This is a genomic window from Sphingomonas sp. Leaf230, from assembly GCF_001421745.1.
In the GTDB taxonomy this organism is placed as follows: domain Bacteria; phylum Pseudomonadota; class Alphaproteobacteria; order Sphingomonadales; family Sphingomonadaceae; genus Sphingomonas.
Map to the genome: position 1 here is coordinate 57,048 of NZ_LMKW01000009.1, position 57,671 is coordinate 114,718.

A 57,671-nucleotide genomic window follows, 5' to 3' on the forward strand; every position below is an offset into this window, starting at 1 on the left:
TTCACCCCGGCCTTGCTGACGTTGTAGGCGGTGTTGCCGGGAGGCTGCGTGATGCCCTGTTTGGAGCCGGTGTTGATGACGAGGGCAGGGGCCTCGCCTTCGGCCATGCCCGGGACGAAGGCCTGTACGCCGTGGATCACGCCCATCAGGTTGACGCCGAGCACCTCGTCCCACTTCGCGGGGTCGGCAAAGACGTCACCGCCCGTGCCAATGCCGGCGTTGTTCATGAGCACCGAGACGGGACCGTGACGGTCGACCACGTCCTTTGCCAGCGCGGCCACCGCGGCACGATCCGCGACGTCGGCGGACAGCGCAACCGCGCCGTCCATCGAGGCTGCGGCCTGCTCTAGCTCCTCACCGGGACGGTCGACCAGAACCACCCGCATGCCCGCGGCGGCAAAGGCGCGCGCAGCGGCCAATCCAATGCCGCCAGCCGCACCCGTGACGACCGCAATCTTGCCCGGTGCGATCGCCCCGAAAGATGGCACGCTCACGCGTCGATGCTCGCCATCGATGCGTCTGGATAGCGTGTTCCCTGCGCCGCGCCGGGCGGAAGAATGTCGTTGATGCGGCCGAGGTCGGCATCGCTCAGCACCACGTCGAGCGCGCCCAGATTCTCCTCGAGATACTTGCGACGCTTGGTACCCGGGATCGGCACTATATCCTCGCCCTGGCGCAATACCCATGCAAGCGCCAACTGAGCGGGCGTGCAGCCCTTCTCGCCCGCCATCGCGCCGATCGCGGCGACGAGGTCGAGGTTCTTCTGGAACGCCGCGCCCTGAAAGCGGGGGTGGTTGCGGCGCGTGTCGCCCGCATTTAGATCGTTGGGTTTCTTGAACTGCCCGGTCAGAAAGCCGCGGCCGAGCGGGCTGTATGGCACGAAACCGATCCCCAGTTCGCGGACCGTCGGCAGTATCTGGTCCTCGACGTCGCGGCTCCACAGCGAATATTCGGTCTGCAGTGCGGTGATCGGATGCACGGCATGCGCCCGGCGGATCGTCGCGGGGGCAGCTTCGGACAGGCCCAGATACTTGACCTTACCCGCGCGGACGAGATCGGCCATCGCGCCGACGGTCTCCTCGATCGGCACGTCGGGATCGACGCGATGCTGGTAGTAGAGATCGATGACATCGAGCCCGGTGCGCTTCAGGCTCGCGTCGCAGGCCGACCGCACGTAGTCGGGGCGACCGTTGATGCCCTTGAAGCTGCCGTCCGCGCCGCGGACGTTGCCGAATTTGGTCGCGACCACGATCCACTCGCGCCGCTCGCGTACGACGCGGCCGACCAGCTCTTCGTTGGCGCCGACGCCGTACATGTCGGCGGTGTCGAGGAACGTCACGCCGAGATCGAGCGCGCGATTGATCGTCGCAACCGACTCCGCCTCGTCGCGACTCCCGTAGAAGTCGGACATGCCCATGCAGCCAAGACCCAGCGCGGAGACTTCGAGGCCTTGTCGGCCCAGCTTGCGGCTTTCCATCAGATCAGTCCTTGTTGGCTGGCAATATGATTGGCGGTTGAAGGGCTACGGTCTGCGGGATCGCGAAGGTTCGTCCCAAACGTCGGCGGCCGTGAGCAGGACTGGGGGCTCCCCGCCCAGCCGGCTGACGAACTCCCGCCGCGCGATACGGTGTATGTCGGACTCGAATTCCCCATACGTCTCGATCGCGGTATCGCTGTCGATGCCGTCAAGGTCCGGGTCGACGAACTCCGCCAACGCCTCGCTCGTGATCAGGAACTCGACCATGCCGAGGTCGGTGTGACCGAGGAACAGCACGCCATTGCGCTCGGCGAGCCATTCATAGTCGCCCGGCTCGAAGCGAACGCTCGCAGACGCCATGGCTCAGCCCTCGTCGTTCGCGCTGGGCAACCGCTCGGCGAGCGCGGCGATACCGTCACAGGCCAGCGTCGCATGCGCCGCACCGTCGATGTGCAAGGGACGCTCCGGCGTAAGCACGGCAGCGTCGCGATGCTCGGGATCGAGCGTCATCCACGTACGGACAGCGCCCTCCAGGCTGGTCACCTCGGCGAGGTCCGCGTCCCCACGCGGCACGTTCTCCAGCGCAGCACTCATCCACCAGTCGATGTCCGGCGTCTTCGCATCGTCGCCCCAGGTTGCTTCCGTCATGCAGGTACCTCGTCATTGCCGGCGATGCGGCTTCCTGCCCGTTCAAGCGCTCATATTCCAAAGCTGGTTCCGTTTGGAACGTGCGATGGGAGGAGTTCCGACGAAATCCTGCGGATGCGCTAGGCATACGTCGGACTTTGAACTCGTTTGCCCGAGCTTCCCGCCTCAAACCGATATCAGAGTGGTTCCATGCACCTTCGGGGCTGAATGCCGCCGTTGCGTCCTTCACGAGCGTGACGTGATAGCCCAACTCCATGCCGTAGCGTCCGGTCGACTCGATGCACGTGTTGGCGATGAAACCGACGAGGATGATCTTCTCTATCCGGTGCTGCTTAAGCTGCATGTCGAGGTCGGTCGTTGCGAACCCGCTCTGCGCCCAATGCTCCTGGATGATCACGTCGCCTTTCTGCGGTCCGAATTCCTTGTTGAACTCGCCACCCCATGTGCCGACTTCGAACATCTTACCTGCTTGGGCTGGGTCTGCATCGACGTCATCTGCCGCCAATGGTCGTGATCGCCCTCATGCGAGCGATGGTGCGGGACGATGAATACCTGCATGCCCGCAGATCGTACGGCCGGTATCAGCTTGCGCAGATTATCGAACATTCCGGAGGCTTCGGCGGTCGGCCTGATTGCTTCATACGCTTTGCCGCCAGGCGTCATGAAGTCGCTGTAGGGATCGACCATGAGGAGGGCAGTTGTGCCTGAGGCATAGATCTTGTCGGTCACGGCATGTTCCTTTCTCAAATCGGTAGAAGAGGGCTTCGCGCGGACGCTGTGGCCGGACGCGGCTTGTGCCCATCCGGGCAGAACGAGAGCGGCGGCACAGAGTGGCGCCAGCGACAACAGGTGGCGGCGATCGAGCGGGGTCATCGTCCGGCGTGACGGACCGAGCGACATTCCGTCAGCTCGGGCTTGCTTCTACCGGGTGGTGAAACGCCGTGTGGGGAAAGAGGCTGACGTTCCTTCGCAACGGCGTGTTTGCCGTCACTTCAATATATGAAGTCACTAATGATGGCCGGCAAGGTCACTTTCAAAATAAAAGCCAGGCATGCCGGGCGAGGCCTTGCCAGGGAAAGCACGAGCGCCACATTCAGAGGTGAAAGGAGTTTCGAGATGAGTTGGGACGCAGTTTCCGATACCGTCTGCCCGATCGCGCGCTCACTCTCCGTGGTGGGAGATCGCTGGACGATGCTCATCCTGCGGGAACTGGTGATGGGGGTTCGGCGGTTCGATGAAATTCAGGCTCAGACCGGGATGTCGTCCAACCTGCTATCGGTCCGTTTGAAGAGGCTCGAGACCGACGGTGTCATCGAACGTCGCGCCTACAGCGAACGCCCTAAACGATACGAGTACTACGCGACCGAGAAGGGAAAGGAACTGGACCCGATCCTTCTGCTACTTCGGTCTTGGGGAACGAAATGGGGCGGTTACGCTGAAGACGAGGATCTGGCATCCGAACTCGTGCACAAGGAAACGGGAGAGCGGGTTCATCCTGAGTGGCGACCACCAGCCAATGGAAACCCGTTCTCGTTCGATGACGTGGACGCGACGCTCAGCCCAGCGTTCGAGGCGGAACGGGCAGCTCGACGAACGGCGTTCCAAAACGGAAAACGCTCCGTGGCGCGGGGCGCGCAGTAGCCTCACTGGTCGATGTACCGACCCCCGAACGTCACGCTACTGCGATGACGGAGGATGAACGCGTCCTCGGTGACGTTCGCGCTGGCGATGACGGCGCCACTGGTCCGAAGGGCTGGGTGATCCATGATGGCGGCTAGCGGGCGCCCCTTGCATCCGATAGCCAATGAGGCCGGGTAGGCACCGTGCAACGTCAGCTGGCCGTCATCATATCGACCTTGGTCGCATTCGATGGATGTCCGCAGCACGCCTTCGATCCAGCTTAGAGTATTGAGGCATCCCCATCGTCTGAACTGCAGTTCGCCGCGAGGGTCGCCGATGCGGGCGGCGCGCGCGGCGAGCAAGGTTGCAGACGGTTCGAGGTCTGCGGCGTTAATCAGTGCCAGTGAAACGTCCGTAATCGAACCGATGGAACCCGAGGCTTGTAGATCTCCGAGAAGCGTCGTCCTGCGGCGCTGCGTTCGGCCGTGAAGGCGCTGATGATCCCGTATGTCAGCATTGGTCCAGACGGGCTCGGACGGACTCGGCGAGTAAGATAGCGAGTCGTCTAGTAGCGTAGTCACCACCGTGTAGTGACGGAGAGGAAGCCGATCGGCGGGTTCAGCCGACGGGATTGGGGCCATGCGCAGCCAGAGCGGAACACATCCGGCGCCGATCCGCGCCGCGGTCTTCTCCAACGCCCCACGCAGTGCGACTTCGCGTCGAGCAACGGTCCGACGGTTCCGTACGGCAGCCTCGACGTGCTGCATCACCTCACTGACGGTTCGAGTGAGTGATGCCGGTCCATTGGCAAACGCGCACACCTCGACGGCGATCGGCAATATGAAATCTGCCAGATCGACGTCGATTGTCAGGCATTCCCGTTCGTTCGGTCCGGTTATGGCTACGCGCACATCCTTCGCGGCAGGTGCCGTCACCCTTTCTTGGCGCAGTCGCTCAGCCTGGAGTTCCAGGTTTGCCACAAGCTGACGAACATCGTTGGCGGGCACCGCGACGTCTCCGACGCGGAGTGCCGATCTGCCATCCCAAGGGATGCCAGACCAATCGATCATATTCCGCTGCCACCTGATCGGTGACGCCCGAATGCTCGTCGCGAGCGATAGTATGTCGGACGTCCGCCTACGCCACCATAGCTGATCGGTGGTCATGTCAGCTCGAGCGCTGTCGACGGTCGCTCCGTTCATGGTCGGCCCTTTCATTGGACGCCGTCGGACCACCGATGTCATCGAGGGGCGCGTTCAGCATTGATACGTCGGCACCAAGACGGCGAGACGGCAAGAGACGATCGCCACTCATCGCTCGCCACTGGGTACCGCTCGTCTTCACCCTGTTTGCGAGGCTCGCGGACGAATGGCCTGTTGGCGATTGCCCGAGACGGAGGTGGATCAGGCGGCATTGGGCATTGCCTCTGCGTCGTGATGCGTTCGGGGGATCGCGACGCTTCGTATCGCGTGATACAGCTCCAATGCGCCGTCCCGCGCTTCGACTTTCGTCACTAGGAGGTCTTCGCCGGCAAGGGCGACATGATCTAGAAAATTCCGCATCAGTTTGCCTTCGGCCTGGGCGATGATCGAGGGCGGATAATCCCCCCAAATCGTGAGGCAGTCACGATAGTAGTGCCCTCCGGGAAAGCTCAACGACAGCAGCAGGTGGCCATCTTCGTAGTGCAGCGATTCCGAAGTCTTGCCGCGTTCGAAATGGATGCGGTTCCGATGATCAGCCAAGGCGGAGGAGATCGCCGATTCGAGCGTCTCACCGGGATCGAGTCCCTTGTCCGCGATGAAGGCGAGAGCCGTCTGACTGATGAGACCGACCGAATTGGTTGCTTGCAGACCCTGAAGGACCGTAGCTCGCGCAGCGTGCTTCTGGGCGTAGTAGGTTCGATGGTCGCGGACCTCCTGAACCGTGTGAATGCGCTCGGATCCGGTCGGGGCCCACAAGAGGGTTTCGTTGATCGTCGCGAACAGTACGACGTAGCCCACGTCGAGTAGATGCCTCGGATCGTCGTAGTAGGGAACATGCCCTAAACGCAGCCATAATGGAGCTGCTCCGTGGCCGATTTCGGCTGCCGTCTCCTCCAACGCACGACGCATGCCTGATTCACGTCGGACGACGCCGGCACGCGTCGCATCCGCCCCCTTCAGGAACTCAAGCATCTGACCGGCAACGGTTGCCATCGATGGGGCACGTTTTCCGATCGGTTGGCTCCCGTTAATGGCGAGGGGTAGAATGAAATCCACGAAATCAAAGTCAATGATCAGCAACGTGCTCGAGGCAATGCGGCAGATGCGGACGCTGGATGATGTCGGCATGGCAATCCGATCAGTCGGTAGAGCCCTCAGACCGCTGCGAAGATTGTCGAGCAGTTTGTCTATGTCCCGCGCCTTCAGATCCTTGCCCCAAGGGACTTCGCCCACGACGACATCCGAACTGCCGTCCCAAGCTTCGCCAACACACTCTATGCGACTGACGTTGCCCTGCGTTGCCGAGGGCGGAAGCGAGCCGACCCAGCGATGGACGTCTGCGGCCTCAAGCCGCCAGTATGGACGATCATCTGCGAGGGTCGCGACGATCTCGATTCCGTTGAGTTTCTCATACATGTCCGTCTTGCCCTTCAACTTTTCCCACAACTGACGCCGATACGATTCCGACATTCAGTAAGGCATCTGAACGTGAGGATTTGGTAACGACGGCGGCCGGCCATCCATCGTGGCCAACGAAAAGCATCGGAGAATGAAGACTTACGAACGTCTGGACCTCAACGGGTTACTTCCCAGTGAGCCATTGATCGAGAGGCACCCCTGTATTTGCCTTGTGGTCCAGTACCATCCATAGCGGCTCTGTACGGTCCGTCATCGATCCCCAAACGATGCGTCGATACAGTCCAAGGTATTCCCAAGATGCCCAGGTCATGTCGTAGGCATCGTCGGAGGATGGGAAGAGCGCGATCTCGTCCAGCGTCTTGTACCCGTCCGCGATGCCCAATTCCCAAGGGACCCACCGGCTGTCTTTGCTGTTCTTACTCGTGAGAAGTACGAATCGATGCGATTGTCGTACGCGGGTCTTGAGCAGGCTTGCGGTGACGGCGCTGGTGTAGGGCGGCATCTCGGGATCGATCTCATCGACGTAGACGCGCGCGCCGTGCCCTTCGAGCACCAACGTGGCACCTACTACGAGGTCGTCGTCCTTGCTGGAATGCGAAAGGAAGGTGGCGCCTGACGGCGGGCGGTTTGCGGCGGCGCGTCGGAATGCGACTTGCTCCGCTGGCGATCGAGAGGCGGCGTAACCACGCAGTTCGGACCGGGTAATGAAGCGCGCGATGCTATCCTCCGTTCACTCGTTCGTCAGCTGCCGCGGATCCGACGGACGAGCGTATCGCGATTGAAGACATTCGCGGCAAGCGATCCCGTTCGACCATCCTGTCGATGTGGAGGTCCTTGGCCGCTCATGGCATGAGAATTCGAATAGCAGATCGAAGAGAATGTGTACCGCCGAAGCGTCTTGGCTTCGACACGTTCGATGGGCTCGGTAAACCTTCCGAACGTCCTCGCCGAGCAGGGATGCTTGTAATACCGCGCCGTCGTAAATGTGGAGCACGCCGATCAACCGCTCGGTCCGGAAACGGTAGCCGTCATAGAGAAGTGGGAACGCCGCGACGATCTGCGGGCGCACAGTGCGGCCGCTCACATGAAGGATTTCGGCGATGCGATCCGTGACGTGTTGATCGATCGACGAGTTCACGTCCTGTCGGACGTCTGACGCGACCAATCGCTCAATTTCGCCGTAATGGCGGCTGTGGGACCATAGATAGGCCTGAGCCTGCTTTTGAACGCTCGCGATAACCCAATCGGCGTGAATGCAGTTACAACGAGTGGGCTGAACTTCCAACAGCGCTAGGACTGGAGGCGGAGGCCTGGAACGTGATTTAGCATGACGTCACGTTCCGTCAGCCGTCGAATGGAATGCGACAACAGCCTCGTTGTCGTCGACCGTTGTCGATATGGATGGTTGCACGATGACGAGCCCCTCACACCGCATGCCGTTTACGGTCATTCCAGGTCTCATGACCCCGCCGGATGCGGTCCCCGATCGCCTGCCGGTGCGGACGCGCGATCACGCTCTGCCCTTCGGTGAACTCAGCTGGGAGAACTTCGAGAGACTATGTCATCGCTTGGCGTCGACCGATGCGAATGTCGAGCATTCCGCACGGTACGGGCTGCAGGGGGAGGCTCAGGAGGGGATCGACATATATGCCAGGAGATCCGACGGATCCTACCATTGCCTGCAAGCGAAACGGCACAAGTCGTTCGGTGCCGCCAAGGTAAAGGCGGCGGTCGCGATTTTCCTCGCCGGCTCATGGGTCGACCGGTCCTCAAAGTTCACCCTTGTTGTCCAGGCAGGGCTCGGCTCGACTGCAGTGCAGGAGGAGATCGAGCGGCAGGCGGCACGCCTCAAGGCGCGTGGCATCACTTTCAAAGTGCTGGACGGAGAGCAGCTGACGCACGCCCTTCGGGCTTTTCCCGTAATCGTCGATGACTTCTTCGGACGGCCTTGGGTCGAGGCAGTGCTTGGTCCCGAGGCTGCGGCTGCTTTGGGTGTTCGGCTCGACGGCACCGAATTCTCGAAACTGCGTCATCAGATGGCTCGCGTCTACGATGCGCAGTTTCAGTTATTCGATCCCGGCAGTTTCGGCTCGGTTGCGCCAGAGGAGACAGGTCGTGCCCTGACGCTACTCGAGCGGTTCCTGAAGCCCGACATTTCGGTGAAGGAGACGGCTTCTCTCTCGGAACGTCCCGACCCCGCACTGGGAACCGGTGATGGGACTGGAGGAGCGGGAGGACCAAGCCAACGTCGCATGACGGACCTCAACCAGTCGAACATCGGCGCCGAGCGCGTGCGCAATCGCCGCGTCCCGTTATCGGAGTGGCTGACCGGCGAAGAACGGCTCGTCGTCATGGGCGATGCCGGTTCTGGGAAAAGCACGATCCTGCGCGCGATCGCCCTCGATCTGCTTAATACCAACACATGCTTTCCGGAATTGGGGGAGCGGTGGGGCTCCCATGTGCCGATATTCATCTCCTTCGCGCGCTGGGCGGCGGAGACGGCGCGGGCCGGCGCGCAGGTGGGAATAAAGGAGATAGTCCGCCTATCCCTTCGGCCGGTCCTCACTTTGGGCATCGACGATTTCATAGAACGGGCGATCGACGAGCGGCGTGTTCTTCTGCTCGTCGACGGACTGGACGAGTGGAACGCCGAGCAGGCGGCACGTACCACGTTGAACACGCTGATCACGACCGTGGAGGCGCACGACATCTCCGTCGTCGTTACCGGCCGTCCCAGAGGGCTCGAACGGATCGGAACTCTCCCGGCTGCATGGAAGCGGGGATCCGTGGCTCCCCTTTCGAACCCTCAGCAAGCCGCGATCGCTGCGACGTGGTTCGAACGGCATGCGCCGGTTTCCGCCGGTGGGTCCGCCGTCAACGGTGCCTTGCGCAACAAGCAGTTCATGGCTGAACTTGCGAGGGACACGGGCTTGGCGGTGTTGGCCGGGACTCCGCTACTGTTGATCGGCTTGGTTACTCTCGCCCTTCGCGGTCAGATTCTGCCGCGAACGAAGATCGAGGTCTACGACCAGCTGGTGCGGATCCTCCTCGAGGTTCATCCGGTCAGCCGCGCTAATGCCGCCGGAGATATCCAACCGCGCTTACGGCATGTCGAGGATCCCCTACAGCGACGGGCCGCCATCGCCCGGCTCGCCTTCGAGATCCGTCAATCGCCGGGAGGAGCTGGCGTGGCGGAACCGCAGGCACGAGCCCTGCTCCGCGAATATTTCGCGTCGCCTCCCGGGTGCGGCCTTCCGATTGCGACGGCCGCCGGTGCCGCGGCGGAAATCCTTTCCGTTAATGCGGAGACGCAAGGCCTCCTTCTTGAGAAGGCGCCCGGCCAGATCGGCTTCGTGCATGCCAGCTTTGAAGAGTACCTTGCCGCCGAGCACGTTGCCGGACGACCTTTTTCCGAAATTTGCGACTTCGTTCGTGAGCATTCGGGTGAAGCCCGCTGGCGCAACGTGCTTTCCGATCTGCTCGCCGGCCTTCATCGGCGTGACGAATTTGATCGTCTCGTCTCGGTGATCGAGGAGCCTGCAACAGACGAGGTCGCTGGGATACAGAGGTTGGCCTTGCTCGGAGAAATCGCGTTCGGAGCGACGACGCGTTCTCCAGCGACTACCAGACGGCTAGCTCACGCGACGTTCGGCCGGATCGAGGGATCTGATTATCTGCCAGAGCGGCAGGATGCCTTGCGTACGGTCCTGAAGGGGCTTGGGGAGCCGACGTTTACCTCCGAGATCGGGAAGCGCATCGGTAATTGGGCACCCGCCCGGTCCACCTACCTCTACCCGCTTGTCACCCAGCTTGGCCAATGGAAGTCGAGCCCGACGCTGTCGGATGCGCTTCTGCGGGCACTGCACGACGAGGATGATGGTATGCGACGAGCTGCCGCGAAAGCTTACGCCAGGGCCTTCGCAGGCTCGGCGGATGCCATGTCCGTGCTCGTGAAGTGTCTCGCAGCGTCCCGCAACCTGGACGCTTCAGTCGCAATGCTCGAGGCATTGGTGCTCGGGTGGCCCACAGACGCAGAGACCACCGCGCTGGCGGACGATGCGGTGTCTTCTGCAAGTGCGGAGCTGAGGCTCCTTGGATCGTTCGGGCGGGCCGAAAGTGGCCGTGCGACTGACGCCGACCGGTGGGTGGCGTTTCGGGCTCAGCTATTCTGGAGCGACGTTTCTCACTCCTACCGCGCAATGGCCGGGGAGATGCTGCTTAAATACTGGCCGAACGACGATGAATTGATGGCGGGAGCGCTTGCCAGAGCAAGTGGCGACTTCAAATCGCCTTGGGAATATGATCTTGCGTTCAGTTACGTTCTCGACTGCTCGACCGATCGTCCCGAGATTCGTTCCTTCATCAAACGTGAGCTTGGTAAGGAACGGCCTTTCAACGTCATGCACTGGGGCCGCGTCTGGTCCGACGTTGGGCGTTTCGCGCTGTTGGACCCGGACATCCGCGCCGCCGCCAACGCTCACTGGGCCGACCCGAAACACCGTATAATCGGAATGCACAAGCTCGCGGATTACGCCGAGGTAGTGCCGGACGATGAGATAGCTACAATCCTGCTCGAGGGTCTCAGAGGCGACAGATCCATGGATCGATACTGGTCGCTGGATGCGCTGCTACGTGGATGGGGACGGGAACACCCGCTTGTCGGGTCTGCGATTTCGGAGCTGCTCGCACTGCCGGACGAACGGCTGCTCGACCTGGTCGCGTTGCTCCCGAAGATCATCGCGGATCCGGGCGAGGCGCGTGACAGGGTGCTGAGTGTCGCGAAGCAGTCTGATGTTCGCCGAGACATGCTTGCTACAGCTTTGGAGGCGCTGGGTTGCGACTACCGCGACGACGAGGCGGTCGATGCAATTCTGAGTGACGGCGACTACGGGCGTGCAGCTTACGATCATGTCGATGTGCTTTTTCGAACGTTCGCCAAGCACCCGCGAGTGCGCGCTCTCGCCTTAAGCCGGTTGGGAGGGCTTGAGCCACCTTTATCGTCTCTCGCCAGGGGATACGGTGACGACCCGGAGATCGCAGCTACCCTATTGGGCATCGCAACGCCGCTCCCTACCGAGCTCCGATCCCTGATGGTGGAAGCTGCGACGACGGGATCCGCCGGTACCACGCTGGAGTCCCTTTTGGAGAATGGACCGCTCGAGGCCGACGCGGACCTGCGGATCCGCGTGACCACGACGCGCCTGGGATCTCTGACGGATCCGGCCGTGATCGATCGGGCGAAGGACGAACTCTTACTCGAGATGAATGCGGTCGGCAGCGATCATAGCGTGCGGCGTAGCGTCGCGCTTGCGGGGCTCATCACGCTTGGGCACCTGACCCCAATCGTGGACATGCCGGACTACAATGGGCGGTTGCAGCTCGAGGCGGGTGGCTGGTTCGACAAAACGCCTTCATTGGAGCGGCTCATCTGCGAAAAGTACGATCTGCTGCTCGATGCATTCGGTGAAGAGCTCGCTGGCCGGTTTGCCAACGGAGACCACGGAAGTCGCCTCAACGAAATACTCGCGTCTTCGCCGTCGGCATCACCTGCCGCTCGTGCGGCGTTTCTCCGGTCTGCGGAGTCCGGAACAATGCCACCGACACCCGCGGCGTTGCGTTCCCTTGCCGCCGAACGACCGCGGAGCGGACTGCTGCTCGATTGTTGCATGCAGGCACTTGCCAAGCCTCCAGGCGACAACAACGGTGCGATGGTATGCGGCGAAATCGCGCTGATACTCGCCGCCGAATTCCCGACGGACCAGTCGTTGCTCGCCAGGCTTGAGGAAGCCTACGTCAGGGCGCCCTTCGAGCCGAACGCGGTCGCGCTCGCGGTTTATGCCCCGCACTCGGAAGCCCTGCCGCTGCCACGACATCCGGACGAGCTCCATGATTTCGGGGCATGGACTGCGGCCATGCATGCTGTTGGCGCTCGGGCGGATGCCGACACCTTTACGACTTTCCTCGACGCGATGATCCTGCGCAGCGGACACACTCAATTCGACGCGCAACGGATCACGAACATGGCTGTCGTGCGGCGTGTGCAGTGTGACGTCGACGTCGAGGATCGATTGGTCAAGCGGCTTGGAGAAGACGCTCATCCCAGCGTCATCGGAAGCTATGCGAGGTACCTCGCCGCGTCAGGCAGACTCGGAACCCAGGTGCGATCCACAATCGGAGACGTGCTGGCCGATGCGACGCGCGTTCAACGTCTCGTCACGGCGGGCTACGATGCGATTGGCGACCGCTGGCGGGCTCTGCGTGCCACTTTGCTCGACGCGTTGCGCGCCGACATCGACTAGAATTTTCGAGTATCCAAGTTAGCGCAGCGACTCCGATCTCTGCGGCCGTGATGTCGGGCGGGGAAATGAAGCGGCTGCGTGTCGGACAATCCAAGTACCCGTTCCTGCTCGTTCGTGCCCCGGTGAGAACGACGGCACATTCGGGCTAACGCGCTCCGCGGGCAATCAATAGGTCAGCTAACGGACCCGTTCAAATTCGATCGCTGGCTTTCAGAGGCGTCTGCGCCTCATTGAGAGCAAGACCTTCGGGGCATGTGTCCCGAGGTTTGCGAGGATTTGAATGGGGTATCGGACTCGCCAGTGTCTGCGCGTTACCGTTGATCCACCGTTTGCGTCCGACAGGTCGCCGTGGCGCTAGGGATGGATCAACGTCCCGAGTTCCCGCCCTTGCGGCGTCTAAAGCACAGCATATCTGATAATCATAATATAATGGCTGAGGTTCCATATGACTGATACCGTAATCGCGGGCTACGTCCGGACGCCGTTCACGTTCGCCCGGAAAGGGGCGTTGAAGGATTTCAGACCTGACGATCTTGCGGCCATCGCGTTGAAGGCCCTTGTCGACCGGACCGGTATAGATCCGAGCCTGATCGAAGACGTGATCATGGGATGCGCGTACGCCGAAGGTGCGCAAGGCAATAACATTGCGCGCATCGCCTCGCTGCTCGCAGGACTGTCGATCGAGGTCGGCGGCGCGACGATCAACCGCTTCTGCGGTTCGTCGATGTACGCCATCCATGCGATCGCGGGCCAGATCGCGATCGGTTCCGGAGAGGCATTTATCGCAGGCGGCGTCGAGAGCATGTCGATGGTGCCGCAGGGAGGCTTCAATCCTTCACCCAAACCCTGCATCACGGCGAACAGATAGCGATCCAGCGCTTCCGGCTCCAGATCGTCGGGGAGTTCGCCAGCGTTTTTGGCTACTTCGAACCGCTGAACAACCGCTGCTTCCGACGATGCCCTGCGAGCAAGGACGTGGGCCTTGATCGATTCGGCTTCCGCGCCACACGCCGATGCCGCGATGACCCCGAGGCAACCTTTGGGATTGCAGGTGCTCGTCTGGATTTCCAAAGCGCCGCGTAGCAGTCGCTCGGCGACGGCACGCGCCGTCGGCGCCGACAAAGCGGATGTCATGTAGGCGAGCTTTTCCCGTTCGTAGAGATCGAGGGCCTTGTTGAAGAGCGCCTCCTTGTTGCCGAACGCAGAGTACAGACTTGGTTTCGTGATACCCATCGCTGCCGTCAGATCGGCCATTGACGACGCCTCGTACCCGTTGCGTCAGAAGACGCCGAGTGCGGCTGCGAGAGCAGTATCGAAATTGAATTCACGAGGCCGGCCGACGGCTGGGGAACTAAGGCAACCCATTTTCATACCGAACGGTATAGTGCATCTTCCGTCGCGTTGCACGTCCAAAATCAGGGCATGTGTCTGATTGGCATATCCTTCTCGGTATCGGACACGATGGGGTGCTCGACCGCGATGGAACCGCTTTTTACAAACTTCCCTTCGCCCTGCCTCAATACGGCGAGCCCGGGGTTTCGTTCGGGTAGCGACTTCTGCGGGTCATGTGAGCCGAGCAAGCTCGGTCAGATGCGCCGCGTCCCCCGGCAACCAGGATACCGGCTGCATCCCCAGAATGCATTACCGGCATTCGGACCCCGTCGTGCCGTCCGCCTAACCATGCTCGAGCCGCAACTTGGACATTGGAGGGAGGCAGACGTTGGGGTGCTCTTTGCTATGGCCGACGCGGAGGTGGTCGACGTCGTGGTTGCCTTCTGCCCGAACTGGTGCGGGCGAGGTATGCCGATAGGACGGGGGAAGATCGGTTGCGTCGAAGATCCGATCTGCGGGATCTGAGTGGCCGCTGGCACCGCCCGGCCCAGATGCACGAGGTCCGCCTCTGCCTGCGTTCTCGTTCGCCAGAGTGCCGCGAGCTCAGGTGATGGAACCTGCTGCTCTGCAACTACGTCGGCCGCCAACTTGGCTAACCGGGTGGGGCCGGCCTCAAGCTGGTTCCTGAGTTTGCCTGCTTTGGCAGTGATGTCGGCGCGTATAAAGGCGGCGCGTTGTACGTCAGCCGCATTGGGTTTCGGATCATAGCGGAAGCGTCCCTCAAGACGGCGGCGCCATTCGAGCAGCGGTTGGCTGTTGATCGGACCGAAACCAGGCACCCTGAGAAGCCTGGTCGAGCCGACTTCCGCGGCTGTTTCAATGCCGTAGGAAGCCAGCGTGGCGATCTTGCCGGCTCCGATGCCTTTGAAGTGCGTGCGGCGGATCTGGAACTGTTCGAGCCAGGCCCTGAGTTGGGCGGCGCGCCTGGTTCCTTCATCTACGGCAAGACGTTGGCGTTCCTCGGTCGCGAGCGCCTCGTACTGCGATCTGGCCTCCGCCAATTCAGCCTTCAGGGCGTCGAACCGGGCAGGGCCTCTGGTCGAGCGCCACTGGCCCAAGGCCTGTGCCCATGCCTGATCAGCTTTCTGAAAGCCGCCGGTGAAACTTCTTTCGTCTCCATGCCCGAGAAGCTGCGCGAACCCAAACCACGCGACTGCGGCCCAAGCTGGCCAGATCATCGCGGCCACGTAGATTATTGCGGCAGCGGCGGCCAACGACACCAGCCCCACCAGCTTTCTTTGAACCCTCGCATTCTTGGCGGCTTTCGCCCCCACGCTTGGACCTGAGTCCTGAGTCGCCATGGTTGGCTTCGTGGCCGGTGGTGGTGGCGTGACGCGATCAATCGTCCGCCAGACCGCCAATAAGTCGAAGGCATCGGTCCAGTTCGCGGTTGAGGGAGCTTCGCCGACGGCAAGCGGCGGTGGCACGAATAGTTCGATACCCAACTCGTCGCGCATGCGACACCAAGGGCACGGCCCTGCGATGGCCGGAAAGTGGTGGATCGGATCGCGTCCGCAGGGACGAAGTTGCTTCTGCAACCCGGTCAATAGGTTGACCCAGACTGCGGCACTCGGCCGGCCCGCCCGCCCGGTAGCGGAAAAGGACTGTTCGAATGCCGATCCCATCTCCTTCGGGAGGAAGTCGAGCGCTGGGACCGAAGGGGGAGGGCTCATGTCCCGACTGTCGAGCGAGCTGTAGGCGAAACGGTGTTCGCTGATCGCTCGCTCGAGCTGCATGTCTCCTTCTTTGTACGTGCCGCTGAAAGGGTGCCGTCCCATCCAAAGCAGCTGGAAGATCACCACCGCCAATGCGAATGTGTCGTGGTCCTGCGTCCGGATCACGTCCTTGAGCGGCCGATTCTGTATTTCAGGAGCGGTATATTCGGGCTTGCCCACCTCGCACGCGAAGCGGCGGCCGCCGTGCTCGACCTGAAATGAGTCCGCGTCGATGAGGGCGACGACGCCCTTTTCCGTGATCAGAACGCCGGATTCGTTGACGTCGCCGATCACGCATCCGGCTTCATGGACGGAGGCCATCGCCTTGGCGACGTTGAGGGCGACGTGAACAAGGAAGCGGAAGTCGGCGGCGGGGAAGTGGCGCTTGCGTGCGATCGGCTTGTACAGCTGATAGAGAGGCTTCGCCTTGGCAATTCGGCGCATGAGGAAGCCAGCGAAGCGGCCGCCAGGATCCAATACCAGTGCGGTCGGATAGGCGACGAAACGAGATCCCTCGGACAGTGCCGCGTCCAGCATGGCCTTCACTTTGGATTCCCGGTCGGGTGCCTTGCCACCCGTGTAGAGCTTGGCGACCAGTCCGTCGTCTCCGCGAACAGCCCAGACGTCGCCTTCGCCGCCGCGGCCTACCAGTTCACCTAGGGGAAGCGGTGATCGGTTGGCGCTCAGAACCGTAGGTGGGGTCATGCGCGCCGGGCCAGTACGATCGTCTTGTCGTCATCTGTTCTGGAGCAGACGCTCTGCGAAGCGAGATAACTGCGCAGCATTGCACTGACGTCCGGTGATCGACCGGTCGTGGTGCGGGCAGCCAGGGGCCGCATCATCCCCTCGAAGAAGGGCACGTGCACGCGTTCGTCGGCAAACGACAACGCGAGACGCTCCAAGCCGTCGGTAAGCGCGGCTATCTCGTCAACGGAGTGTCCCAATCGCGTAACGCGCAGCTTGGCACCGCCGTCGTCAGTAACGAAGAACGTGGTTCCTGCGAACTCGCCCGCATCGGGCCACGATCCGACTTGCCAACGCCCCTCGTGCCGTATGGCGGCGGCACCATCCCCGACATGCATGATGAGGGTGTCCACGGGTCCCGCGATGATGACGACGGCGGTCGCCGCGAAGTCGCGCATGGCGGCCGACTGGCTGGCCGCCACATGGGCGATCCTGTCGCGCACCCGGTCGAGTATCTGCGTCAGCGCGTCGTCGTCGAGATCACGTGCCGACCGAACCCCAGCCGCCAGCTCGGTGGCTAGGGTGCGGCATACCAGCACCGCTCCCTCTCCGCCGCGAGCTGCGCTCCCTGCACCGTCGGACGCTATCGCGATCAGTGTCCCGTCAACCTCCAGACATCGATGTGCGTCCTGACACCTGATGCCGGTGCGAAGATGGGAACTACCGATCGCCGAAGCGCATGCCCATGACCAAGGCATGGATCAACCCGCCACGGCCCACCCGTCCGGCGCGGTCGGATTAACGAGCGCGACCTGATCCGACGTCTGCGAATGCGATACCGAGCTCAGTGATGACGAAAGCCAGCTGAACAGTTCGCGGAAGGCCAGCCCTTTGAGCTTCAGCGGTGCCCGGACGGAAAGCGATCGTAGCGCGTTGAAGTCCGCGCCTTCGACGCCAACGGCGTAGAACATGAACTCCTTGCGATCCTCGCCGGTCGCGACGGCCGCCCTTGCATTCTCCACGCTGTCGGTTGGTGCGCCGTCCGTGATCACGAAAATCCATGGACGATAGTAGTTGATCCCGTTCGCGCGATACGCGCCCTTGCGCGCGCGGAGCATGGAGATGCCTTGCTCGATCGCCGCTCCCATGGGCGTTGCCCCTCCCACGGTAAGATGGGGGGCAGCGAACTGATGTGCGGAAGTGAAATCGGTAACGACGGCGACGGGACCAAACGTCACGATGGCGACCTCGACGCGGCTCGCCGCCAGCTCGTCCTGGTTGAGTTCGTCCCGAAATGCCTGGAGGCCGAGGTTCAGTTCGTCGATCGGGCGACCACCCATCGACCCTGATGTATCCAGCAGCAGAATGACCGGGCACCGCGGTTCGGGATTTTCGGCGAATTCGACGGCCGAAAACTCCGTCTGTTCAAAATCGTTCGTCATGACCCACCCCGTAACCGTCGAGTCGGATCCAATGCCACTGGCCGACCGACTATGGCGAAGAGCCTAGTTTGCGATCGACGGGCGGCAAGTCAAAAAGACCCGCTGGTGACGATGGTCCTTCGTCGAGCGGGAAATCGCTCGTGTCGAACGGGTTGTTCGAAAGGGAATCGGGATTTCGCCCGATCCCTTTGTCGACGACGAACCCATCGTAGGCGGTTCGTCGAATTGCCACTCTTCGTTCTTTCTATGCGGCAATCGAACCGTGTGGATCGAGCACGAACTTGGCCGCCATGCCCTTGTCGAATTCGTCGTAGCCCTTGGCTGCGTCTTCCAGCCTCAACACCTGCGCATTCACGATCTTCGCGATCGGCAAACGATCGTAGAGCAAGGCTTGCATGAGCTGGCGATTGTACTTCAGCACTGGCGTTTGTCCGGTATGAAGGCTGTGCGATTTAGCCCAGCCAAGGCCGAGCCGAAGGCTGAGGTTGCCGCTTTTGGCGGCTTCGTCATGCGATCCTGGATCGGCCGTGACGTAAAGGCCCGGGATGCCGATCGAGCCCGCAGCGCGTGTGATCTCCATCATCTGATTGAGCACGACAGCCGGCTGCTCGGTCCCACCGTGTCCGACCGCCTCGAACCCGACGCAATCGATCGCGGAGTCGACTTCGGGTATCCGGCGGCCGACTGGCGCCGCCGGATATCGGACCCGGTGATCAGGCGGCTTTGCGCAACCGCGAGGGCACCCGTTGCGATCGAGCTTTCGACTTGCCTCCGGCCATCTCGGCTGCGGCTATGGAGTCGATTAGGCCGGCGAGGTGCGCCGGGCCGATCAGACACCCCTCGAGCAGGAGGAAGGTCCCGATTGCTGAGACGTCGGTGAAGTACCATTTCAGGAACGCCTTCCGTAGCGACGCCGACTTGAAGCGATGTCGGATGATCTCGCTGTTTCGCGTGACGAGCATCGCGAAGAGCGTGATATCCCGTGCGTCGTCGCCCTGGTTTAACATCACGGCACCGCATGCTTCGATCGCGTGTTCTGACCATGCCCGTCCGATCTCGGCTTGGACCGCGTCGCGTCCCTGTCGCTCTGCGATATCGCGCCATGTCGACCACGACGGCCGCTGCTCGTTCAGCCAGACGCCGATCGATGCCAATTCGTCGTCGGTTTTCGGCTGATACCACCAGAGCGGCAAGCGTTCCGGCCCGGACGATTTGTGTGTGGCGATCGTGGTCATCACGATGCGAGCCGCGCCGGCGCTGTTGTCGATCACGAAGATTGTTTGGTCGTTGTCGTTGATATGCATTCCGGTTTCCTTGGAGAAAAATGCCATGGCGAGTCCGTCCGACAACCCGATTGCGGGTCGCGGTGTCGCAGGCGTTGAACGATGAAAAAAAGTCAGAATCTCCGCATTCGTGCACGAAGTCTTAACTTCTGGGTTTCTATGCTCGCTGGAGCGGCTGGTATGGATTAGATCCTGTTTTCCCCTCTTTCATGGAATTCAAGAAGACCGCTACTGCGGTAACTTAGGCGACTGCAGTCGCTCTTTGCGCGGCGGCTGAAGCCGCTTAGCTTTCGCGGGTCGGCCGCAATCCGACCGAGTCGTTGATCGCTCTGCCAGTCGCTACCGGAGTGGTTTGAAGGTCGCAGGTAGACCGCACGCAGGATACGGTTTGGCGCGGACGAAGCGTCGTTTTCCCGAACGCTAACTTTTCTTCGCATCTAATCCCATTCCATTGGTGGAGTATGTGCTTCCTGTTCCTCGGAGGCACTGCTGATGCGTCGATCTTGCAAGATTATGCATTCCCATTCCGATGGAAGGCAGGACTGTTGGACCTGACCCCGCCGGTATCGACAGACCGCGCAAGGTATCGGTTTCAGGTCGTCGCCCCGCACGGCGAACGAACATCTGTCTGGAGTTCATTGAAGACGTCGGTCGGCCCTGCGTCAGGAAGCACCTCTTGGAACGAAGCCCGAAACGGAGGGTGGAGCATTTGTTCGCCCGCGCCCGGCACTCTGGGGGGAGGCGACACAGTGAGCACGCATGGCGCGACGTTCGAGGCTGATGGGGCGATCGGTGTTTCAAGGTTGGTGGGCTTCGATCGATTGGGTGAACGATGACCGAAGCCAAGCCCATTGAGCAACCGACGGTTCTGCCTCGAGACCTGAACGTCATCGTCGAGGGATTGCGACGTGCACGCCTTGATTCCGGAGGGGGCCATCCAAACCATGCCGAGCGAGGAGTTCGTTTCCCATCTCGGCAGGCTTTGGCTAGAATTCTGCGAGAGCTCGGCGCTGCGTTGTTTCCCCTTCGGCTCGGGCCACCTGAGCTAACTCCTGGCAACGAGAACCGTTGGGTCGAGGAGACGCTGGAAGCGACGCTTGCGCAACTGACCGCGCAGATCGCCCTCGAGATCCGCATCGTGCATCCGTGGATCGATAGCGTTGAAGAAGGGGAGCGGGCGGACCGGATCGTTGGCTCATTCGCGGCCGCCCTGCCGAGCCTGCGGCGCGCGCTGGCTCAAGACATCGCGGCAGGATACGCCGATGATCCCGCCGCGCGCAGCGTTGACGAGGTACTGTTGTCCTACCCGTCGGTTGCGGCGATCATACACCACCGGCTTGCACATCGTCTGCATGCACTCGGGGCTGAGCTCGTTGCGCGCGTGATCGCCGAAGTCGCGCATGGGGAGACGGGCATCGACATTCATCCAGGGGCGCTGATCGGAAGCAGCTTCTTCATCGATCATGGCACCGGCATCGTAATCGGTGAGACTGCTGTAATCGGCGATCGGGTCCGAATGTATCAGGGTGTGACTTTGGGTGGAGAGCCATCGGTAACGGGCACTGCGCGCGATGTGGGGGAGGCCTTCGTGCGACGGCACCCGACGATCGAGGACGACGTGGTGATCTTCCCAGGGGCGGTCCTGCTCGGCCCGATCACGATCGGCGCGCGTTCGCGGATCGGAGGCAACGTCTGGTTGCGAAGCGACGTACCCGCCGATCACGTCGTCGAAGTACCGGAACCGCGGATCCTTCCGAGGACTTCGGTCGAACTTTTGGAGTACAAGGATTGAGCCAGCAGCAATTGCACCTAGGTGCCTTCATGCGTCCGGTCAGCATTCACACCGGCGCTTGGCGTTATCCCGGCGCGTATCCGGATGCCAATTTCAATTTCCGCCATCTGAAGCATTTTGCTCAGCGATTGGAAGCGGCGAAGTTCGACGCGTTCTTCATGGCGGACCACCTCGCGGTGCTCGACATGCCGGTGAACGCCCTGAAGCGCAGCCATACGGTGACGTCGTTCGAACCGTTCACCTTGCTGTCGGCGTTGGCGGCGGTGACCGAGCGGATCGGCTTGGTCGCGACCGCGTCGACGACGTTCGACGAAGCCTATCACATCGCCCGCCGGTTCGCGTCGCTCGATCACATCAGCGAGGGACGGGCAGGGTGGAACATCGTCACAACCGCCAATCCCGACGCAGCGCTCAATTTCGGGTATGAAGGTCAGATGGACCACGACGCGCGCTATCTCCGCGCACGCGAATTCTACGATGTGGTGACAGGGCTCTGGGACAGCTTCGCCGACGACGCCTTCATCCGCGACGTCGATCGAGGCATCTATTTCGACCCCGAACGTATGCATGTCCTTGATCACAAGGGTACGGATCTCTCGGTGCGCGGACCGCTCAACATCGCCCGTCCGGTGCAGGGCTGGCCGGTCATCGTCCAGGCCGGTTCGTCGGAGCCTGGCCGCCAGCTTGCCGCCGAAACTGCGGAAGTCGTGTTCGCGGCAGAACCGACGCTCGAGTCCGGAAGACGCTTCTATGCGGATGTGAAGGGTCGGACGAGGGCCGTCGGGCGCAACCCCGATCATCTGAAGATATTGCCTGCCGCGTTCGTCGTGGTCGCGGATACGATCGCCGAAGCAAAGGCGCAGCGCGCCCATCTTGATAGCCTGGTCCATTACGATAGCGGCATCGGGTCGCTGAACGGCATGCTCGGCTATGACGTATCCGGCTTCGATCCCGACGGCCCGCTGCCCGAGATCCCCGAAACGAACGCCAGCAAGAGCGCTCGTGAGCGCATGATCCGTCTCGCTCGTGACGAGAAGCTGACCATTCGTCAGCTTGCGCAAAAAGCGGGCAGCTACGCTGGGCTGGCGTTCGTCGGTACGCCCGCATCGATCGCGGACGAAATGGAACAGTGGCTCGGGGTCGGTTCGGACGGCTTCAACATCATGTTTCCATGGCTGCCGGGTGGTCTCGATGCGTTCGTGGACGGCGTCGTGCCCGAGTTGCAGCGGCGCGGGCTGTTCCGGAGCGAATATGAGGGCACGACGCTGCGGGATCATCTTGGGCTACCGAGGCCCGAAAACCGCTTCTTCCCAGAATGAATCTCGACATGCGCCCGGTAGGCGCTTCACTGACCCAGAGGTTCGTGAAACGATCCGGTTGCCAAACTACGTGGCTTGAACGTGATGCACATTGAGGGACTGAGATCCTAGGGCATTTTCCGCGACCGCCACCAGATGCTCGTGATGAGTGAAGATGATGACCTGATTGGACGCGGAGAGGGCTTTCAGTTGGTGAAATAAACGGGCGGAGCGTGCGTCGTCCGCGGTGATGAACAGGTCATCGCAGACCAAAGGCATCGAGTGGTCGGCGGACTTCTCTTCTATGGCGGCCAATCGCAACGCCAGAAACAGCTGGTCGCGCGTACCTTCGCTCATGTCGTCCACGCCACAGCGTTCCCCGGCCGAGCGTTCCGCCACGATCACTGGTTCCTCACCCCGGCTCCAGTCGAGCAACAGGCGGTTGAAGCGTCCGCCGGTGATGTTTGCGAAGATGGTGCCCGCCCGGGCCAGTAGCGGAGCTTGGCGAGTTTCTCGATGGCGATTGATCGCCCAGCGCAGCATCGTCGCAGCCGATTTTGCGCGAATGTAACGACCGCTCAGATCGACGACGGTTGCCCGAGCGGTTTCCGACGATTGTGCCGCGTCTGCCGCATCCGCTCCCGTGGCGGCTTCCCTTTCCTCAGCCCTGGCTACCGCAAGCTCCGTCGACAACGTGCTGATGACGTCGATCATCTCCTGTTGGTCCCGCTTTACGTCGGCCAGCAAGGCGCCGGCGTCGTCGGCCGGCATGTCTTCGACATCGACGCGAAGTGATACCTCGGGAATCCCATCGGAAACGTCGGCGAGTTCGTCACGCAGCCCCGCGATCTCGAGCGTCCACCTTTGGCGGTCACCACTGCGTTCGACGACGGCGTCGAGGGCATCGACGTCCGTGACGCCGGCAGTTGCCATCAATGCATCCATACGAAGCCTCTCAGCCAGTACCGAGTCTTTCAATGCCGTGATCTCAGAGATCGCCACCGCTCTATCGCCGATCAATCTGGTTCGGTCCCGCTCGGTCTGCTTTGCGTCGTCGAGCTTGACCCTCAGGGTTTCAAGGCGGCCGACGGCATCGTGACCAACCGTATGAGACGTCGACTTCAGGAGAGCCGCGAGCTCCGTGTCGAAGCCGCGGATCGCGCGTTCGAGGTCTGCAAGCGCAAGTGTCGTGGTCCGATCAGCATCATCGCGGTCCGCCAACACGTCCAGGGCGGTGATCGCTAGTTCGGCGGTATGAGCGTCGAGCGGGCCGAGGTTCAAAGTCGCCAGCGCGGTTGGGAGCGAAGCCAACAGGTGGTCTCGCTCTATCCTTGCGCTGGTCAGCCCATCGACGGCTTCATCATGCGCCTGCTTGGCATCGTCGAGGCGGGTCTGGGCGAGTTTCGCCTCGTCCCGTGCGCGTTCCAGAAGATCGAGATGAAACGTGGCGATTTCTATCGTCGCGTCGAGGGTCAAATCGTCGTCGGACGGGAGGTTGCAGACGAGCATCGCCCGACGCAGCGCGGCGTGATGGCGTTCGAGCTCGTTTTTAAACTCGGTCGCAGCCCTTTCACGCTCGATCAGTGCGTCGGTAGCATCCATCACCTGAGTACGCGTTTCGATCCACGCCGAGACCTGCTGCGGCGAGACCGCGGCGTCGAACCCCGCTGCACGCCATACCGCTGCCCACTCGAGTTCTATCGATGCTCGCGTCTGTTCGAGATACGCCAGCTGACGCGGAGCGTCCGCCAGGGCCGATCTTGCGCGATCGATGGCTGCGATTACGCCGGCGTACTCGGCGACACGTGCTGCCTCTGCCTCGCGGCGATCGGCCAACTCGTCTGCGGACCGTACGTTGAGCTGCACGCTAGCCAGAATGTCGAGGCGATTTCCCTCGGCGTTGCCGAGCGATACGATTGAGACGTCCCTGGACGCTCGGGCTTCGTGCAAGAGCTCCGGTGTGGGCGGCTCTCGGTCGAGGTTATCCAATCTGACTAGCTCAGCCTGAGCGACGCTCAGCGCGCTCTGAGACGCAGTGACTTCGTCCTCATACTTCATCCGCCGTTCGGCGATGTCGGCCAGCTTCTTGCGATGCAAATCAAGCACATCTGCCGAGGGAACGCTCACCATTTCCAGCGAGGCTACTGTTCCGTCCCAAGGAGCAAGCTGGCCGAACGCGCGAGTTGAACGCTTCTTGGCCGTCTCGATGTGTCCATCATGCTGCGCGAGCGTTGCGACGGCACCGCGGGAAACTGCGCCAAGCGCGGCTCGGAGCGGCGCCAGTCCTGCGGATTCGGTCGTGTTGGCCGTCCGCTGTTCTGCGATCGTCAGCTTGTGACGAGCCGAAAGCACATTCTTCTCGAGATCGGAGACCGCCTGTTCGGCCAGATCGAGCGCATCGAGCGCGTTGCGGGCCTGCAGTCGGGAAGCCGCAGAGGGAAGGGATGTGACATCCGAAAGTCCACCGTCAGTCAGAAGGCGGCGACGCGTGCTCGCGGCGTCATCAACTTTGGCTTGGGCGGTAGGTAGTTCAGCGACATACCTGCGATGCAGAGCGAGACCGTCGGTGAGGCGGATGATTACGTCCCCGTGATCCAGCAGCACGCTTCTCGGGTCGAGACCCTCGAGCTCCCGATCGTACGCTTCGACGCGTTTCGCCCGCTCGGCGATACCGAAGTCGGCTGCCGCGATGGCGGTGACGGCGGTGCCGCGTAACGCTGCAGCATCGACCGGCAGCGCTGGAACGTTACCAAGTCTTTCGATCTCGGCCGTGCGCACGTCGATCTTCGTCAGTATTGGGCGAACGCGCTGGACCCGCTCGAGTGCGGACCGCTGCTGCTCCAGGTGCTTCGTTCGCTGCAGGGCCAACTCGTGATCTTCGATCGCCTTTTCGAGCCGCCCGGCGATCGCCTTCCACTTCGTCGGCGCCATGGTGGCCGTACGCATCGACGCCAGACTCGTCTCCCGCTCCTTCAAAGCCATGTTCAACGGCTTGTTTCGCGCGGTTCCGGCAAAGATCGCGGAGGCCTCTTCGTCGAGAGAGCAGAGCATCTCGCTTACCCCGCTGAGTCCGGTCCCCGCCTCGAAAAGCACTCGCGCGACGTCTTCCTTGCCGCTGAGCATGTTTTGGCCACCTGAGCGAAGGCGGTCGTGGTTCAAGCCGAACATGCGGTCGAAGCCGTCACGGTCCAATGCGCCCAGGAATGGGGCAAGCGTAGCGTCCGGCAGGGGCTGCTCCTGCGGCGTCAGAAGCGACGCGGTTCGCGCCTTGCGGCGAATGAACTCGAGCGTGTTGCCGTCATGCTCGATGATCCCGCCTAGCCGAAGTTCGCCGTACGGATACCTGAACGCGAAAGGTGGGCGTTCACCCATCCCCCAGAGGAGATCGCCGATGGCCGCCAGTGACGTTGATTTCCCGGCTTCGTTCGCGCCAACGATCAGATGAAGATCGTTTGATCCATCGCCGAAGTCGAACGTGCGATCTGCAAATGCACCGTATCGAAGAATGCCGAGGCGCCGCAGTCTCATGCGCGTTCTCCGGGCAATCGGCTGCCTATCGTCTGAACCGCGGTTTCCGCCAGCGTGGTCCAGTCGCCCGCCTGCAGCGCCACCAGCAGAGGATCGTCATCGTCCAGCTTTGCCGGAAGCTTGTCCGCAAGTGGTTGCAGCGCCGCCTGGAGCGCGTCCAGCGCCGCCGCGTCCGCAGGGCCTCCGTCGATCAGCTCTGCGATCTCCTTGGGAAGGGCGATCGGGGAAGATCGTGTCGCCTTGAGGCGAACCTTCTCCAGCCACACGGCGTCCGCCGCCTGGGCGGCGATGGCGCGCAGGTCCGTTTCGACCCTGTCGATGACGCCTGCGATTTCGTCTGCATCCGCGTTCTTCGCCTCGATCGTCACTCGAACGATCGAGGGCCGTCCGGCTGCCTGAGCGGTGAGTAGGTCGAGCTGGTCTCGAAAGTCGTCGAGTAGGGAAGCGGCCGCGCCGTCCGCTACGACAAGGGTCATATGTGACCATCGGACGTCGTCGAGCGCGACGTGGCGCAGGTCGGTTACCACCCCGTCCTCGACCGCTACGAGCACGGCACCCTTCGGACCTGTCTCGCGGGAATGCCGACCTTGGACGTTGCCGGGATAGACCACATGTGGATGTTCGGCATGTACGAGGTAATCATGAACGTGCCCGAGCGCCCAGTAGTCGTGTCCGCTCGTCCTGAGCTCAACGAGTTTGCACGGAGCGTAGGGCGCATGCTCGTGACCACCTTCCAGGGCGGTATGCAACATGGCGATGTTGAACATGTCCGGGATCGGAGGGGCGTACTGGATCGCAAGGTTCTCAAGAACGGCGGCAGTCTTGAATGACCGGCCATGAATAGCGACGCCTATCTCTTCGAGCACGACGACCTCGCCCGCGGCACTGCCGAAGAAGTGCACGTTGGGGGGTCTTGGCAGATCCGCGGTCAGCTTGCTCTCCGCGTCGTGGTTCCCGAGTATGACGAAGGTTCGGATGCCGGCGTGTCCGAGACGGGAGAACTGCTGCATCGCGAAGATCCCAGTCTTCATGTCCTTCCAGGATCCGTCGTAGAGGTCGCCTGCGACCACCACGAAATCAACCTTCTCGTCGAGCGCGAACTGGACGAGATTTTTCAAAGCCTCGCGGGTCGCGGCGCGTATCCGGTCGATCGGGGCGTCAGTGCGAGATCCCAAGCCCAGAAGCGGGCTGTCCAAATGCACATCCGCGGCATGGAGGAATTTGAATCGGGACAAAGTTGCCTCCTGCTGGATGTTTGCCGTCGGCAGATTGGAGCACGCGGCTCGATCGATGAGCGACGTGGCGGCGATGATGCCGCTGATAGGTTCTATTGGCGCGTTTTCAGCCGCTTATCGCTGGGGAGTATCGTCTCACCGGCGAAGCCGAGTAGGTCGTGTACCGCTTTCGGGTCGGCGCTGTACAGGACCTCGCGTCCATTCCTGACCGACTTTACCAAGCCTGCCCGATTCAAGATCGCGAGATGCGTGGACATCGTATTGGACGGAACCTCGAGGGCGGCGGCGATGTCGCTAGCCCGAACTTCGCGACCGTCATGCCCTACGAGCAGCTGCAACGTGCGTAGCCGGGTTGCCTGGGCGAGGGCGGCGAAGGCGACGACAGCACGATCTAATTCCATTGTTCGAGAATATAGGGTGAAGATTCCGTTTTCAATACGGCCCGAGGCAGGCACGATAATTTATTCGAAGATTCGAGAATCGTTGCACTATCGAGCTGCGGCTCCATGTTGGCGTTCATGCCGTTCCGTCGTCGGAACGGCACCGGGTCGTAGATAGGAGACCAGCCATGCGCACGATGGGTCCGTTCACGGAGACACCGCCTGCAGGTACGCCCTCAGGTTCAGCCGAACTGCAAAGACTCCGCGTTCGCTACACGAAAGCTAGGTTCGAATTCTACAAAGGCGAGTTACGAGAGACGATCAAACACCTATCCCCGATCACGGCTGATGTGCTGAAGGACGAGGGACTCGATCTCGCCGGCGCCTTGGAGCACATGCGGCCGCCTTGCAATTGGCCCGACAAGGCGATCCAAACACCCGACGCCTTTCGTGCAGGGGCTTTCGATCTCCGCAAGATGACAGACACCCGGAAAATCGAGAAGAGCTTCGAACGGCTCGGCGAGGCGAGGGCTTGCCTCATGATACGACGCCCTGCCGTTGGGCAGGTAGGTCTATGCGTCCACGTCGTAGGCGATGGATTGGAGACAGCCATGATGTCTCGTGATTTTTCCCTGACGACCGCAGCTGGAAAGGCGCGTTTGCAACTGCGTCGGCTGCTCCCATTCACGCTGGGATCGCTCATGCTTGGTCGACGGGTTGGAGATTTGATTGGTCACCCGTTGCTGGTCGGGAGGGACTATGTCGTGGAACGGCTCACCCAATGTCCATCTCGCGGTTTGAGCAACATCCATTTCGAGACCGGACGCGTCGACGTGTAGGCCGACGGTTCGTTTGGGTCGGTCGTACAAGCAGCAATTCATGTCTTCAGCGGTTTTCGAATGAGCGTCGTGGTTACGGTCGCCTGCATTTGACGACCCTCTTTTCGGAGGCGCCGTCTCCCCGGGCGGCGTAAACAGAACGCCGGAACACCCACCAGTTGTAAGAATCTAACGGCAAAACATCAATTCGATAAGTCTCGAACCATTGAACTATCGGCGCTCATGGATTAGGTCTGGTTTGCGGCCACTGACCCTCCGGAAGACCTCCCGAGAAAGGCTGCGAACGGAGCTCGTGATGAACGCCATGATGCAGTCGGCTTGTAATGGTCCAGTTAGCCTGGTCCGCAACGCTGATCTCTATGAGGACCCGCTGGACGAGGATACGCCTCGCGATCGTCCAGTTCCCACCACCCGCCGCGCACTGACCCGCCTTGCGCTCATAGCGGCCGAGACGGGGGCTCGCTTCCAGCGCGAGGGCGAGGGGGCTGATCCGATGGCTTGGCTTCTGTCCCCGCGTCGCGTTTTCAACGGTGGTACCGCGATCGATGCCGTGCTCGGCCGGGAGGACTTCATGCGCGCCCTTCTCCTTCACGGACTTTCGATCGGTCTCGACGCGGATCCCCGGTTCATCGACGAGCTGGCGGCGGACACGGACGAAGGCGAGGCTGTCACCGGCGAAGAGGGTGGATGGTTCGGGCACCCACGCGACGAGGACGTTCCGAAGTGGGTCAGGTCGGGTGACGGTGATGCCAGGAAGCAGACGCATCCTCGCGGCGCTAGGGGGCCGATCCCGCTCCGTCCGGGAGACGCTACCAAGACGAAAGCGCAGAATGACGATGGCGCTGAACGGCACCTCTACACCGCGACGCTTACCTTCGACGACGGTCGGACGACGCTCCAGGTGTTCCATGCGTCGGTGTGTACCAGCGCGGCGGAGGTGTTTCAGCGACTGGCGGCCCGTCACGGCGTCTATGCCGCTTCGCAGGCCGAGCTGAGCGTGGGCTTCGACCCGACCTCCGCCTTCGCCGAGGCCCTGGTGTCCCCGGCCATGAGCGAAATGCTCCAGCTCGTGGACGACGATCCCTCGGGGACTCTTGCAGATGGACTCGATCTCCACCTGGAGCAGCGTTTCGCCGCCTAGGCCGTCGAGCCACTTTTCATCTTAGCAGAGCGCCGCCGATTTCGCTGCCAACGCAAATCGCGACGCGTACGTGAGGATAGGATCGCCATGCGGTACAAGTGCCGTCAGACACGAGTGCTTGGGGCCAGTCCGTTGCCCCGGAACAAAGCGGATCGGACCCCTGAAGCAGCTGGCGAAGACGACGCTTTCAGTGAGCACGAGGCTCACTACCTCTACGGACAGGATGGAATAACCGGCGGTACCCGGCCATCACGATATCGGGGAATGGGATCGAGCAGGCTGCGGCTGTACACTGCAACGATCGCGGCGACGCGCGACAACATTATGGTGCAGGCGTTTCATGCGTCCATCGCGCTCAGCGTGCTGGAGGTACGCTCCCGTCTCGCAGGTCGCTACGGGCCTCATCTCGCCGACCAGGCTGATATTCGGGTGGGAATTCATCCCGCCGCTCCGCTCGTAGTGGCGCTGGTGCCGCTGCCGGTCCTGGAGATGATCGGAACCGTCCAGAAGCGGTGCCAGGAACGGACCTTGAGGAGGTTCGGCGTCGATATCGAGCAGTGCATCCACGCCTAGTCATCAACGTCAAAACTGAAACTCGGCGATACGCCGTAGTTTGGGAGACCGGCATGAAAACCCAGAGCGAGATCGGCGATGAGGCGATCAAGGACAGCGCTTCGGCACTCGTCCTTCGTCCCCTAAAGCTCGAAGCGGGACCCACCGGCGATGGGGTGGGTCGAGGCAAGTTCGTCGGCGTGGCCGTGGACGTCGAAACCACCAGCCTCAACAGCAAGACGGGCCGGATCATCGAGTTCGCCTGTCGTAGGTTTCGGTACGACGGTGCCGGTGTCATCACCGATATCGACGAAGCATTCGAGTGGCGGGAGGATCCAGGGGAGCCTCTTACTCCGGAAGTAGCGATGTTGACCGGCCTCACCGACGATGACCTCGTCGGCTGTGAGATAGACGATGACACCGTCAAACGTCTGCTGTGTTCGGCCTCCTTCGTCGTCGCGCATAATTCGATCTTCGATCGTACATGGGTCGAAGACCGGTTTCCCGAGGTACGCGATCTCCCTTGGACCTGCAGCATGAGCCAGATCGACTGGAAGGCGCGTGGCTTCGACGGGAAGGTTCTCGGCTATCTGCTCATGCAGTCCGGCTTCTTCCATTCCGGCCACCGCGCATCCGCCGACGTCGACGCGCTGATACAGCTGCTTCGCCACCGGAGGGATGATGACTGTACCGGGCTTGCGGAACTGATCGAACGTGGATCGCAGACGAGCTGGCTGATCCGCGCCCGGGGCGCAGACTTCGGGGTCAAGCATCTGCTGAAGGATCGCGGTTACCGGTGGTCAGGCGATGACAAGGTCTGGTGGCGCGAGGTCGATGACGCACGGCTCGTCGAGGAACAGTTTTGGCTTGCGAGCTACGTCTACGCCGTCGAGGCGAACCCCACCGCGTTAGGCCCCGTCATCAAGCGCATCACTCCTCGGGAGCGGTTCCGTTGACGTTGGGCGACGACGCCGATCCGTATGCGGAGGACGGCGAGGACAGCCGTTGGATGAAGGAGCGAAGTGAAGCGATGTCGGTCGCAGCTGCCGAAAAGGCAGTAGCTGCGCGGCAGCGTGCGTTGCGGGAGGCGATAGCCATCGACCGTTTCGTGATCGATTTCCGGCTGGCGTCTTTTCGAGCGTTCTTGCGCGCCACGGTGCATTCGATGTCGGCGCTCGCCGCCGACGTCCTCGAGTTCGCGGAATGTGATGTCAAAACGGCTTTGAATGCCGTGCGACCGGTCAGGCACTGGCTCAAGAACATTAGCGCGCCAAGTTCCTCGTCGCATGGCCTGATCGGCCGGCGGATCCCCCGCAGCAAGCGCGAGGATCCAGTACGCATCGAACTGTGGCGCGCGGAGCCGTACGACCTCCGGGGGGATGCCATCATCCAGGAAGGTGCCCTGAGCGATTACGTGGCGGTCAGCATCTTCGGATCGTCGCTGGAGGTCTACGTCCACGGCGCCGGCTTTCGGTTGGTAACCCGTGCCGGGACGGCTCATTTGATTTTGGACAGTGCGCTGCCCGCAACCCTTGCCGCCGCCTGCCAGGGGCGAGCCTTGGACGATATCGTCGAACATCCGCTCCTTCGCGGCCGCGGCATAGTAGTGAGCGAGATCAAGCAGTCCGGTGGCGGGTCTCTGGTCGTCTTTCGTGGCGGGGAAAGCCCGTTGAAGCTTCCGTGGGATAGTGATGGCCACCGGATAGTGACGGGTACTGCGTGAGTAACCGAGACTACGGGAATGTTTAGGGAGTCAATCTAACCCAAGGTTCTTGGGTCGATTGATGACAAATTGATTGGAGATCTATCGAATGTCTGAACCTGTCGGCCACACCTTTGTGACTGCGCGGCAGGCTACGATCCATGCCCTGTTCGTCAAACATAGATCCATGTCGGAGGTTGCGAGAGCACTGAACGTCACTCAGATCCGTGTCCGCGAGGCATTGGTTCAGCACGAGCGGAATCGGATGAGGGACGTCGGCATACAGCCGCCGCCGCTGCGCGATATGCTGAAGGGCGATGTCACCACACGGCTCGGCGTGCCCAGATCAGAGTTCGGGGGGCGTCCGGCCAAGCACGTGCAGCTCGATGAGCGAGTGAGGGGTGGTGTACTCCCGACATCGCGAAAAGCCTCCAAGCGCTTCGCGATCGGTATTCCGCAATCAGGTGTCAAACGCTACATCATCACCTCCGTGGAGCCCGATCTAAGAGTCCATGCTGGCTTCTGGCGGAATCTCAAAGCCTACGCGGCCGCATGCAACGCAGACCTGTTGGTCTTCCGTCTCGGTAGCGTTGGACCACGCGCGTGCGTCCCTAGTAGCTACGCTGATCATCTTGTGACCGACGCTTTCGGCATCGAGGGACTGCTAGACGTCGCTCTGGACGAGCGGATACCTGCGCGGATGGCGCGTCCTCTCGAGGGAATCCGTCGTTCATCCGCGTGCTGGACAATAATAGGTCATCCGGCGGTACAGTTCGAAACTCTGCCCAGGCTGAGGGCGGATGGCTACAAGGCACAGCTGACCACCGGGTGCATGAGCTTGCCCCGGAATTCGCAGTCGCAGAACGCACGTGAACTCGGCGCCGTGATCATTGAGGTCGTTGCGGGCGGCGCGGTTCACTGTCGACACATTCTCACACCGACGGACGGCGATGGTTCGTTTCAGGATCTTGACGCTCGAGTGTCACGCGGAGCCGTTCGATACGGCTGCAGAGTGGAAGCTTTGACGTTCGGCGACATCCATCACAAGCACATGGATCCGGAAGTAGCGGTTGCCACTTGGGGGCTTGGCGCTACTCGCGCGTGTTCCGGATTGTCACTCGTTGATAGGCTGCGGCCTCGCCATATGGTGTTCCATGATGTCTGCGATTTCGACTCTCGCAATCATCATGATCGTCGTAATCACCTGCGCCGCTTCGTGCAGATGGCGGGCGGGGGTGGCGATGTCGCTGCGGAATTGAAGTCGACTGCTAGATTTCTTGAATCAACTCGCCGGAACTGGTCGCAGAGTATTGTAGTGAACTCCAATCACGACGACGCACTAATAAGGTGGTTGAAGGAGTCCGACTTCAGAGAAGACCCCATCAACGCACTTTTCTTTCTCGAGGCATCGCTCCAATTGCATACTCGTCTGGCGGCAGGCAAAACTGAAGATGATTTCTTTGAGCAAACTCTTCGGAGGGTTTCCTCCGATCAGCTCGCCGGCGTTCGTTTCCTCCGCACCGGAGAAAGCTACAAGATTGCGGGAATCGAAGCAGGTATTCACGGCCACCTTGGAGCGGATGGCCGGCAGGGTGATGTGCGTTTTTTTGAAAGACTCGGCATAAAGGCAACGCTGGGGCACACGCACCGGCCGCTGACCCGCAATGGCATTTATTGCACCGGAGTATGTCAGGCCAATCTCGAGTACGCAAAAGGGGCGGTAACCGGATGGGGTGTCGGGCATGTGGTAAACTACTCAAATGGTGCCAGACAACACCTTATACTAATTGACGGCGCTTTTCATGGGTGATCTATAACCGGCACCTCTTCTTCTTAATAACTAAACAATTAGTTTTTAAAATTCGGATTTCAAATATTATCAAATACTAATTTATGAATTATTTGAAGGTGGGTACGAAGTACGCGGTAGCGAATTTGGAGTGCCTTACTGAAATTCTCTTCAAGCATCGTTCGAACGGAGATAGTCATGGCGACTGCACGGTATGCTCAAAATCCACGCGATTTGGCATCTGGGAGTTCCCTGGGCCAAGGTGAAGAGAACGAGCTGCGCCTAAGGCGTCGGTTGTGGGGTGATGCCGCGGCACTACGTGCCGTAAGGGCGCTTGGTCTTAGCGACGCAACGATCCGCCACTTCCGCCTCGGTCTGAACGAGCCTCAGCTATCGAAGGATGGTCATTTAGTCGAGCGCGCCTTGGCCTTCCCGGTGCTCCGCCCAGATGGCGAACGAGCAGGACGGTGGAGCTTTCTAAATCTGAAAGATCTGACCATCGCACCTCAGCACCAAATAGCTTGGACTCCAGGGGGATCGCGCACCTGCTACTCAAGCCCTGTTATCGACAGGGCGACCTTACTGCTGGTTCCATCGCCGATCGATATGTTCTTGCTTTGGCAGGGTCTAGGGGAGGCGATCGGTCCACTGGTTATCGCCTGTCCCTCGATGTTTGGGGTTGCGCCATCTGAGTGGCGCGATCCGCGATTTTGGCGGGCTTGGCACGAGGTTGTGCTCGGCGTGTCCGACAGTCCTGAGGAAGAGGCCATTGCACATGTCGTTGCCCAAGCGATGGGCGGAGAGGTGCTGAGGTGCTCACCTTCGAGTACGGAAACCTGGGCCGACATCGTGAACATGGGTGGGTCGCCGGCGGAACTGAGGCGGCTTATTGAAGAAAGAAGCTTATGGCGTCCAGAACAGCGGACTGCGCCGTGTTCAAACGGTTCGCTCGTCGGCGACTTTAGTGCTGAACCGGTGTCGATCGAAGGCGCTTACGTCGGTGGTAACTTGTATTATCCGATCACAATGGAGCGTCGGCAGTTCGAGGAGAACTCCTCTGGGTCGGCGATACTTGTACAACGTTACGTGACTCGCATTCTGCGCTCAGATGGCGCGCTACTGGATGTTGAACGCCTACCTGCACCTGCTGGCACGCCGGCGACGGGGCGGGTGCTCGCGCTTTCCGACGGCACGCGGATCATATCGGCTCCTCGACCAGGGCGCTTTGGAACGTGGAGTTTCGCATCTATCCAGGAGTTCATCAAATGTCGTGCGGATGGCGTCGAGCCGAGCCGTCGCGCTCTGCCTCGGCTGATGGCTGACGTAGACGCGTACCTACGTTCTAGCGTACTGTTGCCGCATCAGGACGACTACGCATTGGCGGCGATATTTGTTGTCGCTACTTTCGTCTTTCGTGCATTTGACAGCTTTCCGATACTTTTGATTAACGGGCCCAAAGCTTCGGGTAAATCGGAGTTCGGACAGGCGATGGCTGCTCTTTCGTGCAACGCGGTTATAGCAGGCCGGATATCTTCATCGGGACTGGTCCGTCTTCTTGCGGAAAGTTGCGGGACGGTCGTGCTGGACGATCTTGAATCTATCTCCTCCCCACGCCACGCTTCAGACGACGTGGCGCAAGTTCTAAAGGTCAGTTATAAAGCCGCCACGGCACGCAGAGTGTCCCCGGGGCGGGATGGCCGCGTTGAGGTTTTGGACTTTTTCTCACCTAAGATAGTGACGAACATTGGTGGTGCGGACGAGGTCCTTCTTACACGTATGATTCCCATTCGCACTCTTCCGATGACATCAGACGGCGGCTTAAAGGACTATGGAATTAAGACGCCAGCCCTACGCGATGAACTACATGTATGGGCAATGTGCGAGATCGAGCGCGTGCACCTTTCATATCTCCCTATAGCTGCCTCCAGTATGACGCGGCGTGACGAGATCGCAGCACCGTTGCGGGCGGTTGCCGACGTTGCTGGCGGTGACTGGAGGGAGAAGCTAGAGCGCGTCTTATCGGCAGAGGTATCCATAGCAATAGAGCCAATCGGGACGGTGCTATCCAAAGCATTGCGACAGCTTATTTCAGAGTTTGGCGTAACCGAGGTCGCAATGCCTCACCTGGCACTCGAAATGATGCTCGTAGCTCGCGGCTCAATCGAATTACCGGCGGCCGAAACGTTAGGCCGTTTGTTGCTCACCTCGGGTGCTCGGGAACGTCACGACGTTGTGGAAAGAAGGCGGCTTTATGGTGAAGTTACACGTATTTATCGTATTTCTGCGAACTATCTGAGCGCAGTGGGACAACCTGTGATCTCCTCATCTGATCCGTTTACTTTCTGCACAGGTCCATGTTCAGCTTGTCGCTACGACGCCGTCTGCGACACGGCTGTTCCTTGGCTCCGGCCTGCTCGTTCAGCCCGCGCGCCGGTACTAAATGCAGGGGCGGTTTGAAACCGAATCGTTACTGCGGTGTGAATCCGTTGCAGGGCATGAATCAAAATGCTTCAACTTCTCACTACTTTATCGAACTAGTGGCGATTGCGTTTATATTGTCTGGCCGACGTTTGGCCGAGGTTGCTCCCATGTCGAGCAGAAGGTGTCACCCCTAGATGATGCATTCCTCTTAGCCGAATGGAGCGATCCGAGCGGCGGAGTGAACTTCAGGTAATCGGCGATAACGTGGTCCGTAGCTGTTTCCGCCAAGCGATGGCGGGCGGTTCGGCGATGTGCCGGCACGGCGCTAGGTGTTTAGTCCCGGCATCTGGTGGATCGGATCGACGATGAGCCTATCCGGCTCTGACGTCCAGATTTTGGCGATGTATTCGTAAGGCGTGAGGCCGCCCAGCGTTTTGAGCCGGCGGGCGAAATTGTATGCCGCCATGAAGTCGGCGAGGTGCACCCGCAATAGCTCGTGGCTCTCGTAGTGAAAGCGTTTGACGGTCGCTTCCTTAATCGTGCGGTTCTTCCGCTCGACCTGACCGTTGGTCCAAGGATGGTTCGGCTTGGTAGGACTGTGCTCGATGTCATTGGCTTCGCAGGTCATGTCGAAGCGCATCTGCCGTGACCAGGCGGTATTCCGGTTACGCGGCTGCACAGGGAACTGGATGCCGTTGTCGGTCAGGACCGTATAGATTCTGTACGGTACCGTTTTCAGCAGGTGTTCAAGGAACTCCCACGCCGTTCGCCTGTCAGCCTTATCGACGAGCCGGGCGACCGCGAACTTACTCGTGCGGTCGATGCCGACGAACAGGTTGAGTTTGCCTTCGGCGGTCTGAACCTCGGTTATATTCATGTGAAAGAAACCGATCGGGTAGCGCTTGAAGCGCTGTCGCTTGGGCTTGTCGCCCTCGATATCCGGCAGACGGGATATGCCGTGCCGCTGCAGGCAGCGGCGCAGCGCTGACCGTGTCAGATGCGGGATCGAGGGCTGCAACGCATAGAGGCAATCGTCGAGCGGCAGGAGTGTGTGCCGCCGGAATGCAACGACCGCTGCCTCCTCGGCTTCGGTCAGGGTCGTGGAGTGAGGGGCCTTCGGCCCGGTCTCTGAATCCTCAACCGTCGCTCGCTTACGCCACTTCGCCACCGTCTTCGGGTTGATCCCGAGCTCCCGGCTCAGCGTTGAGAGCGAAGCTTGCGATCGCTGTATTGCTGCTCTGACGGCGTGCGTGGTCGTGGCGCTCCCGTGACGTACCCCTCCCATACTGCTTCCCTCCATCCCAACGGAAGGCTCGAACCATCAAGCCGTGGGATCAAACACCTAGGGCGTTCGTGCTCGGTCTTAGGCGGGATGCTGCAAATCCGCTGACAATAGCTGGCGCAAAAGAGATTGAGTCTGCCTAGTTGCAACCGGCACCACGTCGATGTCCAACGGTGTACCGGTTCAAGCGGTACAAGCCGATAACACACTTACGGCACCGTCTATGTTGAGATTGCTGTGTCAGTTAGTCGACGAGTGAGGTGCTCTTTTACGAGTTTTCCGGCCTATTTTCCGGCCATTAAGCCCCGAAAAACCGCTGATATTGTGCTTAGTTTAATGGCGAAATTGTAAGCGACTGTAAAACCGTCATTCTTCGGCAAACGCCGTGTAAGACAATGGTCGGATTCCTTACACTGAACGAGTTAATTTTTGGATCATACCTCCTCGCAGGTACGTGCGCACCCTTGAGGTTACTCGGCTTCCCACAGCGAACGCGATGCCTACCGCAATTAAGATGCCGTTTTCATCCTGAAACGACGGGCTGCCAACCGTTGACGGGAAACGGAAGGCTGCCCTCTACTACCGGCTGAACCGTAGTCCGGTACAGGATCCGACACGCGGATCCGGCACATCCTTTTCTACGCATACTCCGGTTCGGGGATGCCAGCCCATGCCTGCTTCTCGCTTGCGAGGAAAGTGATGTCGTCTTGGGCTGTTCGCCGTTCCGTTCTGATGACGCCGTAGTGGGCCTGCACCATGCCAGGACTGGTCTGCAACGCCAGAGCCGCCTCGAGATATGGATTGGAGGTCCGAGGGTGGAGCAGGATGTCGGTCGCGCGTATGTCGCGAAAGGCATGCGGCCCGAATGGCATGACCTTCGGTACGCCTTCTCCTCGGAAGGGATTGTAGGCGAGATGCCGGGCCGTGAAACGGTTGACTGCCCGCCACGTCTCAGATCCATCAAGCGGTTTGCCGGTCGATGTCAGGAAAAGCTCCAGCGACGGTTTGCCCTTTGTTGTCCTGCGCGCGAGGAAGTAGGGGCGCGACACCGTCAGGTAGTAGTCCATCAGCTTGTAAAGCCCCTGGGTGTCAGGGAGGAACTTTCGGTAGGGCTGGCGCTTCCGTCGTCGGCCGAAGAGCAAAGCGTTTCGAGAATTCTTGAACTCACTGTGGTGGATCTCGATGACCCACTGGGTTTCCTCGGTTTTCAGACCTCGCTGAGCTCCGCCCTTGTTCTTTTCCTGACGCAGCTTTGGCGATGGCCCGTCGACAGTCATCTGACGCATGTTTTTCTGCCTCAGTGCGGTGAGGGCGAAGAGGCGGCACAGCAGCAGGTCGCGGATATGAAGGTGATGCAGTCTGATATCGACGCTGCTGGGCGGTGTGCGGTGGCTTGCGAGCGCGAGCTGTCTAAGAAGCGTGGCCATAGGATGGGTGCTTTCAAGCAGACCTTCGATTGCCTCGGCGGGATCGCGTCCCGCTTCGGCGACGGTGTCCAATTGCTGCGCCGCCGCTCCGTAGACACGGCTTACCCGCTCGCATCGATCTTGAAACTCCCGATCGGTCATAGACGTCAGGCTGCGTGGTATGATGTCCTCATCGGCACGGATTCGGATACCGGACTGTTCTTGTTTGTCTGCATCACTGTTTTCCGATGCGTCGAAGACATGCCCGTCAAGACCGACGAAGGCACCTTCAGCGAGGGGCCTCAAGTCGGCTTGTATAGAGTTCGCTATGGATTTGGACTGCGTGACGAAACCGTATTCGGGATCGAGGAGCGCCCGAACCGTTCTAAGAATGTCAACTTCCGATCCAGTGAATCGGACACCGCGACGGCGGCCCTCGCGCTCGACGTTTTCATGCCGCCGTACCTTCCAGTCAAGGTACGCGAAAAGGAGGGGAGGGTGGAGTAGGTCTCCGAGGGTCAGTGCCTCAGGATCGCGACCAAGGCCACCCTCATCCTCGCTCATCACTTGCCACCTAAGAAACCGTGCGAGAACAGCCAATCTCATCGGCGCAGTAGTCTGGTGCTTCCAGTGACTGTTTGGGCGACGAAGCATGTCGTTGGTAGGGACGAAATCCGTCATATGAGTGATGAGTTCGCGCAGCTCGAGTACGACGTTAGTCCCAAGGCCTGCTGTTTGATGCTCCAAGTGATACTCAAGTGCGGTGGTCACGAGCTTGCGGGCAACTATGGAGTCTGACCCTGAAGCCAGATCCTCCTGCTCGCCCTCCGATAAAATTTCATCGTCCTCGTCCAAAAAGCCTGGGACTGCCTCGTAATTTCGATCATCCTCCTCAGCGGCCGCTAGGTTGGTTTTGCGCTTTGCATGAGTGCGCCGCTGAAACTCCGACATGGTGCGTGCGAAATCTGTGTTCTGATGAACGAGATTCTCATCTATCCATTTAACCATAGCCTTCACCTCCTGCGGATCACGCTTCATGTAATCGTCCGGAAGAAATGAACGGACACGTTCTGGTAGTTTAATTGGCGATTGGCTTCGCGAAAATGATACGTCACCAATCTTACCGGTTAGCGTACCTCGCGAAAGCTTCAGGCTATCTTCAAGCTTCGAGATATCTTCAACCTGAGAACGGCTAGGTTCGTTGTTCCGCCGGATCCAGTGGTTGACTTGCCCCTCGGATAGGTTGGTACCCGCCACAATATTTGCGACTGAGCGGCGCGAATATCTTACGGCCTCGGAGAGCAAGCTGGCAAAGTCGGCATGACGCGACATGTTGGCACGACGGTCGTCCAAGAAGCTCCTCACCGCTCGAATGTCCTTCTCAAACGTCTTTGCGACGCCGCCGTTCTGCGTAATGGCGAGGATGGTTTTGTCAAAAGTGTCTTGTGAGAAGTCGTCTCCAACTTGAGAGACGACATCTTTACCAAGTTGGCCAGCGTAGCTTTCAATTGCGGTCTTGTACCGGCTTGTGAGAACGGACTTCGTGCCCTCCGTCTGGTTTCGTATGCGACTTGATAGTACTTCAGTAATAAGCTGCCCATAGGTCTGTGGAACTGCAACTGCATCGTAGGCTGCAAACCTCGGTTTTAGTCGTCCAAGCTGCAATCTAAAGTAGCTATCATCGGTTAGATTCGGTCCTGGTTGATTAAATCGCCGATCCAGCTCGGCATGGTCGAGCATTGTAGGTCTCGAGGGGCGTCCAGGAAGCGGCCTTCCAGCGTCGATCTCCTTTTTGCAATAGGCGATCAAACTCTTCCGCCGTTCGTCCCGCTCTCTTTTTTCGACCGCTGGTCTCCCAGTGTACGTATCTCCCAAGCCATCGGTGGAGTAGTGCTTCGCGCATTCGTCACGGTATGCCACAAGTATCCGCCGCGGTTCACCACTCGCCACAGCTCGACCAGTCAGTAAGAGTTCCTGGTTGACAGATCTAAACGAGATGGCCGATGTGTCTCGACTATCTCGCTTCAGTGGCGTCATATCCGCTTCTCGTAGGCGCTGAACATAACGGCGAACGTCTTCTGCGATGACCCGTCGTTCGTGGAACGTACCGTCAGACGATCGAGTAGCGTAGTGGTCGCTTAGGCTAAAGAACGAAATCCACTCGTCGTATATCCCTTGTATTACGAAGGGCGCGTGGCTTTGCGCAACTCCCGCATCGGCAAAAATCTTCGCCCGGGCAGGGCGTCCGTGAAATCGCGGAACAGTACGTTCGCTTTCGGCGATTGCGATGAGGTGCGCCAGAAGTCTCTGTCCATCTTCGTGATGCTCTTCTTTAAGTGCTAACCGCATAGATTTCAAAAGCATGCCGGTTGGCACGTCGGTGCCAACTCGATCACTTCCGGGTAACCGATCGCGACGGAGCAGGGAGTTTGTAGGTGCTAAGGTGAAGCGCGGCACCCAAAAGGCGAATATGTCGGTAAAGGAAAGAGCGACATGATAACCAGTTCCCATAAGATTAGCTATGGCGCGAATGTTCGCGCGCTGGCCGTGAGTTGGAACTGATGCGCCTGCTTCCGCTCTCTGAATAAGCCAGTCGTATGCGAGAGATTGCTGCTCTGGCGAGGCGGCTTTAGCCGCCTGCAGGTCACGAATCAATGATGCACGATAGGCGGTATTGTCGAGGTTGGGCTCGCTGCCAAAGTCTACGACTGCTGGTAGAAAATGCGGAATATGAACCTTTATATTATCACGACCGTAAGACTCTAAAAATCTGGGATACCATCGACTGATTATATTACTATAGGCCTTGCCTACGGTTTTCGTAGTCTGACCCATCTCTATAGCGATCTTACCAAAATGCGGCCGCTTTCCCCACCTCGGCATAGGCTTTCTTGCATCGGCGGTATCAAGAAGCCATCGGTACAGGGGTTCTAGTTCCGCCAGTGCGTTGGTGGCTTCGGATTCTATTTCCGCCCTTAGGATTGCGTCTTGTTCACTTTTCAAGGCAGCTTGGTTCATTCCGTTCCTCCTCTTGGTAGCGCTGGGCGCGACCATTTTCCCCTTCCTGATCCGGGGTCTATCAGCACATTGGACCATTAGTTGCTCATACGAGGATTCTTCGGAATCCAGCTCAAGACTAGATGCGAAACCTCGCCAACAGATTACCGCCGCCTAAACTGTATCCGCTGACGCGGCGACAATCTTTGACGTTGTGTAGTTCCGCATCGAAGAAGGTGGACGGATCGCATGACGAAGCGCCAATCGGCGTCCTAATCCTTGCAGGTTCAGCCTTGGTCGTTGCGATCTATATAAGTATCGGACGCCGCTCGATGTGCACTAAATCATTCGTCTCATGTGGATCGCATGGTAACGAGATCGAAGCGTTGAGGCGAAGGTTCGCTGCTACCGCAGCGATGGTTATCGCAGACCCGTCTGGCATCTGTGCGGCGCCACATGAACTGGCGACGGCGGTAGCGCCGTCGACTGTACGATGAATGCTTTCGAACACGCGGCCGGGATCGGTGAAGACGACGTAGCACACCCTCATGACCTGCGGCTCACGGACTTGTTCCAATCGACCGTCGCGAACGCCGCCCGGACGGCGGTCCAGTCGACCATCTCGAAGGTGACACGGTCGAGTTCGCGTTTTAGGGTCTTCAAACTCGCACCTATCCCGTACTTGTCGCCTGCGGTTATGCCGGCATGACCCATGATCTGTTCCACGATGTACTTTTCGATCGGCACGTCACGCGCGAGATCCTTGAAGTTGTGTCTCAGCGAGTGGAAGGCGATACGCGGATCCTTGGACACCACCTTGTCAATCAAACGGTTCCCGACCCTCGAGGCCGCTTGGCACAGTTTGTTGAATTTGTTCGGACGCAAGTCAGGAAAGAGCCTAGTTTGCCCATCGCTCTTGAGAGCCTCGACGTAGTTTTCGAAGCCCAAAGCAAGGACGAGATTGTGGATGGGAATCATTCGCCTTGAGGTTTCGTTCTTGACCACGGCATCGATGCCTAGGTCCAGATACAGGACCCCGCCGTCCCGCTTCACGTTCGCGATTTCCGTCTGACCGATCTCCTCGATTCGCGCACCATTCGTCAGTCCCAGAAGGAACAGCCAGGCGAGCGTCAGATCGCCTACTGAGTCCCGTCGCTCCGACCATTCCTTCGGCCGTAGAAAGAGGTCGCTTGCGAACAACTGCGTGAGTTCGTCATCGAGGAAGGGGCGACGGCCACCCGTGTTCTTCGAGTAGCCTTCGATGCGGATACCGGTACCCGAGTTCGCCTCGATCCACCGATTGTAGAAGGCGTGCGTGAGCAACGCCTGGAGATGTCCGACGCGTCGCTTCACCGAGGCGGGCGCGACCTTTGGCCCTCTCAGTTCGCGGCACGCGGCCATGCGCGCGTTGAATGTCAGAGCGCGGTACGCCAGCGGCATGGCCTTCGGCAGCGAGGCGACGGCGTCTCTGAAATTGTAGAGGTGGTCGCCGCTGATCTGAGCGACGGGCATGTCCCCGGCGAAGTCTATGAAGTCCTCAACGGTCGTTCCGGTCTCGTGGGCACCTTGCTGCCCGGGCGCTGGCGTCTTGTTGCGCCACTCGGTAAGCAACTCTCCGAGGAGCATGTTGGGGCGCAGTCGGGTTTCCGTGGGTCGGAAAGGGGAGGCTATCAAACTGCGGAGGTCGGCTTGTTCCCGCTCGATCGCAACGGTTACCGCCTCGGTCAGCGACCAGTCGTTGTCCGAACTGCGCACGATGTCGCCGAAGCCGCTGCCCTCGCTTCGGAAGTCGCCGTGTATCCATGCGATCATATGCTCCGCCATGAACAGGACCTCGTTGCGAGGTCTGGTTCTGACGACGCGCAGCCACACGTCTCCCGGCAGGTGCGAGGGATCCATGGCGGCGAACCCGGCAGGCGAGGGATCGTTGAACAGTGAAACCCTGGCGCCTCCCAGCTTGGATGCGGCGGCTTCTTCGGCCCAGTAGACGTTGGACAGCGCGGGGAAGCGGTCCAGCCGGCTGCCGCGGTGTAGGGCGGACGCGCGTGTGAGGGCGGCCTCGGCCTGAGTCGCGGTAAGCTTCTTGCCCGCCGACCGCTCCGCTATCGCCGTACGGGCCGCGGAGAATCGCGCCTCCAGTTCTGCGTTCGCAGCCGTGAACACGCGGCGGGCCTCGCCGGGGTCCTTGGTCTCGAGCGACTTCTTCCAGAGTTGCCGCCCGCCGAACTCGTCGCGGAGCGGTTTGGGGATCTGCCTACGCAGATAGTACGTACCAGTATCAGGATGCCGCCAGGGCTCCGCCATCGCCACCATCATTCGTCCCGCTGTACCCGCTGGCTGTACCAGGCGAAGGTGAAACCAACGTAAATGCTGGATTTCTGCGGAATGCTACGAAGATGGTGACCCCTACGAGAATCGAACTCGTGCTTACGCCGTGAGAGGGCGTCGTCCTAACCGCTAGACGAAGGGGCCGTTAGCAGAAGCGGGCGTCTACGGAATGGGGTGGCAGGCGTCAAGACGGTTGCCGAACATTCTTGGACGCCCGCGGCATTTTCTTCAGGCAGCGACCTTCTTGCGCTCGGCCATTTCCTCGTTGAGCATTTCGGCCAGCAGGAAGGCGAGCTCAAGGCTTTGGCTAGCGTTGAGGCGCGGGTCGCAGTGGGTGTGGTAGCGATCCGCAAGCGACTGCTCGGTCACGTCGACCGCGCCGCCGGTGCACTCGGTCACGTTCTGGCCGGTCATCTCGGCGTGGATACCGCCGGCGTGCGTGCCTTCCGCGCGGTGGACCGCGAAGAAGCCGCGGACTTCGGCGAGGATGCGGTCGAACGGCCGCGTCTTGTAGCCGTTTGCGGCCTTGACGACGTTACCGTGCATCGGGTCGCAGCTCCACACCACCGGATGGCCCTCGCGCGTGACGGCACGGACCAGTCGGGGCAGGTTCGCCTCGATCTTGTCATAGCCATAGCGCGTGATCAGCGTCATCCGGCCGGGGATGCGACCGGGGTTGAGCGTGTCGAGCATCCGCAGCAGCGCGTCGGGCTCCAGGCTAGGCCCGCACTTGATGCCGATCGGGTTGCCGATGCCGCGGAGGTATTCGACGTGGCTCGACCCCTCGAAGCGCGTGCGATCGCCGATCCACAGGAAATGCGCGCTGGTGTCGTACCAGTCGCCGGTCAGCGAATCCTGCCGCGTCAGCGCCTGCTCGTACTGGAGCAGAAGCGCCTCGTGGCTGGTGTAGAAATGCGTCTGCGCGAGCTGCGGCACGGTCTCTGGATCGATCCCGCACGCGGCCATGAACTCGAGCGCTTCGCCGATCCGGTCCGCGGTTTCGGCGTATTTCTTCGACCAGGGGCTGCGGCCCATGAAGTCGTGCGTCCAGCGATGGACCTGGTGCAGGTTCGCATAGCCGCCCTGTGCGAACGCGCGCAGCAGGTTGAGCGTTGCCGCCGACTGCGAATAGGCGCGGATCATCCGCTGCGGATCGGGCGCGCGCGATTCAGCGGTGAAGGCGATGTCGTTGACGTTGTCGCCGCGGTACGACGGCAACTCGATGCCGCCGATCGTCTCGGTATCGGTCGAGCGTGGCTTGGCGAACTGGCCGGCCATGCGACCGAGCTTCACGACCGGGAGCTTCGAGGCGAACGTCAGGACGACGGCCATCTGAAGAATGACGCGAAACGTGTCGCGGATGTTGTTCGCGCTGTGCTCGGCAAAGGACTCGGCGCAGTCGCCGCCCTGGAGCAGGAACGCCTTGCCGGCGGCGACTTCGGCGAGCGACGCGGTCAGGTTACGGGCTTCACCGGCGAAGACGAGCGGCGGGAACGTGGCCAGCTGGTCGGTCGCGGCGGTCAGCGCTGCGGCGTCGGGATAGGTGGGAAGCTGTCGTGCTTCGTGACGCGTCCAGCTGTCGGGGGCCCAGTTCGCGGCCATATCATGTCGTCCGATTGGTGAATTGTGACGATGGCAATGCGCGAAAACGCCTTTTTGCGCAACGAAGTAAAGCTTGGCCGGCAGCGGCGAAATGCTGCGCAGGTCGGTTCAACCGGATGTGGGCGCTAAATCCATTCATCCTGGATTAAAAAATATATGGCGTCTTCGCTGTCCAATCGGCATGGTCCCCGCATGGACATGCCAATGCGTATCATCATCGCGCTTTCGATTATCGGCGGGGGCATCTTGGTCGGCGTACCGATTCTGATCATGTACTCACGACGTCGTCGCGCCGACAAACTTCGTCGCCGGGGGATCAAGAGCTACAATCGCAGCCCCCGCCCGGCCACGACCCAGACCGGTCAGTAACCCGCGTCGAGATCGGCGACGTTCTTCATCGGGCGACCGGCGATGAATGCCGCGAGGTTGTCGAGGAACAGGGTCGCCCCGCGAGCGAACATCGTTGTCTGGCTACGGCCCGACAGGTGCATCGTGACGATCGCGTTAGGCGTCGACCAAAGCGGATGATCCGCGGGCAGGGGCTCCGGGCTGGTCGGGTCGAGCACGGCGCCGGCAATCGTCCCGTCGGTCAGTGCCGCGATCAGCGCATCGTCGTCGATCATGTCGCCGCGAGCGATGTTGATCAGCCAGGCGGACGGCTTCATCCGGTGCAACTCTTTGCGGCCAATCATCGCGTGCGTCGCGCCGGTCGAGGGCGCGGCGAGGATCACCCAGTCGAACGCGTCGAGCCGATCGCGCCAAGCGTCGGGGGTGATCGTGCCATCGCGGCCGGTGCGCGTTACGCCGGTGACCTCGACCCCGAACGCGGTGAATCGGTCGCCGATCATCTTGCCGATCGTGCCGTAGCCAATGACAAGTGCCTTGGTTCCGGCGAGTTCGATCTTGCCGGGCGCGTCCTTCAACCACTCATGACGGTCCTGCGCGCGGACGACGGTATCGAAGCGCTTAGCGGCGACGAGCACCGCCATCACCGCATATTCAGCGACCGCGACGGCGTTGATGCCGGCACCATTGGTCAGCGTGACGCCGTTTTCCCGCAAAGTGTCGAGCGGGAACGCGTCGAGCCCGGCATAGATCGTCGAGACCCATTTGAGGTTCGGCCCGGCATGGCGGATCGCGTCGGCCACGAGTTCGGTCGGCTGCATGTCCACCCAGGCGATATCCGCGTCTGCGATCATCGCGTTGGCCTCGTCCGGCTTGGCGAACCATGCGACGTCTAGGTCCCCAGGCAGATGCGGTTCGAGGAGCGGGCGGGCGGCGGCGGGAAGGACGGCTTTCATGATGCGAACATCGGCGTGCGGCGGGGCATGTCAAGTCAACCCGCTTTCGTCATACCGGACCTGTTCCGGCATTCACGGTGCCGCTCTTTCGAACACCTGCGATCTGTTAAGCGGCGAACCCCAGAACCAGTCTGCCCTTATCCTCTGGGACCAGGTAGCGTGTTTCCCCGCGAAGGCGGGGACCCAGGCTGGGCTCCCGCCTTCGCGGGAGAACAAGAACGGACAGACTATTATTCGAACGCGGCCGCATCCTTTCTTCGGGGCAATAGCCGTCGAACAAGCCTTGGGTGAACAAGTAATGCGGACATTGCTCTGGCGCACGGTGAAGCGGGCGCTTCAAGAAACGTGGTTAGAGCGCGATCTTCCAGTCCCAACCTAACGAATCGCCATCCATCACCTCGACCCCTGCGGCAGCCAGCTCGTCGCGGATCGCGTCCGATCGCCCGAAATCCCTCGCAGCGCGTGCATCGCGGCGATCCGCCAGCCGTGCGGCGATCGCATCCTCGTCGATCGTCGCCGTGATCGGCCGGATCCGCAGGTCCTCGCGGCTGATCGTCGCCAGGTCCAGCCCCAGTACCGCGTCGAAATCGTCCAGCGCAGCGACACGGTCCGCGGGCGCGACCCGCTTGTCCGCAAGCAGTTCGTCGAGAATCGGCAGCGCGCGCGGCGTGGCGAGATCGTCCGAGACCGCCTCCTCCAGCCGGTCGGTATAGGCATGTGCGCTACCCGACGGGCCGCCGGGCTCGCGAGCGCGCAACGTCTCGACCGCTTGCACCATGCGCTTCAGGCGGATCGCCGCCGCGGCCAGATTCTCCCAGGAGAATTCCAGCTCGCTGCGATAATGCGCCTGGAGGCACATCAGCCGGTAGGCGAGGGGGTGGAAGCCGCGGTCGACGATCGTCTGCATCGTCGTGAACTGGCCGGTCGACTTCGACATCTTGCCCGCGCGCTCGACCAGGAAATTGTTGTGCATCCAGACGCTCGCGCCGGTATCCGCGCAATCGCAATGCGCCTGGTTCTGCGCGATCTCGTTGGGGTGGTGGATCTCGCGGTGGTCGATCCCGCCGGTGTGGATGTCGAAATGCGCGCCGAGATAATGCTTGCTCATCACCGAGCATTCGAGATGCCAGCCAGGCGCCCCGCGACCCCAGGGCGAATCCCATTCCATCTGGCGGTTCTCGCCCGGCGTCGACGTGCGCCAGATCGCGAAGTCCTGCGGATTACGCTTGCCGGCGACCGGTTCGATCCGGCTTTCGATATCGTCGGTCGTGGCCCGCGCCAGACGTCCATAGTCAGGGACGGTCGCCACATCAAAGTACAGCCCACTGTCAAGCAAGTAGCAATGCTTCGGCGCGATCTGTTCGGCGAACGCGATCATCTCGGCGATGTGATCGGTCGCGACCGCCCAGCGCGCCGGCGGCACGATGTTGAGGCGCGCGACGTCGCGTTTGAACACGTCGGTATAATAGGCCGCGATCTCCCAGATCGAGCGTCCTTGTGCGGCGGCGGCCTTCTCCATCTTGTCGTCGCCGACATCGGCGTCGGACGTCAGGTGCCCGACATCGGTGATGTTGATGATGTGGGTCGTCGGCCACCCCTTCCACCGCAGCACGCGACCCAGCGTATCCGCGAACAGGAACGCGCGCATGTTGCCGATATGCTGGTAATTATAGACGGTCGGCCCGCAGGTGTAGAGCCCGACATCGGTCGGGTCGATCGGCTGAAAGGTCTCGAGCTGGCGCGAGAGGCTGTTGTACAGTGTCAGGGGGATGCGGGTCATGGGCTGCTCTTAGCGCTGCATGCGCCCTCCCGCAAAGGCGCTGACATGCCGGGCAGACCCGCCGGAATACGTGGTTTGGCTTGAAACGACGGCGCTCCGCTGATAGGGGCCCCAGTTCATGCGGCGCGGACCTGTTCGCGACGGCAAAAATCTATTCGTCCGGAGCTTATCGGGTTTATGCAGATCATCGTACGCGACAACAACGTCGACCAGGCCCTTCGCGCGCTTAAGAAGAAGCTGCAGCGCGAGGGCGTGTATCGCGAGATGAAGCTGCGCCGGCATTACGAGAAGCCGTCCGAGAAGCGCGCACGTGAGCGTGCAGCAGCGATCCGTCGCTCGCGCAAGCTCGACCGTAAGCGCGCAGAGCGCGACGGCGCACGCTAAGATTTTGTCGGCCGTACCCGGCGAGCGGGTGGGTCGATAGTTCGGGGTGCCGTGATCGGCACCCCAATTGCTTTCCAACGGCACGCGCGGCGCTCCGGCGTGACCAGATGACCGGGGCCTGATCCGATGTCGACCGTCACCGCAGTGCCGCTGCAGCCAACCAAGCGCAGCTACCTCGTCTATCTCTGGGTCGGTATCGCGCTCGCGCTGATCGCCGCAGTCGCGCTGGCGCGTCAGGGTGATGATCCCCTGGCCCGCAATGCGCGCGCGCGGGGCGTGGTCGTTACCGCATCCGGCCTGCAGTACAAGGTGATCGCGCCCGGCAAGCCCGGTGCGGCCAAGCCAACCGACGCCGACGTCGCGCTGGTGAATTATGAGGGCAAGCTGCTCAACGGCACGACCTTCGACAAGTCGCAGCAGCCGACGCCGATGCCCGTCACCGGCGTGGTCCCCGGTTTCTCCGAGGCGCTGAAGCTGATGCCGAAGGGGTCGAAGTACCGCTTCTGGATGAAGCCGGCGCTTGGCTATGGCGACAAGGCTAACGGTCCGATCCCGGCGAATTCGACGCTGGTGTTCGACGTCGAGTTGCTCGACTTCCTGCCACAGAGCGTGGTCCAGCAGATGCAGGCACAGGCCCAGATGGGTCGCGGCGCTCCCGGTGGTATGCCAGGCGGTGCGCCGGGCGGCATGCCCGGTGGCGCGCAGACGCCGCCGTCTCAGTAAGTGATGGTGGGGGTATGGGTCTGAACCCGTACCGCGATAGAATATCGGATTTGCAACGCGTCTCGCTTCATTGCGGGGCGCGTTCTGCGTTCAGGCCAGGCGTCGTGCCGTTATGCGCGAGCCTGTGATGAGCTTGCTCGTTCGGTCGGCGGACAAGTGGGCTACCCGGTAGAAGGTTGACCTGATCCGGTAGAGGATCGGCACGCTCTTGAAGTGCAATCCATTCGCAGCGGAGGATGGCGTAGAGGGCATTAGGCTGACCTGTATGGCAGTCGGGTGCTGCGAGGTCAGTAAGTTCAGACGTCGTTCGGATGAGCAACGCGGCGATACGTCGTCGCAGGTATTGTTTCGGCTTCCGGCGCTAAGGCTGATGCCACCTCATGCTCAGCCATCCTGAGCAAGTGCGGGTTCTAGTCCGCTCTGCACGGAACAGCGCAGCCGGAGCCTACCGAACGCCTTTGGCCATCGACGGTATGGAGCAGATCGGGAGCTGAGTTCTAAGCGTAACACGGCAGCACATTGTGCTTTGGCACGCGCTGGCCCGCCTGTCCTCAGAACGGCAGGCAAAAAAATAGCGGCCCGAAGACCGCTATTTCTCGAACTGAAGTCGTAAGACTTAGTTGCTGTCCGAATCGTCGTCGTTGTCTGCAACGATAACGATACCGGCGATAACTGCAGCTGCTGCGAGAACCGCAACGATGATGCCGCCGCCAGCGAGCTCGTTCTTGTCAGCCGAAACCGAACCCGAACGGACCGAATGTGCAACCGACAGATTTGCCGGTGCTGCCATGGCCGGAGCAACTGCCATCGTGGCTGCTGCTGCGGTCAGGAGATACTTCCCAAGACGCATGATGAACTCCCTTTGTGCTCGTCGCGGCAGGCAATGGCATATAACCTTACCCAACGCAACTAAGGCCCTTTGTAACAACGCGAAGAGGATCGCACTGTTGCGGCAGTGCAACACACACTTCCGCTGTTTCTCTATAGCCGAGGTGCGCCACGAAGAAAGCGTTCGCGTGCAAACCGCATGATATTCGCGGTGAGATGCGTCAGTTCGTCTTCGGTCCGACGGCGGTGCCGGTCTGGAGCGCCCAGGTTTCGGCACCCTCCATGCCCAGCGCAGTCAGACGCCCCGACGCGTATGCGCCGGTGTCGATGCCGATTCGGTGCCCGCGTCGTTCGATCTCGTCGGTCATGGTGTGGCCGTGGACGATCGTCTTTTCCAACGTCGAGCGATGATCGAGGAAGGGATCGCGAATCCATCGCAGGTCCGACGTGCGCTGGAGATCGAGCGGCGTGTCAGGGCGTACGCCAGCGTGGACGAACGCGTAGTCGCCGATCACGATCATGTCCTCGAACTTGCGCAGAAACTCGCGATGTTCGTCGGGCACGAGGGTTTCGAGACGTTGCACCAGCTCTTCATAGTCGAGCCGCTCATATTCCGCGGCTTCCATCCCGTAGCTCAGCACCGTCTCGCGACCGCCGATGCGGCAGAACAACCGGAGCGCCTTGGGTTCGCCGTCGAGTGCACCGAGGAAGATTTCCTCGTGATTGCCGAGCAGGAAGCGGACGTCGGGGCGGTCGGGGCGGGCATGGGCCAGCCCGCGCAACCGATCGATCACTGCCGCCGAGGCGGGGCCCCGGTCGACGATGTCGCCGAGGAATATCAAGGTCGTTTCCGCTGCACCGCGTTCGCGTTCATCCGCCTCGATCAACCCGATCAGTTCGTCGAGCAGGTCGGCGCGGCCGTGAATGTCGCCGACGGCATAGACGCGGCGACCGGGAGGAACCTGCGGTTGAGTCGGCTTGGCAACGCTACGGGACTTGAAAAGCTTTGAAATCATGCTGCAATCGATGTGGGGAGGAAGATGTACGGGACCTGATCGAACGCGTCACTCGATCGCGCGGGCGCATGCGATCGCATAGGATGTTCCGGCAGGCGTCGCAACGCATCGCCGCGACGGGGTGTGACGCATTGCCGCGACGGCGCGCGCGGGGCTTGCGGTCATGCAGCATGACGCGGGGGCGCACGACGGCTAAAGGAGCGTTATGTCGATGATCTCCCGCCTCGCGCCGTTCCTGATGCTCACGGCCGCGGCGCCAACAGCTTTGCCTGCCAAACCGATGCCCGTTGCCGATGCGGCGCCAACGGCTGCGTTCTTCGACACGTTGCGCGCCGCCGATCTCCGGCTGGCGACGATCGCGTATCGGCTGACCACCGCGAACGCCGCACTGTGCGACCGCCTCCAGCCGCAGATCGGCATGCCGATCCACGCGCTGACGCAATATGGCCCAGGCGCGCGCAAGGCCGCGGCGGCCACCTTCGGGTTCGAATCGACGATCGGTGTCGAGGCGGTCGTCGCCGGCGGTCCAGCTGACCGCGCCGGGGTTCGCCCCAACGATTCGATCGTCGCGATCGACGATCGCCCGCAACCCGGCTTGCCGTCCGCCGATGCGCCCGAAAGCGCGGCGGCACGCGATGCGGCGGAAGCGGTCATCACGGAGGCGCCGGCCGGAAAGCCGTTGCGACTGACGGTGCTGCGCGATGGCAAGCGCCTGCCCATCACGATCACCCCAATGACCGGATGCCGGTCGCGATTCGAGATCCTGCTGGGCAGTGGCCTGGATGCAAGCGCGGACGGTTCGATCGTGCAGCTCGGCGAGCGGTTCTTCGAGGGCTATACCGACGAGGAGGTCGCGGTCGTCGTCGCGCATGAACTTTCGCACAACATCCTGCGTCACCGTGCGCGGCTCGATGCGGCGAAGATCAATCGCGGCCTGCTGGCGGAACTCGGTCGCAACGGCCGCCTGATCCGCGAGACCGAGGACCAGGCGGATCTGCTCGGCATTTATCTGCTCGCGAACGCCGGTTACGATCCGATGTCGGCGCCTAAATTCTGGCGAAGCAAGGGCGGCGCGATCGATGGCGGGCTGTTCCGCAGTCGCACGCACGCCTCTTCCAAGGCGCGCGCCGAGGCGCTGGAGGCTGCCGCGCGTGACATCGCAGCGACCTCGACACGGCCGATCATCCCGCCAGTCGTTGCGACTCGAAACGTGCCGTTGCGCTGACCGCTGGCAGCGCCGCGCGCGGCTGGTCCGGCCAAATACCGCGCGTGTCGAGCACCGCCTTGTCGATGCGCTCCTCGAGCGGGATCGACTTGAACACGTCGTGGTCGACCAGCACGATCATGATCGAACACGTCTCGATCGCGGTATCGACGTCGATCAGCGTCGCGCCGGTGTCCGCCAGCACGGCCGGCAGCGTCTGCGCATAAGGCTCGACGATCCGCACCCGGTCGCCGAACTGGCGCGCCACGGCTTCGGCGACCTTGAGGGCAGGGCTCTCGCGGAAGTCGTCGATGTTCGCCTTGAACGCTAGGCCGAGGCACGCGACAATTGCGTCGGGTGAGGCTTCGACGAGTGCGGCGACCTGCGCGATGACGTGGTCGGTCTTGCCGTCGTTGACCTCGCGCGCGGTCCGGATCAGCGGAGTCTGGTCGGGGGCGGCGTGCACCAGGAACCACGGATCAACCGCGATGCAATGCCCGCCGACGCCGGGGCCGGGCTGCAGGATGTTGACGCGCGGATGGCGGTTGGCGAGGCGGATGACCTCCCAGACGTCGACGCCCATCGTGTCGGCGATCAGCGACAATTCGTTGGCGAACGCAATGTTGACGTCGCGAAACGCGTTCTCGGTAAGCTTGGTCATCTCCGCAGCGCGCGCGGTAGTGGTCACGCAGGCGCCTCGGACGAAGCGACGGTAGAAAGTGAGGGCCTTACGCGCACACCGCGGCGTGATGCCGCCGATGACGCGGTCGTTGTCGATCAGCTCGACTAGGATGCGGCCGGGCAGCACGCGCTCCGGGCAATAGGCGATCGCGATATCCGCCTGGTCGCCGGTCTTCCCCGGTACGCGCAGGTCGGGGCGCAGGCTTGCCAGCAGGTCGCGAACCTTCTCGGTGGTGCCCACCGGCGAGGTCGATTCGAGGATGATCGTATCGCCCGCCTTCAGCACGCTCGCGATCGTCGTCGCGGCGTCGAGGACATAGCGGATATTGGGGGCGTGATAGGCGTCGAACGGGGTCGGTACCGCGATCACGAAGACGTCCGCGGGCTCGATCGCGGTCGAGGCGCGCAACGTGCCGCGCGAGACGACGCCCGAGACGAGGCCGTCCAGATCGACCTCCTCGATATGCACGCGGCCGGAATTGACCGTCTCGACGACCGATTCGGTCACGTCGACGCCGAGCACCTGCGCCCCCGTCCGCGCGATGATCGCCGCGGTGGGCAGGCCGATATAGCCGAGCCCGAGGACGACGACGGTGAGGTTAGAGTCCGACAGCATGCGCAACGACCTTTGCGATTTTGGCGGCGGCATGGCCATCCCCGAACGGGTTATGGGCGCGGGCCATCGCGGAGTAGCGCGACGTGTCGTCGAGCAGGGTGAAGATTTCGGAAACGATGCGGTCCTCGTCGGTGCCGATCAGCTTCGCGGTGCCGGCCGCGACGCCCTCTGGACGCTCAGTGGTCTCGCGCATTACCAGGACCGGCTTGCCGAGCGCAGGTGCCTCCTCCTGCACCCCGCCCGAATCAGTCAGGACGATGTCCGCCATGCCGAGCGCGCGGACGAAGTGCGGGTAATCGAGCGGCTCGATACGTGCGACGTTGGCACGGGTACCGAGGATGTCGTCCATCACCGATACGATGTTCGGGTTCGGGTGGACCGGGAACAGCACCGCGACGTCATCGCGCTCCGCAATACGCCCGATCGCGCGCGCGATCGCGGCCATGCCGTCGCCGAAATTCTCGCGGCGATGCGTCGTGACGAGTATAATCCGCTTGCCGGCGAAACGCGCGGCGATCGCGTCGAGCCCTGCGGCGAGCGACGGGTCCGCCGCGACGCGGTGCGCGGTCCAGTGAAGCGCATCGATCACCGTGTTGCCCGTGACGTGGATCGTGTCCTCGGCGATCGTCTCGCGCCGCAGCGCCTCCGCGGCGGTGTCGGTGGGTGCGAAATGCAGCGTGGCGATCGGCGCGACGATGCGCCGGTTCACCTCCTCGGGCCAAGGATGGTAGATGTCGCCCGACCGCAGCCCAGCCTCGACATGCGCGACCGGGACCTTGCGGTAATAGGCGGCAAGCGCCCCCGTCATCGCGGTCGCGGTGTCGCCCTGCACAATGACGAGGTCGGGCCGCTCGGCGTCCATCACGTCGCCGAGCCCGACCAGCAGCCGCGCGGTGAGGCGGTCGAGCGTCTGTCCCGGTTCCATCAGGTCGAGATCGATATCCGGCACGAGGTCGGCGATTGCGAGCACCTGATCGAGCAGCCCGCGGTGCTGTGCGGTGACGCAGGTGCGGACGGTCAGGCCGGGGATCGCAGCCAGAGCCCGGATCACCGGGAAGAGTTTGATCGCTTCGGGACGCGTGCCGAAGATGACGAGAACTTTGGGCATGATGCAGTCCCTAGATCAACGTCTTTAACGACGCGCTAATTCAATGCGACAATTTGCGCGCAGGCGTAACGATCGGTAGACGGTCCCGCGAGATCAAAGGGAGCATCGAATGACCATAAAGCCGCTGCGCAAGGCCGTGTTTCCGGTCGCCGGACTGGGCACGCGCTTCCTTCCGGCCACCAAGGCCATGCCGAAGGAAATGCTCACCGTCGTCGACAAGCCGCTGATCCAGTACGCCGTCGAGGAAGCACTCGAGGCCGGGATCGAGCAGATCATCTTCGTGACCGGGCGCGGCAAGGGCGCGCTCGAGGATCATTTCGACATCTCGTACGAGCTTGAGGATACGATGCGGTCGCGGGGCAAGTCCCTGGACGCGATCAGCAATATCCGGATGAAGCCCGGTTCGCCGGTCTATGTCCGCCAACAGGAACCGCTGGGCCTCGGCCATGCGGTGTGGTGCGCGCGCGAGATCGTCGGCGACGAGCCGTTCGCGGTTCTGCTCCCCGACGAGCTGATGGTTGGCAAGCCCGGCTTCATGAAGCAGATGGTCGAGGCGTATAATCAGGTTGGCGGCAACGTGATCGGCGCGCTCGAAGTGCCCGATTCGGAAACCGACAAATACGGCATCATCTCGCCGGGCGCGATCGATGGTCGGCTGACCGAAGTGACCGCACTCGTCGAAAAACCCAAGCGCGGCACCGCCCCGTCGAACCTGATGATCCCGGGGCGCTACATCCTCCAGCCCGAGGTGATGCGGATCCTGGAGACGCAGGAAAAGGGTGCGGGCGACGAGATCCAGCTGACCGATGCTATGGCGCAGTTGATCGGCAACCAGCCGTTCCACGGCTTCACCTTCGATGGCCAGCGTTATGATTGTGGCGACAAGGCGGGCTACATCCAGGCCAATCTGGCGATCGCATTGGGGCGCGACGACATCGGACCGGTGGTTCGTGAGTTCGCAAAGGGCTTGCTGGCGGACTAAACGATCAGCCCGCTCACCGGAACGTCAGAAGGCGTTCCGGTGCAGCAGGACGCGAAAGGTCAGGAGGATGATCTTGATGTCGCGCCAGATCGACCAATGCTCGAGATACTCCAGATCAGCCTGGAGCCGGTTGCGCAGATCGTCCTCGTACAGCGTCGCACCGCGATAGCCGCGAACCTGCGCAAGGCCGGTCAGGCCGGGCTTGGCCGCATGGCGATGCCAGTATCGCTGGTCGACTTCCCAGAACAGCTTGTCGGCCGCGCGCGAGCCAAGTGCGTGCGGGCGCGGGCCGACGATGCTCATGTCGCCCTTCAGGACGTTCAGCAGCTGCGGCAGTTCGTCGATGCTGGTACTGCGGATGATCTTGCCGACGCGCGTGATCCGATCGTCGTCGCGCGACGTCGAGCGCGCACCTGCGCCGTCGCTGTGGTCAACGCGCATGCTGCGGAACTTCATCAGGCGGAACATCTGGTTGCTGCGACCGATCCGGATCTGGCTGAAGAAGATCGGCCCGCGCGAATCGACCTTCACCGACAGCGCGATCAGGATCCAGATCGGCATCAGCGTCACCAGCGCGCAGCTCGCGAGTATCACGTCGAAGCTGCGCTTCACGAAGCGATCGAACAGGACCAACGGACCGTTGGCGATGATGACCGTCGGCGTGTCGCCGTGCGCGCTGATGCCGAGCGGCGCGAGCACGTTCAACTCCGGCATGAAGATCTCGCTCTGGATGTTCGCGCCCTTCAACGCCTGTGCCCAAGCAAGACGACGCTCGGGGCTACACGCCACGATCACTCGATCCGCACCCGACAGCGATTGCGCGAGGCGGTCGTACATCACGGGATCATGGTGGTCGGGGTCGAAATACGAGTCCGCGGCGATGACGACCGAGAAGTCCCCGCGCGGGATGGGCTGGCCGGAATCGTACAGAAGGACGATACTGAAGGGGTTTCCACCGATGATCGCAGGCATGTGCCGGACGAACAGGAACCGTCCTAATGCCAAGGAAACAATGGCAAATGCCGAACCCATTGCAACGACAAGACGCGGGAACGTATCGCTCGCCTTTAGGCAGAAAGCGATGAACACGACTGCGCAGATTGCGAGCGCATAGGCCTGTAATCCTCGCGCTACTGATCGAAAAGGATCGCGCAAATTTGCGGCTGCATAGCTGTCGTTGTTCAGCGTCGTAATAATGAAGACCGGGATCAGCATTGCGAGGATTACGATCCAGGCGGTGTCGTTCGCGAATACGCCGCGCAAACCGGCCGCCGCGAGGTAGCTGGCAATAATGCACGTGGTATCTACCGTCAGCATGCCGAGGATCAGCCGAACGCGCAGCGAGGACGCGCTTGGGCGCCAAGTCCGCGCAGGCTTTTTCCCGCGCGACGGCGCCATAGCGCGGCTCAAAACGCCGCTCTCTACATTCATGAACTTGTCGGACGCACGCGCAGTCCCCCCTGCGCAAAGCGATACCGCGAAATGCCGCAATGCAAAAGAACTACTGTTCGTCGATCGCGAAAGTTTAGTTGTTATTTTTCCAATTTTGCGTGCGAGAAAATAAAAACTTGCGGT

The 57,671-nt window shown here is 61.3% G+C and carries 45 protein-coding genes, 1 tRNA gene and 2 pseudogenes (1 of these 48 only partly in view); 17 read left to right on the forward strand and 31 right to left on the reverse strand.

Translation table 11 applies throughout. The annotated features are described in order from the left end of the window. From ASE82_RS09335 to ASE82_RS09355, 6 genes and pseudogenes are all read right to left on the reverse strand, one after another. Positions 1 to 494 carry the 5' portion of an SDR family NAD(P)-dependent oxidoreductase gene (locus ASE82_RS09335; protein ID WP_056062034.1) on the reverse strand. The gene continues 340 nt to the left of window position 1, outside the view, so the window shows 494 of its 834 coding nt (coding positions 1-494); it begins with the start codon at positions 492 to 494; its stop codon lies beyond the left edge, outside the window. Continuing rightward, the gene (locus ASE82_RS09340) at positions 491 to 1,477 is read right to left on the reverse strand and encodes an aldo/keto reductase (protein ID WP_056062037.1); all 987 of its coding nucleotides are present in this window, start codon (positions 1,475 to 1,477) and stop codon (positions 491 to 493) included. The genes ASE82_RS09335 and ASE82_RS09340 overlap by 4 nt, the downstream gene beginning before the upstream one ends. 45 nt (positions 1,478 to 1,522) lie before the next feature. Further along, positions 1,523 to 1,837: a DUF1488 family protein gene (locus ASE82_RS09345; RefSeq protein ID WP_056062039.1), complete on the reverse strand. Its 315-nt coding sequence runs from the start codon at positions 1,835 to 1,837 to the stop codon at positions 1,523 to 1,525. 3 nt (positions 1,838 to 1,840) lie between these two features. Continuing rightward, positions 1,841 to 2,125 carry a hypothetical protein gene (locus ASE82_RS19710; RefSeq protein WP_056062042.1) on the reverse strand — a complete coding sequence of 95 codons (285 nt, stop codon included), beginning with the start codon at positions 2,123 to 2,125 and terminating at the stop codon, positions 1,841 to 1,843. Positions 2,126 to 2,378: 253 nt separating this feature from the next. Beyond that, positions 2,379 to 2,585 (reverse strand): annotated as a pseudogene (locus ASE82_RS20380) (isochorismatase family protein); the annotation flags it as partial. Beyond that, positions 2,519 to 2,854 (reverse strand): isochorismatase family protein, encoded by a 336-nt coding sequence (locus ASE82_RS09355; protein ID WP_162236733.1) that lies wholly within the window; start codon positions 2,852 to 2,854, stop codon positions 2,519 to 2,521. The gene ASE82_RS09355 and the pseudogene ASE82_RS20380, both read right to left, overlap by 67 nt. Before the next feature lie 285 nt (positions 2,855 to 3,139). Between ASE82_RS09355 and ASE82_RS09360 the strand changes: the two genes are divergently transcribed. Next, entirely contained in the window at positions 3,140 to 3,766 is a 627-nt protein-coding gene (locus ASE82_RS09360; RefSeq protein WP_200910706.1) for a winged helix-turn-helix transcriptional regulator, read from the forward strand. Between the two features lie 2 nt (positions 3,767 to 3,768). Here ASE82_RS09360 and ASE82_RS09365 read toward each other — a convergent pair whose 3' ends face one another. The 4 genes from ASE82_RS09365 to ASE82_RS20050 all read right to left on the reverse strand — a co-directional run bounded on the left by ASE82_RS09365 (position 3,769) and on the right by ASE82_RS20050 (position 7,504). Continuing rightward, a complete protein-coding gene (locus ASE82_RS09365; protein WP_156348838.1) occupies positions 3,769 to 4,752 on the reverse strand; it encodes a hypothetical protein in 984 nt (327 codons plus the stop codon). A 396-nt stretch (positions 4,753 to 5,148) separates the two neighbouring features. After that, entirely contained in the window at positions 5,149 to 6,381 is a 1,233-nt protein-coding gene (locus ASE82_RS09370; protein ID WP_056062050.1) for a hypothetical protein, read from the reverse strand. A 148-nt stretch (positions 6,382 to 6,529) separates the two neighbouring features. Then, a complete protein-coding gene (locus ASE82_RS09375; RefSeq protein ID WP_056062053.1) occupies positions 6,530 to 7,084 on the reverse strand; it encodes a toll/interleukin-1 receptor domain-containing protein in 555 nt (184 codons plus the stop codon). A gap of 12 nt (positions 7,085 to 7,096) precedes the next feature. Then, positions 7,097 to 7,504 (reverse strand): hypothetical protein, encoded by a 408-nt coding sequence (locus ASE82_RS20050; RefSeq protein ID WP_235524647.1) that lies wholly within the window; start codon positions 7,502 to 7,504, stop codon positions 7,097 to 7,099. 295 nt (positions 7,505 to 7,799) lie between these two features. Here ASE82_RS20050 and ASE82_RS09380 point away from each other — a divergent pair, with 295 nt between their 5' ends. Then, a complete protein-coding gene (locus tag ASE82_RS09380) occupies positions 7,800 to 12,665 on the forward strand; it encodes an NACHT domain-containing protein (RefSeq protein ID WP_056062057.1) in 4,866 nt (1,621 codons plus the stop codon). A 445-nt stretch (positions 12,666 to 13,110) separates the two neighbouring features. Next, complete coding sequence (locus ASE82_RS20055; RefSeq protein WP_235524680.1) at positions 13,111 to 13,533, forward strand: hypothetical protein; 423 nt, start codon at positions 13,111 to 13,113, stop codon at positions 13,531 to 13,533. Here the strand turns inward: ASE82_RS20055 and ASE82_RS20060 are convergent. The 6 genes and pseudogenes from ASE82_RS20060 to ASE82_RS09410 all read right to left on the reverse strand — a co-directional run. Further along, positions 13,506 to 14,030: pseudogene (locus ASE82_RS20060) on the reverse strand (TetR/AcrR family transcriptional regulator); the annotation flags it as partial. The gene ASE82_RS20055 and the pseudogene ASE82_RS20060 overlap by 28 nt on opposite strands. 221 nt (positions 14,031 to 14,251) lie before the next feature. Beyond that, complete coding sequence (locus tag ASE82_RS09390; RefSeq protein WP_082441415.1) at positions 14,252 to 16,477, reverse strand: helix-hairpin-helix domain-containing protein; 2,226 nt, start codon at positions 16,475 to 16,477, stop codon at positions 14,252 to 14,254. Continuing rightward, positions 16,474 to 17,214, reverse strand: a complete 741-nt coding sequence (locus tag ASE82_RS09395; RefSeq protein WP_082441416.1) for a PP2C family serine/threonine-protein phosphatase — start codon at positions 17,212 to 17,214, stop codon at positions 16,474 to 16,476. Before ASE82_RS09395 ends, ASE82_RS09390 begins: the two co-directional genes overlap by 4 nt. A gap of 3 nt (positions 17,215 to 17,217) precedes the next feature. Beyond that, positions 17,218 to 17,898 (reverse strand): vWA domain-containing protein, encoded by a 681-nt coding sequence (locus ASE82_RS09400; RefSeq protein ID WP_056062067.1) that lies wholly within the window; start codon positions 17,896 to 17,898, stop codon positions 17,218 to 17,220. Between the two features lie 244 nt (positions 17,899 to 18,142). Further along, complete coding sequence (locus ASE82_RS09405) at positions 18,143 to 18,481, reverse strand: hypothetical protein (protein ID WP_235524648.1); 339 nt, start codon at positions 18,479 to 18,481, stop codon at positions 18,143 to 18,145. A 130-nt stretch (positions 18,482 to 18,611) separates the two neighbouring features. Then, positions 18,612 to 19,247: a hypothetical protein gene (locus tag ASE82_RS09410; protein ID WP_156348841.1), complete on the reverse strand. Its 636-nt coding sequence runs from the start codon at positions 19,245 to 19,247 to the stop codon at positions 18,612 to 18,614. 766 nt (positions 19,248 to 20,013) lie between these two features. On the opposite strand from ASE82_RS09410, the gene epsC reads away from it, so the two are divergent. After that, on the forward strand, positions 20,014 to 20,973 hold the full coding sequence (gene epsC, locus ASE82_RS09415) for a serine O-acetyltransferase EpsC (protein WP_056062073.1): 960 nt from the start codon (positions 20,014 to 20,016) through the stop codon (positions 20,971 to 20,973). Between the two features lie 29 nt (positions 20,974 to 21,002). Further along, positions 21,003 to 22,292: an LLM class flavin-dependent oxidoreductase gene (locus tag ASE82_RS09420; RefSeq protein ID WP_056062076.1), complete on the forward strand. Its 1,290-nt coding sequence runs from the start codon at positions 21,003 to 21,005 to the stop codon at positions 22,290 to 22,292. A gap of 66 nt (positions 22,293 to 22,358) precedes the next feature. Here ASE82_RS09420 and ASE82_RS09425 read toward each other — a convergent pair whose 3' ends face one another. The 3 genes from ASE82_RS09425 to ASE82_RS09435 all read right to left on the reverse strand — a co-directional run bounded on the left by ASE82_RS09425 (position 22,359) and on the right by ASE82_RS09435 (position 27,435). Then, the gene (locus ASE82_RS09425; RefSeq protein ID WP_056062079.1) at positions 22,359 to 25,799 is read right to left on the reverse strand and encodes an ATP-binding protein; all 3,441 of its coding nucleotides are present in this window, start codon (positions 25,797 to 25,799) and stop codon (positions 22,359 to 22,361) included. Continuing rightward, entirely contained in the window at positions 25,796 to 27,034 is a 1,239-nt protein-coding gene (locus tag ASE82_RS09430) for a metallophosphoesterase family protein (protein WP_056062081.1), read from the reverse strand. Before ASE82_RS09430 ends, ASE82_RS09425 begins: the two co-directional genes overlap by 4 nt. Positions 27,035 to 27,126: 92 nt before the next feature. Continuing rightward, entirely contained in the window at positions 27,127 to 27,435 is a 309-nt protein-coding gene (locus ASE82_RS09435) for an ArsR/SmtB family transcription factor (protein WP_056062084.1), read from the reverse strand. Between the two features lie 167 nt (positions 27,436 to 27,602). Between ASE82_RS09435 and ASE82_RS09440 the strand changes: the two genes are divergently transcribed. From ASE82_RS09440 to ASE82_RS19415, 7 genes are all read left to right on the forward strand, one after another. Then, the gene (locus ASE82_RS09440; RefSeq protein WP_056062087.1) at positions 27,603 to 28,253 is read left to right on the forward strand and encodes a hypothetical protein; all 651 of its coding nucleotides are present in this window, start codon (positions 27,603 to 27,605) and stop codon (positions 28,251 to 28,253) included. 295 nt (positions 28,254 to 28,548) lie between these two features. Beyond that, positions 28,549 to 29,394, forward strand: a complete 846-nt coding sequence (locus tag ASE82_RS09445; protein WP_056062090.1) for a hypothetical protein — start codon at positions 28,549 to 28,551, stop codon at positions 29,392 to 29,394. 264 nt (positions 29,395 to 29,658) lie between these two features. Continuing rightward, on the forward strand, positions 29,659 to 29,967 hold the full coding sequence (locus ASE82_RS09450; RefSeq protein WP_056062093.1) for a hypothetical protein: 309 nt from the start codon (positions 29,659 to 29,661) through the stop codon (positions 29,965 to 29,967). Positions 29,968 to 30,020: 53 nt separating this feature from the next. After that, a complete protein-coding gene (locus ASE82_RS09455; RefSeq protein WP_082441417.1) occupies positions 30,021 to 30,902 on the forward strand; it encodes a 3'-5' exonuclease in 882 nt (293 codons plus the stop codon). Next, positions 30,899 to 31,669: a hypothetical protein gene (locus ASE82_RS09460; protein ID WP_156348844.1), complete on the forward strand. Its 771-nt coding sequence runs from the start codon at positions 30,899 to 30,901 to the stop codon at positions 31,667 to 31,669. The genes ASE82_RS09455 and ASE82_RS09460 overlap by 4 nt, the downstream gene beginning before the upstream one ends. A gap of 88 nt (positions 31,670 to 31,757) precedes the next feature. Beyond that, a complete protein-coding gene (locus ASE82_RS09465; protein ID WP_056062098.1) occupies positions 31,758 to 33,458 on the forward strand; it encodes a hypothetical protein in 1,701 nt (566 codons plus the stop codon). Between the two features lie 177 nt (positions 33,459 to 33,635). After that, positions 33,636 to 35,894: a DUF3631 domain-containing protein gene (locus ASE82_RS19415; protein WP_156348845.1), complete on the forward strand. Its 2,259-nt coding sequence runs from the start codon at positions 33,636 to 33,638 to the stop codon at positions 35,892 to 35,894. 289 nt (positions 35,895 to 36,183) lie between these two features. Here ASE82_RS19415 and ASE82_RS09470 read toward each other — a convergent pair whose 3' ends face one another. The 5 genes from ASE82_RS09470 to ASE82_RS09490 form a co-directional block, all read right to left on the reverse strand. Continuing rightward, positions 36,184 to 37,143 carry an IS481 family transposase gene (locus tag ASE82_RS09470; RefSeq protein ID WP_056062103.1) on the reverse strand — a complete coding sequence of 320 codons (960 nt, stop codon included), beginning with the start codon at positions 37,141 to 37,143 and terminating at the stop codon, positions 36,184 to 36,186. Between the two features lie 635 nt (positions 37,144 to 37,778). Then, positions 37,779 to 41,564, reverse strand: coding sequence for a hypothetical protein (locus tag ASE82_RS19420; protein ID WP_156348846.1), 3,786 nt, complete (start codon positions 41,562 to 41,564; stop codon positions 37,779 to 37,781). Positions 41,565 to 42,089: 525 nt separating this feature from the next. Further along, positions 42,090 to 43,856 carry a site-specific integrase gene (locus ASE82_RS09480; protein ID WP_056062109.1) on the reverse strand — a complete coding sequence of 589 codons (1,767 nt, stop codon included), beginning with the start codon at positions 43,854 to 43,856 and terminating at the stop codon, positions 42,090 to 42,092. 84 nt (positions 43,857 to 43,940) lie between these two features. Further along, positions 43,941 to 44,015: transfer RNA gene (locus ASE82_RS09485), tRNA-Glu, on the reverse strand. Between the two features lie 84 nt (positions 44,016 to 44,099). After that, positions 44,100 to 45,473: a class II 3-deoxy-7-phosphoheptulonate synthase gene (locus tag ASE82_RS09490; RefSeq protein WP_056062111.1), complete on the reverse strand. Its 1,374-nt coding sequence runs from the start codon at positions 45,471 to 45,473 to the stop codon at positions 44,100 to 44,102. A gap of 204 nt (positions 45,474 to 45,677) precedes the next feature. Here ASE82_RS09490 and ASE82_RS19720 point away from each other — a divergent pair, with 204 nt between their 5' ends. Then, positions 45,678 to 45,842, forward strand: coding sequence for a hypothetical protein (locus ASE82_RS19720; RefSeq protein WP_162236723.1), 165 nt, complete (start codon positions 45,678 to 45,680; stop codon positions 45,840 to 45,842). On the opposite strand, the gene ASE82_RS09495 is transcribed toward ASE82_RS19720, so the two are convergent. Further along, entirely contained in the window at positions 45,836 to 46,774 is a 939-nt protein-coding gene (locus ASE82_RS09495) for a D-2-hydroxyacid dehydrogenase (RefSeq protein ID WP_056062116.1), read from the reverse strand. The genes ASE82_RS19720 and ASE82_RS09495 overlap by 7 nt on opposite strands. Before the next feature lie 349 nt (positions 46,775 to 47,123). Continuing rightward, positions 47,124 to 48,554 (reverse strand): cysteine--tRNA ligase, encoded by a 1,431-nt coding sequence (gene cysS, locus ASE82_RS09500; RefSeq protein ID WP_056062119.1) that lies wholly within the window; start codon positions 48,552 to 48,554, stop codon positions 47,124 to 47,126. Between the two features lie 177 nt (positions 48,555 to 48,731). Between cysS and rpsU the strand changes: the two genes are divergently transcribed. Together rpsU and ASE82_RS09510 are read left to right on the forward strand one after the other, a co-directional pair. Further along, positions 48,732 to 48,938, forward strand: coding sequence for a 30S ribosomal protein S21 (gene rpsU / locus ASE82_RS09505; RefSeq protein WP_055878578.1), 207 nt, complete (start codon positions 48,732 to 48,734; stop codon positions 48,936 to 48,938). Positions 48,939 to 49,064: 126 nt separating this feature from the next. Beyond that, complete coding sequence (locus tag ASE82_RS09510; protein ID WP_056062122.1) at positions 49,065 to 49,661, forward strand: FKBP-type peptidyl-prolyl cis-trans isomerase; 597 nt, start codon at positions 49,065 to 49,067, stop codon at positions 49,659 to 49,661. A 616-nt stretch (positions 49,662 to 50,277) separates the two neighbouring features. Here the strand turns inward: ASE82_RS09510 and ASE82_RS09515 are convergent. Together ASE82_RS09515 and ASE82_RS09520 are read right to left on the reverse strand one after the other, a co-directional pair. Further along, positions 50,278 to 50,511: a hypothetical protein gene (locus ASE82_RS09515; protein WP_176501462.1), complete on the reverse strand. Its 234-nt coding sequence runs from the start codon at positions 50,509 to 50,511 to the stop codon at positions 50,278 to 50,280. Positions 50,512 to 50,710: 199 nt separating this feature from the next. After that, on the reverse strand, positions 50,711 to 51,505 hold the full coding sequence (locus ASE82_RS09520; protein WP_056062125.1) for a metallophosphoesterase family protein: 795 nt from the start codon (positions 51,503 to 51,505) through the stop codon (positions 50,711 to 50,713). A gap of 205 nt (positions 51,506 to 51,710) precedes the next feature. Between ASE82_RS09520 and ASE82_RS09525 the strand changes: the two genes are divergently transcribed. Continuing rightward, positions 51,711 to 52,730 carry a M48 family metallopeptidase gene (locus ASE82_RS09525; protein WP_056062128.1) on the forward strand — a complete coding sequence of 340 codons (1,020 nt, stop codon included), beginning with the start codon at positions 51,711 to 51,713 and terminating at the stop codon, positions 52,728 to 52,730. Here ASE82_RS09525 and wecC read toward each other — a convergent pair. Then, on the reverse strand, positions 52,687 to 54,006 hold the full coding sequence (gene wecC / locus ASE82_RS09530) for a UDP-N-acetyl-D-mannosamine dehydrogenase (RefSeq protein ID WP_056062131.1): 1,320 nt from the start codon (positions 54,004 to 54,006) through the stop codon (positions 52,687 to 52,689). The genes ASE82_RS09525 and wecC overlap by 44 nt on opposite strands. Continuing rightward, entirely contained in the window at positions 53,990 to 55,114 is a 1,125-nt protein-coding gene (wecB, locus tag ASE82_RS09535; RefSeq protein WP_056062132.1) for a non-hydrolyzing UDP-N-acetylglucosamine 2-epimerase, read from the reverse strand. Before wecB ends, wecC begins: the two co-directional genes overlap by 17 nt. A gap of 109 nt (positions 55,115 to 55,223) precedes the next feature. Between wecB and galU the strand changes: the two genes are divergently transcribed. Beyond that, the gene (gene galU, locus ASE82_RS09540; RefSeq protein ID WP_056062135.1) at positions 55,224 to 56,096 is read left to right on the forward strand and encodes a UTP--glucose-1-phosphate uridylyltransferase GalU; all 873 of its coding nucleotides are present in this window, start codon (positions 55,224 to 55,226) and stop codon (positions 56,094 to 56,096) included. A 24-nt stretch (positions 56,097 to 56,120) separates the two neighbouring features. Here the strand turns inward: galU and ASE82_RS09545 are convergent, their stop codons facing one another. Further along, positions 56,121 to 57,527 (reverse strand): exopolysaccharide biosynthesis polyprenyl glycosylphosphotransferase, encoded by a 1,407-nt coding sequence (locus ASE82_RS09545; protein WP_082441418.1) that lies wholly within the window; start codon positions 57,525 to 57,527, stop codon positions 56,121 to 56,123. Positions 57,528 to 57,671 lie beyond the last annotated feature (144 nt).

Excerpts from the sequence above, each read along its gene's own strand:
- ASE82_RS09340 (WP_056062037.1), bottom strand. The coding sequence starts at position 1,477 with ATGGAAAGCCGCAAGCTGGGCCGACAAGGCCTCGAAGTCTCCGCGCTG.
- ASE82_RS09495 (WP_056062116.1), bottom strand. The coding sequence starts at position 46,774 with ATGAAAGCCGTCCTTCCCGCCGCCGCCCGCCCGCTCCTCGAACCGCAT.
- ASE82_RS09455 (WP_082441417.1), top strand. The coding sequence starts at position 30,021 with ATGAAAACCCAGAGCGAGATCGGCGATGAGGCGATCAAGGACAGCGCT.
- ASE82_RS09520 (WP_056062125.1), bottom strand. The coding sequence starts at position 51,505 with ATGATTTCAAAGCTTTTCAAGTCCCGTAGCGTTGCCAAGCCGACTCAA.
- ASE82_RS09395 (WP_082441416.1), bottom strand. The coding sequence starts at position 17,214 with ATGCCTTGGTCATGGGCATGCGCTTCGGCGATCGGTAGTTCCCATCTT.
- ASE82_RS09465 (WP_056062098.1), top strand. The coding sequence starts at position 31,758 with ATGTCTGAACCTGTCGGCCACACCTTTGTGACTGCGCGGCAGGCTACG.
- ASE82_RS09450 (WP_056062093.1), top strand. The coding sequence starts at position 29,659 with ATGGGATCGAGCAGGCTGCGGCTGTACACTGCAACGATCGCGGCGACG.
- ASE82_RS09400 (WP_056062067.1), bottom strand. The coding sequence starts at position 17,898 with ATGACGAACGATTTTGAACAGACGGAGTTTTCGGCCGTCGAATTCGCC.
- wecC (WP_056062131.1), bottom strand. The coding sequence starts at position 54,006 with ATGCTGTCGGACTCTAACCTCACCGTCGTCGTCCTCGGGCTCGGCTAT.
- ASE82_RS19720 (WP_162236723.1), top strand. The coding sequence starts at position 45,678 with ATGCGTATCATCATCGCGCTTTCGATTATCGGCGGGGGCATCTTGGTC.
- ASE82_RS09445 (WP_056062090.1), top strand. The coding sequence starts at position 28,549 with ATGAACGCCATGATGCAGTCGGCTTGTAATGGTCCAGTTAGCCTGGTC.
- wecB (WP_056062132.1), bottom strand. The coding sequence starts at position 55,114 with ATGCCCAAAGTTCTCGTCATCTTCGGCACGCGTCCCGAAGCGATCAAA.
- cysS (WP_056062119.1), bottom strand. The coding sequence starts at position 48,554 with ATGACCCGCATCCCCCTGACACTGTACAACAGCCTCTCGCGCCAGCTC.
- ASE82_RS09545 (WP_082441418.1), bottom strand. The coding sequence starts at position 57,527 with ATGAATGTAGAGAGCGGCGTTTTGAGCCGCGCTATGGCGCCGTCGCGC.
- ASE82_RS09515 (WP_176501462.1), bottom strand. The coding sequence starts at position 50,511 with ATGCGTCTTGGGAAGTATCTCCTGACCGCAGCAGCAGCCACGATGGCA.
- ASE82_RS09490 (WP_056062111.1), bottom strand. The coding sequence starts at position 45,473 with ATGGCCGCGAACTGGGCCCCCGACAGCTGGACGCGTCACGAAGCACGA.
- galU (WP_056062135.1), top strand. The coding sequence starts at position 55,224 with ATGACCATAAAGCCGCTGCGCAAGGCCGTGTTTCCGGTCGCCGGACTG.
- ASE82_RS09360 (WP_200910706.1), top strand. The coding sequence starts at position 3,140 with ATGGCCGGCAAGGTCACTTTCAAAATAAAAGCCAGGCATGCCGGGCGA.
- epsC (WP_056062073.1), top strand. The coding sequence starts at position 20,014 with ATGACCGAAGCCAAGCCCATTGAGCAACCGACGGTTCTGCCTCGAGAC.
- ASE82_RS09420 (WP_056062076.1), top strand. The coding sequence starts at position 21,003 with ATGCGTCCGGTCAGCATTCACACCGGCGCTTGGCGTTATCCCGGCGCG.
- ASE82_RS09470 (WP_056062103.1), bottom strand. The coding sequence starts at position 37,143 with ATGGGAGGGGTACGTCACGGGAGCGCCACGACCACGCACGCCGTCAGA.
- ASE82_RS09345 (WP_056062039.1), bottom strand. The coding sequence starts at position 1,837 with ATGGCGTCTGCGAGCGTTCGCTTCGAGCCGGGCGACTATGAATGGCTC.
- ASE82_RS19415 (WP_156348845.1), top strand. The coding sequence starts at position 33,636 with ATGGCGACTGCACGGTATGCTCAAAATCCACGCGATTTGGCATCTGGG.
- ASE82_RS09525 (WP_056062128.1), top strand. The coding sequence starts at position 51,711 with ATGTCGATGATCTCCCGCCTCGCGCCGTTCCTGATGCTCACGGCCGCG.
- ASE82_RS09380 (WP_056062057.1), top strand. The coding sequence starts at position 7,800 with ATGCCGTTTACGGTCATTCCAGGTCTCATGACCCCGCCGGATGCGGTC.
- ASE82_RS09435 (WP_056062084.1), bottom strand. The coding sequence starts at position 27,435 with ATGGAATTAGATCGTGCTGTCGTCGCCTTCGCCGCCCTCGCCCAGGCA.
- ASE82_RS19710 (WP_056062042.1), bottom strand. The coding sequence starts at position 2,125 with ATGACGGAAGCAACCTGGGGCGACGATGCGAAGACGCCGGACATCGAC.
- ASE82_RS09425 (WP_056062079.1), bottom strand. The coding sequence starts at position 25,799 with ATGAGACTGCGGCGCCTCGGCATTCTTCGATACGGTGCATTTGCAGAT.
- rpsU (WP_055878578.1), top strand. The coding sequence starts at position 48,732 with ATGCAGATCATCGTACGCGACAACAACGTCGACCAGGCCCTTCGCGCG.
- ASE82_RS09510 (WP_056062122.1), top strand. The coding sequence starts at position 49,065 with ATGTCGACCGTCACCGCAGTGCCGCTGCAGCCAACCAAGCGCAGCTAC.
- ASE82_RS09440 (WP_056062087.1), top strand. The coding sequence starts at position 27,603 with ATGCGCACGATGGGTCCGTTCACGGAGACACCGCCTGCAGGTACGCCC.
- ASE82_RS09480 (WP_056062109.1), bottom strand. The coding sequence starts at position 43,856 with ATGGTGGCGATGGCGGAGCCCTGGCGGCATCCTGATACTGGTACGTAC.
- ASE82_RS19420 (WP_156348846.1), bottom strand. The coding sequence starts at position 41,564 with ATGAACCAAGCTGCCTTGAAAAGTGAACAAGACGCAATCCTAAGGGCG.
- ASE82_RS09405 (WP_235524648.1), bottom strand. The coding sequence starts at position 18,481 with ATGATGGAGATCACACGCGCTGCGGGCTCGATCGGCATCCCGGGCCTT.
- ASE82_RS20055 (WP_235524680.1), top strand. The coding sequence starts at position 13,111 with ATGACTGATACCGTAATCGCGGGCTACGTCCGGACGCCGTTCACGTTC.
- ASE82_RS09390 (WP_082441415.1), bottom strand. The coding sequence starts at position 16,477 with ATGACCCCACCTACGGTTCTGAGCGCCAACCGATCACCGCTTCCCCTA.